Origin of the sequence: Bacillus sp. MZGC1 (genome assembly GCF_002998605.1) — a bacterium.
In the GTDB taxonomy this organism is placed as follows: domain Bacteria; phylum Bacillota; class Bacilli; order Bacillales; family Bacillaceae; genus Bacillus.
Genome location: NZ_PVRE01000002.1, coordinates 283158 through 339604, shown reverse-complemented (window position 1 = coordinate 339604; position 56447 = coordinate 283158). Strand labels below are relative to the sequence as shown.

The window sequence follows — 56447 nt, the reverse complement described above, 5'->3', positions numbered from 1 at the left end:
TCAAATCTTTCAAGGAAAGCTCAGTGACTGCAAATCTATATTTTCTAGATGATCCGCCAGGTTGATGTTCAATAAAGCGCATTTTATTTAACTCATCATCAATCGCAAATCCCTTATCAACTTGCTCTGAAAAGATATATGTAGATGCCTGAAATCCATCTTCGTGAAAAAACATCATCATCTTATCTAATAATATGTTGGGATCATTCTGTTCTTTTCGTCTTTGTAATCTACCGGCTATGAATAAAATGACCAGTCCTCCGATGATGCTGAGAGCCGTTCCCAGTCCATTTCCTACTTCTACAAAAACAGTAAAACCTAAAATAGCAATCATAAAAGCAATGACAATGCCTATGATGAATATCACACAATGCTCCTCCTATCATGCCCCTTCATGAATGGTTTAGCCATAGTATAGCATTTGAAGCAAGATGATTTAAGAATGTAAATCTGATATGCAGAAAAACAGACCATAAAGGTCTGCTTTCCCATTGAATTTCGATAAAGTGTCTAAAAGATAGGCAGTAAGAATTCACACACCTTATCTTCGCCTTCCTCTTCTCTATATCGCTCTATAGTAGGTGCCTGACGCATGTTCAATTGATTGTTCTGAATATAGTCAGGTAATTGACTCCAAAACAAATTCACTTTTTCAGTTGTATGCCTCATTGTAAAAACAGCATACTTTCCCCCTTCAAAATGACCAGTCTGAACCATTTGATCATTAGAGAAATCTCTATTTGTCATGATCATGAGGTCATATCTGCATTTTTCAGGTAAAGTCCTTGCAGGATCATCTTGAGGAACCCCGTATATGCCATGTTTCTTTAATTCATCATTTAATTGATGTTTATTGATCCATTTTTTAAAATGCTTCATCATTTCTATATTCATTTTGCTTCCATACGGTCCTATATTCCTCATATACACCATCTTCATATTGCTTAATATTTCAATTTTGCAATTCATGATTTCCCTCCAACTCTTATTGGAAGATTGGCCAATCATTCCTTACATCCAACGGTAACACCCTTTAAAATATAATGCAGTAAGTTATTAAAAATAATTGAATGTATGATGGAAAAACATTTACAGGAATTGCGATTTAGATCATAAATTAAGTCATCTCATTTTCTCTTAAAATAGCATGTCCAATTTTTAAAAATAAAAAAGAACGGTCTTTAGCCGCTCACTTGTTTATTGATTTTCCTTTGAAGATTTAGCAAAGAGAAGGGTGACAATCAAATAGATAATTGTTCCGAAAAATAGACCATTTAACAAACTGATAAACAACATCTTACAAATCAGGCCAACATAATAAGACGCTGGCGTCCCTGGAAACACAGCCATATTGAACAGACTAATCATAAAGGTTAAAGCAAAAAATATAATGAAAATCCTTCGAAATAATGTTGATTTTAACATTGTCATTTTACTTCCTCCTCAGTATGTTTTCTATGGAAAAAATATTCTTTATTCATAGCATATATTCCGTTTTATAGTAAAAAGCCCTTAAAGGGCTTTTTACTTAAGCAGTATAACCAATACTTGCAGTATGACCTCTCCTAGCTTCATCATGACTTGCTGTCACTTCTGACGTAAAATAACTAACAACACTTATGACACTAATCATCACGAATACTACTGATAACGTTTTAAATTTCATACTGACAGTCCCCCCGCTTCACTTGAGTTTGGAAATAAAGAATCTTTTCATAGAAATGCATCGCATTGTCTTTATCTCCCATCTCATTATAATATTTTGCAGCATCTTTTGCTAAATCTTCTAGGTCAGGATACATTGACTTTATTTCTAACAATTCCATTATTTTTTCCAACTGCTCAAAATTGTTGTCAATGTATAGGGATCTTAAAAACTTGAATATCAATAATAGAACATGATCTTTCAGCTTTTCAGATAGTTCTATTCCGTTATTTAAAGCGTATGTACCTAAATCCTGTTCTTTCATTTTGAAGTAGGCTTTTGACAACATAATGAGCGGATCTAAGATTCTATTTAAATGCTCGTATCCCTGCTCTCTAAATGCTCTAATCGAGTCATTAAAGTGAATAATCGCTTGTGCTAATTCTTTGTTATGAAAATAACTCAACCCTAAATTATACAGTGCTGATCCTTTTAATCGTTTTGTTGAGTTGTCGGCGGCTTTTTCTAGTGCGTGTTGAAAATGGGGTATTGCTTTTTCGGGGCAGCCCATATCTATATAGTTTAATCCAATGACAAAAGAACATTGGATTTCTCTTACTGTGTATGTATCTTTTTCTCGATAACATTCTATTGCCTGTGCGATATGGTGCATCGACATATGGGTTTGTTTCATGTGGTAATAGATTTCTGCCATCTTGTAATTGAACTCGGCACGTTCAATATCGTCGCTGACAAGAGACAGCTTTTTTTCTGCCCGCTTATAGAAGGTAATCGCATTGAGGTATTCGTAGTTTTCAAATTCGTACATGCCGTAGAAAAAATTGAAGTAATACTCGAGCAATCCTGTTAATTTCTCTTGATCCCTTTTGATCTTCATTGCGAGTTCCCTAAAGTTCGCCCGCTCTTTTCCATTTTCTAAAGGATTCAAGTAATCAAGCATTAATTTATGTCTGAACTCCATAAGTGAGAAATACAATAATAAATCCTGATTCTCTTCCATATGATCAAGCATTGATTTGATTTCTTCTTTATATGCGTCGGCGTCCGGTACGTTAAATCTTTGAATATGATAATACCATTCATTGATTTTCAAGCCGACGTGAGAAGAAAGCACTTTCTCCATCCGTCCTTACCCCTCCCTCTATTTTCCCTATAATGACATATATTATCATTTTGTGAATCGTCCGACACCGAAAAGAAACCGCAAAAATAAGAAAAAAAGCTCCTGTAAAGAAGCCATGTGAGTGATCGTAATTTTGATAAGAAGGAATAACTGGGCTCGAATCAGCGCCCCCTGTTCTCTCTAAAATAAGATGATACAATCAAGTTTAGTTCTAACGAAATATGTACATCGTATATCCTTCACGTCATACTTGTTTTAATCGTTTCCATTTACGAATTTGAGTACGGAAATTTTTAAAAGGAGCAACGGTATTCACATGAATAAATTTATAAACTGGCCAAACAGCCTTTGCTGTCGCATCATCCGCCCATTTTCGTTGATGAGGTTCAAACACTTCTTCTTCACTCATACGATCCAACATATCACAAATAGTTAAAACATTCTGTTTGAGCTGAGCTCTTAATGCGACTAGTGATTGGCAGGCATACTTCTCATTAAAAAGAGAATATAATGTGCCAAGCTGATTCCATTTATAACCTTCTGCTGGCGTATGGACAACCTTTCCTTCAGTTTCGTGTTGCTCCCATTGAAGCAGCAGGGTTGTCCAACCAACTTGATAGGCCAAATTTTCTGCAGGAGTTCGGCTTACATCCTCTATTCGATCATCTTTCATTTCTTCTGGAATCATATTGAATTCTTCATCGTATTGATTGTACGTCTTCATGATTGCTTGCTTTAAAATGTCTTTCGACTCATAGCTTGTCATATTATTCACCTCTAGTTCTTTTATGCAAATTTTTCTCGGAACATATCTTGCAAAAATAACTGGAGCTCATGATACTGAATTATTCTATCGCCTTCTGTTTTACAGTCTCTATTATAATCAAACTCTTAATCGAGCAAAAAAGCAATAGCATTTCTGGTTAAATGAAAGTATCACTGGTGTTTACTCCTAAAACAACAAAAGAGAGACAATACTTGCCTCCTTTAGGTGACTCTATTATTTTGTGAAATATTCCATTATTGCGCAAACTCAATAAAGAAAAGCTATAAAAGCGGCTGCGAAAAATGAAGACATTCCTTACGTTCCATCATAAACAAGCACCCAGTATCTCTCCCCAGGCTCCCCTTCTTAAGCAATAAAACCTCCCCGTTTTGATTGAAATGTGAAGCAGCATGATTTAACTCGACACTTCTTCCTCTTTTCTACCTAATTTCATTGATAACTGAACACCAATCATCAATGAGACAATGACGAGCATTGCGACAATGGAAGCTTGAAAATGTCCGCTTAGATCGAAAACCAAGCCAATGAAAAACGGACCAAACCCGCCCATGATGTATCCGCCCATCTGCGACATAGCGGACCATGTACCAGCCTCCTCCGGTGTACGCGTCTCAATAATGGGCAGCATAAGTGCTAAAGGAAATAATCCACCTGCCCCAATCCCTAGAAAAATGACGGCTGGCAAAATAGGCATTGGAAGTAGAAGGAAAATAAGGCCGATCAGCTCTGACACGCTGCATAAAATCAGAAATAATTTCGGTTTTCCTAAGCGAGTGACGACTCCTGGAACGAGTAGTGCCACCGGAATCTGAATCAGTGTAAATATCGTTAGCAGCATGGCGGCATACTGTGGACTATTTCCAAAACTAAGGGCGATGGGTGAAATCCATGCTGTTAACGAATAGAACATACTGGACATAAAGCCAAAGAACAAGGTGAATTGAATGGCTTTTTTGTTTCGCAGCGGTAGCCTTAGCGGTAAAACTGCATGATCAGCCTGTTGTTTTTTCCGAGCCAGCCCTAGCCATAAGATCAATGCGATGATCCCTAAAACCGCCCAGCAAGACAAGGCGAGCGGAAGGTTATGCTCACTGCGAAGATATATCGGAATGGTGAAGCCAGAAGCAAGTGCTGCACCAATCGTCATCGAAATAGAATAGACACTCACAATCCCCGGGTTTTTCGGGAAATACTTTTTGATAAAACTAGACAACAATGGTCCTGCAAAGCTAATTCCAACTCCTCCTGCAAATGCAGTGATGAGAAGGATGGCAACCGTTTGACTCGTCCCACGTAATCCAGTAGCGATCGTGATGAGAAGAATCGAGAAAAAGAGGGTTCTCTCTAAACCAAAACGGCGGCTTAGTTTAGTTGCTACAGGTGCAAAGACCCCCATGCACAAGACCGGTAAAGTAGTTAGAAGACTTGCTGTCAGTGCACTGACAGCAAGGTCTGTTTGGATCATACTCATCATAGAAGCCACGGACGTAATGATTGGGCGCAAGTTTAGTGCAGCTAAAAATAAAGCGGTTAAATAAAATATTTTTTTCATCAATGCTCTTCTTCCTCTCTCATCTTGTTGAAGTTACTTTGAGTATAAATCTGCCGCATTCATTGATCAATACAATAATTCGTATTATGATGATAGTAAAAAACTATTATTTATGAAAGGATGACAAATGGATACTCGTCATATTACATATTTCATGGCTGTATTCGACCATTTACATTTCACAAAAGCTGCTGAGCAATTAGGGATATCACAGCCTACATTAAGCCAACAGATCCGGCTGCTTGAAGCAGAAGTTGGGATGCCGCTCTTTGATCGAATCGGTAAAAAAGTCGTTGCAACTGAAGCGGGTTCTCTGCTTTATCAATATGGTATGAAAATGCTTCAAGCTGAAAGAGATGCAAAAAATGCGATGAAAGAACTGTTATCTGAAAAACGAGGAACCGTACGACTTGCAGTACTCCCCTCCGATCTTGACTTTCAGCTTGTTCCGCTATTTGTAGAATTTAAAACACTTTATCCCGAAACCAATCTGAAAGCATATTCAACGATCTTCGTTCGTGAAGAAGTACTGTCGCATAAAGTGGATCTCGGCATCGGGCTGCGAGGGCCTGCGGATAAGCGTCTCGTTCTAATTCCACTTGGAAGTGAGCCCTACGAATTATTTGTTCATTCAGAAAGTGATCTAGCCCAAAAGAGTGAAGTGACATTGGAAGAGCTGACGCAGCATACTTTGGTCATGTATCCGAAGGGATATCTAGGAAGGGATCTAGTAGATGACGTATGTAAAGAACAAGGTGTTGAATTGGACACTGTCATGGAGGTTGGGTCCGCATCTTCGCTATTGCAGCTGGTTGAAGCTGGGATCGGTGCAACCATTCAGCCGCGAGGGTTGCTGCAATACCATTCGACGTGGCCAAATATTGTTTCGATTCCTATTGCTGAGCCAGCACCTGTTCGTCACTTGGAATTAACTTATTATGCAGATCGATTTGTCAGTAAAGCACAGCAGCAGCTATCTGAATGGCTGATAGACTTTTTCAAATCAAAAACAAACTAAAAAATGAGGGTAAAACATGAGTGCAAACAGCATATTTACAAGGACACACCGGGTTGTTATTCGCCAATTTCAATCAGAGAGGGCCGCTAAGCGCTATTAAAAGACGCTTTTGATAAACCTTCTATATACATATAGAACTTTTCTATAACGCTCACCATGCTTTCTTTTTTTATAATAGAAAAAAAGAAATGTGGTGGCGTATATGTCTACAACGATCGGAATTATGGGCGGGATGAGTCCTTTAGCAACGATTGATCTGATGAAAAAAATCATTTCTCATACACCAGCGATAAAAGATCAGGATCATATCCATGTGATTGCTGATAATTATCCTCAAATCCCTGATAGAACCAATGCCATATTTGGGAAAAGCGAAGATCCTACAGATTATATGATTGCATCAGCTAAGAGATTAGAACGTGCAAGAGCGGACTTTATTCTCATTGCATGCAATACCGCTCACTTCTTTTAGAAAACGTACAACATTCCACCCATATCCCTATTATGAATATGCCATTAGAAACCGCAAATTATCTAAACAAACATCACTATACATCTGTGGGCTTACTATGTACTGATGGAACATTAAAAACCCAGCTCTATCAAAAGGCTTGTGCTCATCACAAGATTGACGTCATGATTCCTAGTGAAAATCTTCAGAAAAACGTGATGAATGGGATATATGCGGTGAAAGCAGGAAAATTAAGTAAAGGCGAAAGTGAATTGGCGTTAGCTGCAGAAATTTTAATCAATCAAGGAGCAGAAGCCATCATTGCCGGCTGTACAGAAATCCCCTTAGTACTAAGGTCAACTAAAGATGTGAAAGTGATTGACCCTACTGTCATTTTGGCGAAAGAAGCTGTAAAATTAGTGTATGAGCTTGAAAAGCTAAACATTTAAAGAACGTAATATAAGGGGATAAAATGAATATTGAGAATATAGAAGTGTTTATTTATGTATGCCAGCTAGGCAGTATCAATAAAGCTGCGGAAGCACTGTATTTAACCCAGCCTTCTGTTTCGGCACGTATTCAATCGTTAGAAAAAGAATTAGACCTGAAATTATTTGATAGACAGAGAAATAAACTATCTCTGACGGAAAAAGGTGAACAGTTTTACCCGCATGCCAAAAAGATCCTCCATTCTTATCAAGAAGCAAAGCATAGTCTCAAACAAACGATGATCCCTTATGAATTGACGATTGGATGCGCATCCTCTATTTCCAATAATCTATTGCCTAACATATTACCCGCACTAAAAGAAAAATACGAAAACCTGAAAGTGAAAATCGTAACAGGACATTCAAAGGATGTTGTCAAAAAAGTGATTAACAACCAAGTAGACTTTGGGATTGTCAGAACTGAAACACATCCTCAAATTGAATCAATCCCTATTTTCAGCGATCCAATCGGGCTGTTCGTCCCAACTCATCACCCGCTCGCCAGCCATGACAACATCAATATGAAAGAACTAGAAGAACAGCCTTTTATTTTCTTTGACTATGGATCATTTGATTGGTTGATGCTCCACCGATTATTTCAAAAAAACAACATCACACCGAACATTTCCATTGAGGTTGATTATATGGAAACCGCAAAAAATTTAGTGCTTTAAGGAATGGGACTATCGTTTCTTCCTCATCATTGTGTTAGAAATGAGGTAGAACAAGGAACATTAAAACAAATTTCAATCGATCCATCCATCAATTTCAATATCAATATCGAGTTCATTTATAAAAAAGGAAAATCAAAATCCGTTTTCATTGATCAACTCAAACAGTTTTTTCATGAATTAGATTAAAAAAAGCCCTTTTTAGGGGCTTTTTTTTGGATTCGTCCTGATTGATTAGCTTTCGTTTGCCAACATGTATGCTGCAGTTTCATGCATATCTTTCAAACCTGATCTCTGTGCGTACTCGGCCACAGTGATCGCACTTGTAGTCAGAAGTTCTATTATATGTTCATCCATTCCTGGCCAAGTTCTCCCGCCTGCTTTTTCATACGCATGGATAAGTTTTGTTAATCCTTCTTTCCCAAAGAGAAGTTGATGCGACAAAAAGTCTGCAGATACATCACCAACCCCCACTTCAGACCAATCAATCACACCCGTAACACATTGATTTTCATCAATCAGAATGTGGCCAGGATGTAAATCTCCATGCTTCACCCCCACGAAAGGCGGCCATAAAGAATCTTTTGCTAGCCATGCTTGCCAGCGCTCCCATAAACCGCTGTTAATGGTGTATTGCGATTTGACACGTTCCATTCGCTGTTTCATTGATTCTCTTAATTCATGAGCACTGAGCATCTCCACACCGAGCGTTTTAAAAGGCTGTTGATCTAAGGAATGTACATTCGCTAAAACTCTTCCTAATGATTCGTAATAGGCTTGCGGTACATTCGTTTGGTCAAAACTCCACACATATGATTGCTTCTCCACATCAATACTTGCCGCCGGTACCCCCTCTAATTGTTTATAAGCAATCAGACTTTCTGTAAAGATAGACCACTGAGGGACCTGAAATTGAACCTGCTTACTAATATGATCTAATGTCTTTTTTTCTTGTAAGGTATGTTTCATTGATTCAGGTCTGCGAGGCACTCTTAATATCCATTGATCACCATGTAAATCTTCGACATGTGCGACACGGAAATCAACACCTGATTCATTTATTTTGATGGTATTCTCTAAAATCTCTAATCCGTGATGATTGGCTAATTGCTTTAAATCTAGCCTATTCATATTCTTTTCCTCCAATTGCTCATTTATTCATGATCAACAGGCGTTAAGAAAATCATCAAAAAAACCACAAATAGGCTGCTATCTGTGGCTAGAGTAAACACGGCTAGACTCATATCTCTCTTTATATCAATAAAAAATTACAAAAAAAGACAGAAACGATATCTGTCTGTCTTCAAGTAAAGTTACATACTTGACCGCTGAAGATGTTTAAAAATGTGCAGACTACCCCGTTTACTCTGTTTGATGAAAACAGAGCCTTTGAACATATGAAATTATTGATTGTTCAAAGTTTGCTGGCGTAATCTTCCTGCATGCATCATCTTTAACCATCCTCCTCTTTGTCATATAAAGTTACTATACTTTATTTAAATATGACTTTCAATAAGATTACAAAAAAAAGGATTTAAAATCATCCGACTTCCCATCAAATTACATATAATGTAATAAATGCATTTACTTATGTTATGATATGGTTATTGATTCTTTTGTCTAATAAATTTATTAAACTCAAAAACCCGATGTACTATGAATTTTGAGTGTATGAGAGGCAATTAGAACAAATCAAATGTAGCTAAGTCATTTAAAGGGAGAATTGGTATGACTCATTTAGAATTCGTATTCGGCTTGCTTCCAGTAAGTACGATCATCGCTTCTTTTATCGTCACATTGTTTGTACAAAAGGTTTATTTCATGCCAGTTGTGAGCTTTATCATTTTGCTCATCCTGACATTTACACTTTTTAATGGCTCTTTCTTAGGGTGGTCAGTTGTTTACACTTTAGGCTCATTCATTGCTTCATATATAGCATTATTCATCATGAAAACTTTAAATAAAAAGAGGTCTTAAACTACATTTTAAAAGCCCTTTTCAGGGGCTTTTATTCTTTCACTATCGTTTTTTCACTGGATGAATGTCTTCTCCCAAAAAAGCGGTATTAGGCTCACCACTATTTTCTAGAAACTCCGCTATTTCTTTCAACTCTTGATTGATACGGTCATTCCTTGGCATATCCGGGTTTAACAGAAGGATGGAGTGAATCGTTGTCGCTGCTTCATACAAAACATGTTGATCTTTTATCTGTTGGATGCATTGTTTCATACGATTGAAAAACCATTCGATCTCTTCTGTTTCTTCCATCGGATAATGTGCCATTTTGAATAGATTCTGCTGACGAAGGTCCTGCCTATCAAATATGTGTTCAAGCTCTTCTTTACTGACATATAAATCCGAAGCTTCCTCCTCAATCTCTACTACTTCGACCATCGCATCTTCAGCTGTATATAACTGCCCAATAAAATCATCGAAAGTATCTGCCAGCTTAAAATCTACTTCCAGCTCTAAATCGAAATAGTGAATAGGAGGATGTTCCTTCGTTTTTCGATAATCCATTGCGATCCATGTATCTTCTTCTCCGCTGATGATCACAAGTCCCTCAGGCAGATCCAATTCATCACTTAACTGGGGACTGTTCATAATTCCAACACCTTTTGCGATTCCTCTTAGATGGTCAAATTGAACATGATCCTCTGCCCAAGAATTTGGCCGTTCGGTTGGAAAAGCATTACGAACTGTAAAACCACCGTTCCAATCTAAAATGAGCTTTTTATATGTATCAGGTAAAGTGACGCCAAGTGTTGCCTCTATTTTACGAATTTGTTCCTCATCTATCTTTTCTAATGTGAAAGGGCTCTCTTCTTCTTTTTCCCAGAATGATTTCAAAGTGGATGCCTCTCCATATCTATTGATCTCAATATAATATTGACCAACTATTCATTCGCTCATTTGATGCGATTGATTTTAAAACGAATTGAAGGAGCTGCAAGTGATGAAAAAAGCGTTTTTTCTTATACTCGACGAGTATGCAGATTGGGAAGGTGCTTATTTAGCATCTTCAATAAATCAAAGGGAAGATTGGTCAGTTCATACTATTTCTTTAGAGCAAATGGAAATCCACATGTTTAATTTAGATAGAAGATATCCGTAAAAGAATTCATTCCCAAAATGAAAACAGACCTCTTAAGGTCTGTTTCATTTCACCTATACGTTTTGCGATTTTGCATTTTGGTCGATCATAATCGTGTTTCGATTTGTTTTTTGTTGTTCTTCCATTGTTGTATTTCGAATCGATTTTGTTTCAATGGTTTTCAAGGTTTCTACAGCTGATACACTCAATAATACAATGCTTAATATGAATAGTACCCTTTTAATAATCATATAGACATTCTCCTTTTTGAATATCATTTTGAGCCTTTAGAGCCTTTCTGTAATATTCGGCAGCTTTTTCAAAGTCCCCTTTTTTTTCATAAAATAACCCGATACTTTGAGCAAATGCTTCCACATAGACATGTAGTTTCTTTTCTTCAAAAATATCCAACACTTCTTTAAACGCTTGTTCATCAGTATCCATATAAATCGCTTTTAATGCTTTAAATAACAACACACTTAGCGAATCATTTACCTTTAAGGAATACATAAGACCATCTTCAACTAGCAGATCTGCTTCATCAGTTTGATTAGACTTGTACAGCGACCAACACAAACTAAATAGAGTGATTGGCTTTATGTCATTTTTTTCTGAGGATATTAAATCTAACACTTCTCTATAATGCTTTATTGCCTCTGTATATTTTGATTGCCTATCATATGTATTACCAATATTTAATAATGTTTTTGCTACTAAACGTTGATCGTTTGCGCCCACAGCAATTGAATAAGCAGTTTTTGAGTGTTGCAACGACTTTTCATATCTTTTGAAATCATCATAATTTCCTGCAATGACAATTAGACTTTGAATTTGGCGAACTTTATACTGCTCATGTTCTTTATAAATATCTAGCGCCTTTATGATGTGATGCATAGAAACATGCGTTTGTTTCATAATATAGTAGGCTTCAGCCACCTTGAAGTGAAACTCCGCTTGCTCAATATCATCTACAACCAGTGCGAGCTGCCTCTCAGCGATCTTGTAATATTGAATGGCCTGTACATATTCTTTTATACTGAACTCATACATGCCATGAAAAAATGCGTTATAATAATGCAACATGCCGGATAATTTATGATTTGAATTTTCAATTTTATCCACTAGGTCTGCAATGGATAAAGACCGTTGCTCTGAAGGTTTGATATAATCAAGCATAAGCTGGTGGCGAAAGCACATCAATTGATAATAAATCAGTAAATCCTGATCCTCTTCCATCCATTCAATTTCTTTTTCTACCTCAGCTTTCAAAATCTCTGCATCAGGTACACTGAATTGCCGAATCATTTTATACCATTCATTTATTTTCACACCTACATGTGAAGAAATAACTTTCTCCATCCCTTATTCCCCTTCCACTAGACTCCCTTATATTACATTTATTATCACATACAATAATTTACAAAGCACCGAAAAGAAACCGCAAAAAGAACAAATGTAGCATCGTAAACCTTTGGCACATTTCATGATCATCACAAAACAAAAAGGCAGACTCATTTCAGTCTGCCTTCATCTTCTAGATTTCCATGGGAGTACCTGTTGTCTTCAGGTAATTTGCATTGTATCATTTAACCACTCGTCACAATGTTCTATAAGCCACCTCAAATATTCCACATATTGACCGACGTGATAGCCATCACAAACAGCATGATGTACTTGAATCGCAACGGGCAAAATGACTTTTCCTTCTTCCACTTTAAATTTGCCTATCGTAAATATTGGCAGTAAATAAGTCTCATTTGTAGATACATTAAGGTTAAAAGAAGTAAAATCAACCCACGGCAGACTTGAAATATTGAACATGTTTTCTGGCATATTAGGTTTCGGAAATAGTTTGCTGCTTTCGCTAAATGTTTCAATGTCCGCTACACAGCTTTTATAAAACTGAGCAAAGTTTTCGTCATAAGGCGTCCAAATACTTGAAAATGTCTTTGTTTCTTTATTTAGAATCGTATAACTAGGATGGAGAAGTTCCCAGTAACCAAGTTCATCGTTCAATTGATCCATTCGAAACTCCGGTATTTTTTGCACAGCTCTTGCTAATAAATAAATTTGCACAGGATATACTTTTAACTTTTTTTCTTTCAATATTGAAAACAATGTCGTGATGTCTAGATCGATCACCAGGCTATATGAGCATCGGGTTAGAGTCATATAATGATGAAAGTGCTCTTTTCGCGGGTAATTTTCGTCTATTTGTTTAAACATTTTTTATCTCCTCCTGAATGTGATTTCATGTATTCAGGAGGAGACTTTATCTGTTTTCACCACCACAATCATCCTTTCAAGAGATATGTTATGTTTCTGTCTATCACAACTATGAGTTATAACGGTTTCATTCAAAGGCTACCATAAGCTTAACCTACGATAAAGCCTCCAGCAACTCTTCGTAAGTAATCTTGCCCAACGTGAACTTTTCTAGTGCTATGTATTTTTTCTCCGCTGAGGTATTCATTCTATTATGACATTCATTGACTAACTCATTTTCATTTGGTAATGGCTCATGTATATGTTCTTTTTTTCGAAATGCTTCATAGTACCTTATACCAAATATTCTCTGGGACATCGCATTGATGTGAATTCCGTCTGGGTTAGATATAAGACCTTTCGCAGTAACATAATAACAATTTTCATTATGATGTGCATATTTTTGTAGTTCCTCATTAATACGTTGATATTCCACACCCCCTGGGCCAAATGCCACCTTTCCCAAGTAATCGCCCAAACCTCCTATTAAAAGCGGAATGTTAGGTACAGATAATTCAGTTCTTAGTTCATGAAATAATCTTAGTATTTTTTCATAGTATTCTTTGTATTTCCCATCTTGGCTGTCACTTTCTCCTTGATGCCATAATATCCCGACCAATTCGCTATTTTCCTTTGCAAATTTAGCTTCATTTATTGCATGACGAAATAATGCTCCGTCTAGCGACCACTCATCAATGGAACTGCCACCTTCGGCACATGGAATAAGACCAATCTTCTCTCCTTCATGATCCTTGCACCAAGCCTCCGCAAAGGAAGCCGCCAGTCCTACGCCAGCTACCGGCCTATCAAAATGAATGGGTTCAGTCATCATTTGCCATCTACCATTTCGCAGCATCATGATTCTTTCATTATAAATCGGAGGCACTTCATGCTTGAAGCCGCGCCCCGCCATATTTGATTGTCCAATTAGTAAAAGTGACTTCATATCTTTCTCTCCTCCACTAAATATTTTATCAAATGTGTATTCTCCTGAACGTTATCAGTTTATCTTTCCTCTGTTATTTCTAGATTAGGGCTTCTTTTAATTTATTCGAAAAGTGCATAAAGCTATTAATCTACAATTTTTAAAACTGAACTTGGAACAACCACCTATACCTCTAACAAAGAGACAGGTAATATTTCTGTTTCTAGTAATTAACTAAAATCTTACGAAATAGCCGCAATTGAAGAACAAGTAAATAAGATTGCAAATAGCATTGTATTAGAAAATCAAATGAATAAAGTTAGTAATTCTCTTGAACAGTTAGCGAATAATAATTTCACAACACAAAAACAAAAGGGGAAATGGGCGTGGTCCAAATATGATCATTACCGTGTTACAGTAGAGGGAAAGGCAGCTGGGAGTAATTGCAGCAGCAATTTCAAACCATATTCCTTATGTTGGCTGGATTGCTGCTGCCGCTGCTCAAGTAATGATCCAATTGAAAATGAAAACAGGTTACTTCTCCGCACGTTGGGGAACACGTGCAGACACTGACATTTGTTACTTATGGAGAAAGAGACATTTAAAAATGTTCTCGGACAGTAAACGTAAAAATAAAAAACTGGACGAAATAAGTTCTCCAGGAAAAATGTATATGTGTGGAACTGGTTGAAAAAAAATAGCCCCATTCTAATGCAGACTAGGGTGTCTTTTATTGCTGTTTTTGTTCTTTTAGTTTTTTGAAAATCACAAATTGATATACTCCAAATAGTACGGTTAGGATGATGATTGCAGTAAATATTTGATCGACTGGAAGCAAGAAATATACGACAATAAAAGATAAAAGCAAAACAAAATAACCTATATTGAACGCTTTTTTAAGTGTCATCATATTACCTCTTTTTACAACCATATCACGTTTCACCTAACCTTATAACCAACTTTTTCCCTATTAAAACACAAAAAATCCCTATCCAATAAAGGACAGTGGATTTACTTATTTCGATGCTTTTTGAAGAGCTGCTTTTGTCTTCGGACCATAGATACCATCAGCGCTAAGCCATGCATGAGCTGGGACCGCATTTTCTGTTTTTGATCCAAAGTAGCCGTCTATCCCATTGTTTTTGGCTTCCTTTTCAGGATAGAAAAATACAGCAGACAGTGCTTCCTGTAGAGCTTTTACTCTAGCACCCCTTGTCAAAGGCTCGGTCACTTTAACGATGCCAGATGGTAAGTCGAACACTTTAGTCGTTTTGATCCTAAAAATACTGAGAAACAATCTGGTGGATAAAGTTCGTCCCCAATTCGTCCCCTCTCAAAAGAAATAAAACAAATATCCGTTGTCAAAATAACAAAAAACCCTTGCTACACAAGGGTTTCAACGATGATTCCGACTGGGCTCGAACCAGCGACCTCTACCCTGTCAAGGTAGCGCTCTCCCAGCTGAGCTACGGAATCGGGTTATGTATCAGTTCTGGGCTTTCTGTTACTGACAGTCTCTATTATATAACCATCATGATCAGTCGTCAATGGTTTTATTCAAAAAAGGTCAAAAAGCCGGCAGCCGGACCGGCTTTTTTCTCTCCTTTATGATTGGTTGACAAGAACAGGCTTTAGTTGGTCTAGTGCTTGTTTGAAGTCGCGTTTGAGGTCTTCTCCGTTTTCGACCCCTACACTTAATCGAAGCAGGCCATCTGTAATCCCTCTTTTTTTTCTTTCTTCTTTTGGCATAGCGGCATGTGACATTTTGGCTGGGTATGACAGAATGGATTCGACGGCGCCAAGGCTGACGGCGAATACAGGTAATGTGACAGCATCCACCAATTCTTTGACAGCTGCTTGGTTTTCTAATTCAAATGAAAGAACAGCTCCTGCTCCGCTTGCCTGCTTTCGCTGAATGTCCGCCCCTGGATGGTCATCTAAGCCTGGATAGTACACTTTTTTCACCGCAGGATGCTCTTTGAGAAATGAGGCCAGTTCGAAGGCCGTTTGGCTTGCTTTTTCTAATCTGACCTGAAGGGTTTTTAACCCTCTTAACACAAGCCAGCAATCCTGCACGCCAAGCACCGCGCCGAAGGAGTTTTGCAGCGAATAGAGTTCTTCTCCCAGCTTCTCGTCTTTCACGACAGCTAAGCCTGACAGTACATCACTGTGACCGCTCAAAAATTTCGTTGCGCTGTGCAGGACTACGTCAACGCCAAGGTCCAGCGGACGCTGAAGAGCAGGTGTTAAAAATGTATTATCTAAGAATGTCAGACAGTCATGTTCTTTGGCAAGCTGGACGACGCTCCCAATATCCGTAATACCTAGAGTCGGGTTTGACGGTGTTTCCATGTAAATGACTTTTGTATTCGATTGAATGCCTCTTTTGACTTCATTCAAATCGGTCATGTCCACAAAGGTATGCTCGATGCCAAATCGCGAAAGAACTTGGGTGATCATTCGAAATGTACCACCGTACACATCTCTTGTGACAAGGACATGATCGCCCTTTGATAATAGAAGAAAAGCAGTTGAGATGGCTGCCATGCCTGATGCAAAAGCAAGCCCTCTTGTTCCTCCTTCTAGCGCCGCAATCGTATCCTCTAATGCTTGACGTGTAGGAGTCCCCGATCTTGAGTAGTCATATTGACCAAATTCATCGAAGCTGCTTTGATGGAATGTGGATGCATGCTGAATTGGCACACTGACTGCACCTGTTGAACGATCTGTTTTAAACGCATTATGAACGAGTTGGGTTTCGAGTGTCCAATCGTGTGTGGTCATTTGGCGTGTACCTCCTCTTTCACTTGTGATAGTGCCTGTTTCAGGTCTGCTTTCAGGTCATCTACGTGCTCAATGCCAACGGAGAAACGGAGCAGTTTGTTACAAACGCCATTTGCAATGCGAATCTCCTCTGGGATATCCATATGCGTTTGCGTTGCAGGATACGTAATAAAGCTTTCGATTCCGCCAAGACTTTCAGCAAAACAGATCGTTTTCAGCTGCTTCAAAAATGGATTGACCCAGTCCTCCTTGGCTACACGGAATGACAGCATTCCTCCCTTGCCTGGGTAAAGGACATCTTGAATTTCTGGCTGTTTCTTTAAAAACTCTGCCAGCTCCTTCGCATTTGCCTCGTGCTGGCGCATTCTAAGAGCCAGTGTTTTCATTCCTCTCATTAAAAGCCATGAGTCAAACGGAGATAAAACGGCTCCAATTGCGTTTTGATGCTGGAACATGTCTTCAGACAGCTGCTCTCCTTTTGTCACCACAAGACCGGCAAGGACGTCATTGTGTCCGCCTAAATATTTGGTTGCGCTATGGATGACAATGTCCGCTCCAAGTGTAATCGGCTTTTGCAAAACGGGTGTGTAAAAGGTGTTATCGACAACGACCAAAGCGCCATATTCTTTTGCAATCTTCGCTATTTTTTGAATATCCGCTTCCTGCATAAGTGGATTTGTCGGCGTTTCAATAAAGACCGCTTTTGTGTTTGGCGTGATTTTAGAACGTAAACAGTCTTCATCTGAAAAATCATCGTAAAGAAAACGTAAGCCGTACTTTTTCCATTCGTTTTCAAACAAACGGTATGTACCGCCATATAGGTCTGATGAGACGATGAGTTCATCTCCGCTTTCAAATAATGCCATGATCGTTTGGATCGCAGCCATTCCCGAACTGAAGGCAAAGCCGGCCGTCCCTTCTTCGAGTGAAGCAATCGCATCCTCTACAAGCTGCCTTGTTGGGTTTTTCGTTCGAATGTAATCAAATCCAGTTGATTCCCCTATGCCTCTATGTCTGTATGCTGTTGAAAGATAAACGGGGGGACTGACCGTGCCAGTCGCCTCTTCGCTGCGGTTTCCAATTTGCGCTAATGTCGTTTCCACATGTTCTGTCATTTGACACCATCCTAAGTAAAAATCTGATTTCAAAACAGAAAACCCCTTCTTCATAAGAAGAAGGGGTTTTAATCGCTTCCTCTTATCTTCCAAGCAAAAAAGCTGCTTGCTGGATTTAGCACCTTGGTACATCACATGAAGTGATGCATACCGGTTGCTGAGGTTTCAAAGGGCCAGTCCCTCCACCTCTCACGATAAGAATGTGTTGTCTGTCTGTTCTAATTCTTAATACTGTAACGCATTAAATCTCATTTTTCAAGAGGAATCGGACCAATTAATTAAAATTTTCTGTATTTTATAACAGATTCGATGTCAACTGAATGGATTGCATGTTAGCATATAGGAACAACGCTGTTTTTCATGTTACAATGAATGGAAACGTTTCACTTTGTGATGAAATTGGTTAGCTGGAGGAATGGATTATGGTGAAGAAAACAGGCATTATTCAAGAAGAAACCTTACATTCAAAAGAACTTGGGGCGGATATGACCCTTTTGATCTATTTGCCAGTCAATTACTCCCCCCTTTATACATATCATGTCATCATTACCCAAGATGGTCATGATTATTTCCGCTTAGGCAAAATAGGCAGACAGGCGGAAGAATTGATGCAAAACAAAGAAATGGAACGCTCGATTATCATTGGTGTCCCTTATGAAAATGTCTCGGAAAGACGGAATACGTATCATCCAGATGGCACAAAGTTTGAAGCGTATAAACGCTTTTTAGCAAATGAACTTGTCCCTTATATTGATACGCACTATCCAACCTATCAAATTGGCTCAGGACGCACGTTTATTGGTGATTCGCTAGGTGCTACGATTTCCCTTATGACAGCGATTGATTATCCTTCTTTATTTGGCGGGCTGATTTTGCAGTCTCCTTACGTTGATGATTCAGTCCTAGAAGCCGTTAAACAGTCGACAGCCCTTTCCCCTTATGCCATTATCCATCAAATTGGGCTGGAAGAAACGGCTGTGAAAACGACAGATGGCCAAGTGCTTGATTTTATTCAGCCGAATGAAGATTTAAAGGCGCTTCTTGAACAGTCAGGTGCGGATTATTTATTTGAGACATTCGAAGGGGATCATAAATGGACGTTTTGGCAGCCACTCATTGCGCCTTCGTTAAAAAAAATGCTCCCATATTCGTTAATCAACTGAATTTTGTTATAATAAACAATAATAAATACTTTCTTATTCAGGAGGGAACATGATGAAATACGGAGTTGTTATATTTCCATCAAAAAAATTGCAAGATATTGCGAACTCTTACCGGAAGCGTTATGATCCGAACTATGCACTTATACCGCCTCATTTAACATTAAGAACACCTTTTGAATTAACGGATCTAGAAGCGGCTGAGGTCGTCTCAACGTTAAGAGAGTATGCAAAAAATGCTTCTCCTATTACGTTACGTATTAAAAAATTCAGTTCATTCGCTCCTGTAAACAACGTCATTTATATGAAAGTAGAACCGAACGAGGAAATCATGGCGCTCAATGAAAGGTTGTACGCAGATCCACTTGCTGGCACACCTGAATATGCTTTTGTTCCGCATGTGACAGTAGCTCAAAAACTATCAGATGATGAGCATTCAGACGTACTTGGTACATTAAAGCTGAGAAAGATTGACCATGAAGAAACCGTGGATCGATTCCACCTTTTATATCAGTTAGAGAACGGATCTTGGACCGTCTATGAAACATTTATTTTAGGAGAAGAGGGTTAAAGACATTTGAAAACAGTCATCGCAACAGCACAAACACAACGAGAAGATGCATACTACGTTCGAAAAGAAGTGTTCGTAAAAGAACAAGAAGTCCCGTTAGAGATTGAAATAGATGAACTAGAGGACGAGGCCATTCATTTTGTCATTTATAATGATGAAATGAAGCCTCAAGCAGCCGCTAGACTGCGGATCATTGAAGGGCCAAAGGCAAAGCTGGAACGAATTTGTGTGTTAAAAGAGGCGCGCGCTTTCGGCCTTGGCCACAAACTATTAGAAGCGCTGGAAACAGAAGCCATTGCTAATGGAGCGAAGGAAGCGGTTATGCACGCACAAGTCCAAGCTCTTCCTTTCTACGAAAAGAAAGGCTACAAAGCCGTTTCTGAACCGTTTGAAGAAGCAGGGATCACACATGTCAAAATGACAAAAACACTATCTGTTTGACCAAAAGAAAAAGCCAGAGCATCCATGATGCCCTGGCTTTTCTTTATCATCGTTCGTCAAGGGAAGAAAGCGTAATCATTTATATATACGCATTAATATGAACGCCTTTGCCTTCTTCCATAAACATATCTCGTACAAAACGTTCCCGCTTTTTTTGCTGTACTTTCGTTTCTGCTTCTGTCACTAAGTCCTCTTTTTTCTCCAGCTCTCTGTATACCTTGTCATGAAAGGTGCGAGTAACCTTTGTTACTTTCGCGTAGTCTTCTTTATCCTGAGGAGCAGGACGATTGATATATTGAAAATACAGATCCGGCTGAATCGGGGCTATATATCCCATCAAGAACGCCTCCTTTGCTTCTCTTCTACTCTACTATTCCCTAATTATGACTGTTTGAAACACGTCTCATTTGATATGATTAGATGTGTTTCTTTTTAAGATTGATTAACTATTGGAGGACTAGCTTTGAAATGCGCACGACGACATGATCGAACGATCTCATTACATACGTATTCGAGAGAACATTATCAATTCCTCCATGACGAGGGAAAAAAAGGGCACTTATCCTGCCCATATTGCGGACAACCAGTCTTTTTCAGATTAAATATACATGAAGAACCTGCCTTTATTCATAAACATATGACGCAGCAAGAGATGTGTGAACAAGCAGAAGAACAAGAAGATCAGAAAAAAAATGCAGAGCAAGAGGAAAGTGCTTCCTATAAAGAACTTGGGGGCTTCCGTTTTCCAACAGGTAAACAGATCATCTCGCAAACGAATGAATCATATGACTGGCAGGAACCAAGGTCGATTCAATTTAGCGATGCGTTACATTTAGAAGAGAATGAACAAGCACATACCATCGAGCTCTTTCCGCATATTACCTTTAGCACACCGCAGCTTCAAGCTGTCACACATAAAGAAGGTCCAATGCTGGTGCTGGCTGGCGCTGGCAGCGGAAAAACAAGAGTCTTGACAGCTAGAGCGGCATATCTCATGTCACATCATCATATTCCTGCTCACCATATCTTACTCGTGACTTTCACCACAAAAGCTAGCAGTGAAATGAAAGAAAGACTGCGCAAGCAATACCAGCTTCACCCATCACAAGCAAGTCAAGTGGTGACAGGCACCTTCCACAGTCTTTTTTATAAAATGCTGCTTCATGACGATGCAAGCAAATGGAACGGCCAGCACCTGATCAAGTTTGACTGGCAGAAGGAACAGTACATTCGGAAAGCCATCATAAATGAAGGACTTGATGAAAAAGACTACCCTACCGATCAAGTACTGCAATCGATCGGCTTTTGGAAAAATGCTTTTTTACCAGGCGAGCTTCCTGATTTGAAGGATGAAAAGGAAAAACACATGTGGACGATCTATCAATCTTATGAACAGCAAAAACGAGACAATCAGCAATTTGACTTTGATGACATGGCAATCGCCTGCTTGCACATGCTGACAGAACAGCCTGAACTGCTGAAACGATATCAAGAACGGTTCAAGTATATTTTAGTGGATGAATTTCAGGATATTAATCCAGTTCAATATCAATTGATTCAGCTTTTAGCTGGAGAATCTGAGCAGCTATTTTGTGTAGGTGATGATGATCAAGCCATTTATGCCTTTAGGGGCAGCAATCCTGCTTTCATTCTTGAATTCAAACGGGACTATCCTTCGGCTCAAATCGTCCATTTACATGCGAATTACCGGTCGCATCATACGATTGTCGCAAGTGCGGATGCCATTATTAAGAAAAATCAACATCGTTATGAAAAAACGTTAAAAGCTGTCCGTGCGGAGACAATCCCGCCTACGCTCTTTTATCCATATGACGAGGAAGAGGAAGCAACCATGATCGTGGCAGATATTCAGGAGAAAATTAAAAACGGCGCAAAGCCGAATGATATCTGCGTACTCTTTCGCACCAATACAGGAGGCCGCGCGATTTATGAGCGTCTGCATCAATCCGCGATTCCGTATGAGACGGAGGCTGGTGTCAAAGCCTTCTACAGCAGACGAATTGTTCGGGTTCTTCTCGCCTTTCTCTCTTTAAGTCAGGATGCCGATGATGTGGCTGCTATGAAACAGCTGCTTCCGGTTTTCTTTTTAAAGCAGCAGACCTTGAACACGATGAAGGCACTGACCATCACGGAAGATTGTTCAATGGTAGACGCACTCGGAAAACTAACAGATATTCAGCCGTTTCAACGGAAAAAGCTGCAATCCATTGTTCCTCTGTTCCGCACGTTACGAACGTTAAAGCCGTCTGACGCTGTGACGTTTATTGAACAAAAGATGGGACTTGGTGATTACTTAAAAAAACGAGTGAACGATACGAATGTGCTTGAAAAAGGGGCGGATGATGTACGAGATGTAAAAACCGCCGCCAAACGCTTTGAAACGATTGAAGCCTTTCTCGCACATGCCGAACATATGAAATCTGCCGAAAAGGAAAAAACAGACGAACCAGGTGTTCAGCTCATGACGATTCACCGCGCAAAGGGACTTGAATTCCAAACGGTGTACATCACTTGCGTGGTCGACGGAGCACTGCCTCATGATTTCTCACTCGATGAACTAAGAAACGGTGATGAAGAAGCCCTAGAAGAAGAACGCCGTTTATTATACGTGGCCATGACAAGAGCTGAACAATCTCTTTATCTATCTGTTCCATCATTTAGGCGAGGAAAAACCGCTCATCGCTCGCGCTTTTTGTATCCCCTACTAAAGAAAAACCGAGAATTATTCACAGAAAAACAACAGGCCCCCCTTTAAGCGGAGAGCCTGTTGTTTATTTTTTGTTGTTCATCATTTTAGCGATTGTATTGAAATCAAGCTTTTCTTTTCCACTTGTAATCGATTGAACGATTTTGTCTTCCATTTCTTTAGGTACACGCTTATTCGCAAGCTGCGCTACTTTTTTAATGACGCCTCGAACCGTTGCTTCATCTTTAAAGTTGGCATTTTGCAAAGAACCTGCAAGCTTAAAAACATCATTCATATTCACACCCGTTTTATTTTCAACGCTTTTAAAGAATTTATTATCCATTCATTTGCCTCCTCTTTGTGGAGTAATCACCTTACTATATGAAAATAGGCGAGATATGTGCCTATCCTAAAGCCTTGTTTGCCCAAAGAGAAAGGAAAGCAAAAGGCTCCCCCATTGCTTCCCTCACCTTCTTACTGTTTAGTTAAAGAAAGAAGCACCAACGATGATTAGAAGGATGAAAAGCACGACGACAAGAACAAATGTTGATCCATATCCGCCGCCATAACCTCCGCCGTAGCCGCCGCAAGAACCGCCACCGTAACCGTAACAACTCATATATAAGCACCTCCTCTTCTCCCTTACAAAATATGAAAAATACTACAAATGGTTTGGACGATCACATAAAAAAGTGCGGAATTTTTATTTCTGCTGTTTAAAGACGTAATCTGCCTCTCCATGACGCATCATGAATGCTTCTGTTTCTTTCGCAAAAGCATCCATCTTCTCGCCAAATACCTTTAAGTGCTGCTCAAGATCATTCGCTTTATCCGCTAGATCCATTTCACCCTTTTCGTGCGCTTGTTCTTTTCCATCATGAGGTTTAGTGAACAAGGAGCCGATTAATTGTTCGAATGCATCCATTCTGGTCACCCCTTCTCTCTTACATATGCATCACTCAAAAAAAGGGCAACAAAAAAACCGGATAAATCCGGCTTTTGTTTTTTCTTCTATTGAGGTTTCTTTTTCTTTCCACAACCGCAATCTGCTTTTTTGATTTTCTTCGTATAAACAGATTGTTGATTTGACTGCGCTGGATAACCTTGAAGCATATGTGACGGTGTTTCAGTTGGTTTCATCGCAACCCTTCCTTTCCTATTCCATGATAGTATATGCATTTTTTGAAAGCGTGTCTGATCAGTATGCCTGTTTATTTCACCAGCTTTGAGACGATCGCTTCAATAATGCCTGCTGCCGCGGCAATTGCTAATAGTAAATTAAGCCACATGCTGATGACAGGAAATAGTATGTATATCAGAAGTAAAGCAGCAGTGCACCACATGCCAGTACACCAATAACAGCTTAACAGCTCTCCTATCCAAGACCGCAGCCCTTTACCTTTAATGATGATATATGTCTCCACTTCACCTTGTTCATTGACCTCTTCCTGTTCTTCATGAAATAAACGGCGGAAAGGAGCAGTAATGGTATCAATCACAATCAGCCTCGTCAGTCTAAAGGATGCGAGGGCAAACACGACAAATGACAAAGCACCACTCAGGAGCCTCCACCTCCTTTTTTCTTCTTTTTTGCGTCCTTTCTTTATATATGCAAAAAGAAAGACCGCCATGATGAATCGAGCGGAAATAAAATTGGGTTGTACTTTTTCACGCTTTCCGATTCCACCTTGAGCCTCTGCTGCATTAAATAATGTATAGATAAGAAAGGAGTGAAAGTATTGTCTATTGAAGAAAGTGCTGATTTATTATACACACAACTGTTAAACGAATTAATCAGCAATTATGATGATTTCATTGAGATCAAAGATTCCGAAAATGTCACAATTCATAAAACAGATGTAACAGCTGCACTCTCCCTTCAAGCGACCGTAACGACAATCATTACTCTTTTAATTCAACTTCTTGTACCAGACGATGAATTGGCTGCAGACATCACAGATCAGCTTTTATCCACACAACAAGTGACAGTCCAAAAGAAAACTGTGATTCAAATCATCAACTGCTATAACATTACGATTACATTATCAGATGCATCCATTATGAACTCCGTCCAAATTCTCACTCAAACATTGAATGTACTCTTAGTTGAAGCCGGCATTCTTTGACCCTTTCTTTTCTAACATGACGTATGAAAGAGGTGAAATCATCGTGGCTGAAGAGAACGAAAAAAAGGAGTTTCAAATCAATACTGATGTTGATCCATTAACGAGTCTTCTTGTAAGTGATGTGTTAAACAAAAACAATATCACAGATGATCAGAAAGCAAATATCTCAGATGATCAAAGAAGAATGATTTTGAAATTAGTGGAGGACTTGCAAAAGAAAGCAAATGATTTCGTAGAACAGCAGCAGGAGAAAAAAAGGCAGGCTGAGGCAGCAAAACATCCGGAAGAAGTACAGCCTGAACCAAAAGTACGTCCAAAACGAAATTCACTTCGAGATCGTATTCAGCAGCGCCGTGATGCGCAGCGTAATAACGATTAAATAAAAATGGGTTGCCTGCTAGGGTAAATGCCCGAGACAAAACCACGCATTCCAGCATTTAATAAAGTAAACGGAAGGAGGAATAGAAATGGATTCTAAACCATATTCTTGGGTCGCTCTAGATCGTAACTGTACACACCACGGACACCACGGACACCACGGACACCACGGCGATTACAACTATGAAAGAAAAGCAGTTTGTGATGGCCACTATTATGATGATGAAGATGTCTTGCAAGACTTTGATCAATTGAGTTTTACAAAGCAGACATCTGAGGAAGTCATTATCGTCAGAGACTCTTGTGACATTAACGTCTCTTCTGTTGATGCACAGGTTGCAGCATCTATCCAAGTAGCTGTTCAAACAGCGATCATCACCATTACAAATATCTCAATCGCAGACGGTGATCTGGCTGACCGCGTCACACAAGATCTTTTACAAGCCGCTACTCACAAACAAACAAACCGCCAGAAACTTGTCATCGAAAATTCAAGAAACGTTACAGTATCGACAATCGATGCGGATATCTCGATCGCGATTCAAACACTTACTCAAACACTTGTTGCGACAATCGTTGCAATTGGTATCCTCTAATGTCCAAAAGCAGAGCGAAAAGCTCTGCTTTTCCTTTTATAAAAATACAACAAATATAAATAGTCATTTACCCACACCAACTAGAGGGCGCATACATATGTTGTTAAGGACTAAAGTCAAATACCTTGTTAAAGGAGCTGAAATCCATGAGCTGCGGAAAACACCATGGCCGACATGATGAAAACTGTGTATGCGATGCGGTTGAAAAGATTTTAGCAGAGCAGGAAGCTGTAGAAGATAAATGTCCTACGAGCTGCTACAGTAATTTATTAAGCCCGACAGTTTCTGGAAAAGATACAATTCCGTTTTTAATTTTTGATAAAAAGGGCGGATTGTTTTCTACTTTCGGAAACATTGGAGGATTTGTTGACGATTGCCAATGCTTCGAATCCATTTTCTTCCGGGTTGAAAAATTACACGACTGCTGTGCTACGTTATCTGTATTAAGACCTGTTGATGTACACGGACATACGCTAAGCGTGTGTCACCCTTGTGACCCTGACTTCTTTGGTCTAGAAAAAACGGACTTTTGTATTGAGGTTGATCTAAACTGCTTCTGCGCGATCCAATGTTTAAACCCAGAGCTTGTCGACAGAGTCATGCCATCGAAAGATAAAAAGCATCATCACCACGGCTAAACCAATCGTCCGTTGACCTAACTTGTCATGAGTCAAAGCATCCCCTTCCTTACGAATGACAGCCAATCATGCGGAGCAGTCAGCATAAGAGCTGCCGCTTCCGCATTGATTGAAAGTAGATGTATCAACTGGCAAAACAAAAAAGCTTGTAGATGATGACAGTGCTCAAACACTCAAACAAATTTCCTAGTATAGGAGGGTTGAATATGAGCCGCAAACATTCATGGAGCTGTGTAGCAGAGGCTGTTGAAAATATTAACGACTTACAAAGTGCCGTCGAAGAAGATTGCCCGACCAGCTGTTACAGCAATCTCCTTTCTACATCCCATTCATTAGGTGACACTGTCCCGTTTGTTCTCTTTACATCCAAATCAAAACCATTCGTCGCATTCGGAAACGTCGGAGAAGTAGATGCAGGTCCTTGCTTCAGCACTGCATTTTTCAGAGTCGAACACATCTGTGATCACTGCGCAACACTCAGCTTGCTTATTGCATTTGACAAAGACCGTCATATTTTAGATTTTACAGATAAAGATTCCTTATGTGATGTGTTCCGATTAGAAAAATCGAAGTATTGCATTGAAGTAGATCTTGACTGCTTCTGCGCAATCGAGTGCTTAAATCCACGACTCATCAACCGTAACTGCTAACAAAAAAAGTCCCTCTATGGGACTTTTTTTATTCGTTAAAAGCCAAGCGGATGAATCGAGGAAATTTCATCTATTGCTAATTCAACTGGATTTCCCCCGCCCGCTGTTCGAATGACCACTAGATCTTCTTTTCGATCCATGATAATTCCTCTATATGTTTTACCATCAGCTTCAATCAGGCAAAGGGCTCTTGGCATATTATGAGGCAGGCTTGTGAGAAAATCGACTTTTTCGTCAATACTCATCTGACTTAAAGGCTTTTTCACTCGTTTTCTTCTAGGTTCTTCTTTTGTTTCATGAAATACACCTTCTGGCGGCTTTTCCTCTTTTCGCTGGGGTTTTCGTTCTTGTATAAGTTCTGGTTCTTGTGTGATGTCTTGTTCTTGTGTAAGCTCTGCTTCTTGTGTGATGTCTTGTTCTTGTGCAAGTTCTGCTTCTTGTGTGATGTCTTGTTCTTGTACAAGTTCTGCTTCTTGTGTGATGTCTTGTTCTTGCTGAAGTTCAGGCGGCCCGACTTCTTTTTTCTTCTCTATTTCTTGAGCCACGGGTTCCTCGTGCGTACTTTCTTCGATCACGTCTTTTGCACTCTGATGACTTTCTTGCGGTTTTTCTGATTTCTTTCGCTTTCTCACGATATTTTGCATGGCCGGCATTGATTCATCATAGCTCGGCTGAACAATATACATAAGCGGCTTCTGGTTCTCATCACCTTTATTTGACATACTAATCCCTCCCGAATGATTCATTCCTTATATATATGAGCGGATGTCTCAAATCAGAAGAAAAATAAAAAAACAGCATACCCATCTTTGGTATGCTGCAAGTCAATGATTCGTTTAGCGGGCAATGATATGGAAGCCAGAATCAACATGCAGATTCTCACCTGTCATGCCGCGTGATAGATCACTGAATAAGAATAGAGCTGTATCGCCAACTTCTTCAGGAGTCGTTGTACGGCGAAGCGGTGCACGTTCTTCAATATCCTTCAGGATTGTATTAAAGCCGCTGATGCCTTTTGCAGACAGCGTACGAATTGGACCAGCAGAAATACTGTTCACACGGATACCTTCTGCGCCTAAATCAGCTGCTAAGTATTTCACACTTGCTTCAAGTGCTGCTTTCGCTACACCCATTACGTTGTAGTTAGATACCACACGCTCTCCTCCTAGGTATGTAAGCGTGACGATGCTTCCACCTTCTGTCATCAATGGACGTGCTGCTTTTGCTACAGCTGTTAATGAGTATGCACTAATGTTGTGCGCCAAAAGGAAACCTTCACGGTTCGTGTTTAAGTATTCACCGACAAGCTCTTCTTTGTTTGCAAATGCAATCGCATGCGCAACGCCATGAATGACTTGTACTTTTTCTTTAATTGTAGCGAAACATTTTTCAATCTCTTCGTCACTTGTCACGTCACATGGAAGAATGATTGAATCATTGCGCTCAAGTGTGCTTGCAAGTTCTTTTACAGATTCAGCAAGACGATCTCCAACATAAGTAAAAATCAAACGAGCTCCAGCTTCGTGAAGTGAGCGGGCAATTCCCCAAGCGATGCTTCGTTTATTGGCAACACCCATCACCACGATATTACGGCCTTCTAAAGAAAAGTTCATATGTAATAAAGCCTCCTATTTTTTCAAGACATAGTATTAGTACCTGATCATAATATTATCACAGATCATGAGAGAATGACAATTTCCGCTGAAAGAAAGTTTCTTTTTCATCAAAAAACCGTCCTCGCAAGTGAAGACGGTTCGATTCTCTTATCGTTTGAGCCTGTTTTGCTGATAAGCAAAATGGTTGGTAGGTCCATGTCCAGCTCCAATATTCAAAGGGAATTTGATGGCTTCATGGACAAAGGTTTCTGCTGTTTCAAAAGCCTCTCTCATGGAGTATCCTTTCGCAATTTCAGCTGTTAATGCCGCTGCAAACGTGCAGCCTGTGCCATGTGTATGTGGGGTATCAATATGTTCGTTTGTGACTTCTATAAAGCCTTTTCCATCATACAACAGATCTGTTATCATACCGCCAGAGGGGCCGTGTCCCCCTTTGATCACGACATGTTTCGTACCAAGCTCATATAGACGTTCCGCTGCTAGATAGCGATCCTCTTTTGTCTGAATGCGCATGCCTGTCAGCACTTCTGCCTCAGGAAGATTCGGCGTTACGGCATAGCTGACAGGCAGCAAGTGTGTTTTCAACGCAGAGACCGCATCTTCATTTAATAAAGAAGCCCCTCCCTTTGCGATCATGACTGGATCGACAATCAGCTTCATCTCATATTGAACCGTTTTTTCAGCAACCGTATTGATCATTTCGGCACTCCACAGCATTCCTGTTTTGACGGCATCTGGCAGCAAGTCTTCTGCGACTGCATCTATTTGACTTTTTAACGCCTCGATTGAAAGAGGGTATATACCGTGAACGCCAAGTGTGTTTTGTGCTGTAATCGCTGTGATCGCAGACATTCCGTACACACCGAGCTCCTGAAAGGTTTTCAAATCTGCCTGAATGCCAGCTCCGCCGCCCGAATCAGAACCCGCGATTGTGAATGCTTTTTTGATCGTCATTTCATCACACCTCTCATTAGCCAATCCATTGATGATAAATGGTTCTTGCTTTGGCCATATCATTTGTACCATGTACAAGTGCTCTGCCATCTTTAAATAAAACAAGCTTATATTCATCCTTTTGACAAGAAAGTAAATACGGATTTTCAAGCACATCCATTCCTGCTTTCTTTAAGCGAATAGCCACTTCGTGTAATGGCGGCGGGATTTCAGCAGCACTGCGGATTTGTACCGTATTGCGGCCGCATAGTACATCTGCCTTCGCTCTCTTGTCATAGGAGAGAAAAGGATATGTCTTCAGCCCACAGCTTGGACATTGCTTCTTCTTTAAGGAACTGGCTGATCGGATGTCAGATCGTTCATTGGTCCATAAATCAAAGGATCTTAAAATTGGCGTCACTTGATGGCCTGTTAAATATTTAAGGGCATCTGCCACTTGATATGCCGCCACCTGCTGCACCACTGGACTAATGATACCGGCTGTATCACAGGTCATGCCTTGTGCGGGTAAATGTTCAAACAGGCAGTGTAAACATGGCGTCTCACCAGGAATCACAGTGAATTGAATACCATAGCTGGCTACACAGGCTCCGTAAAGGAACGGAATTTGATGTTTGACAGCAGCATCATTTGCAATCATCCTCACCTCAAAATTATCCGCTGCATCCACGATAATCGAAGCCCCGCTGACAAGTTCATCAATGTGTTGAGCGGTCACATCGATGACAATTCCTTTGACATGTACGTCACTGTTCACCTGCTTGAGTCTTTTTTCAGCCGCCACAGCCTTTGGCAGCCGATCATACACATCTTGCTCCGTGTAAAGCTGCTGTCGCTGAAGGTTGCTCCATTCAATATAATCTCGATCCAAAATGGTGACAGATCCAACGCCAGCACGAACGAGCATTTCAGCACTAGCTGTTCCAAGTGCCCCTGCACCAATAATGACAGCCTTTGAGTCTTTTAACCGCTTTTGCCCCTCTGTGCCAATTGGCTGAAAGAGCTCTTGGCGCGAATAACGTGTGCTCAAAATGCCGGCATTCCTTCCTGCGGACTGCTTGCTGTCCCATAGTTTTTCAAAGGAATCCGTCCTGCCTCGAAGCCTAGTCTTCCTGATTCAATCGCCAGTTTCATGGCTTTTGCCATTTTCACAGGGTCCTTTGCACCAGACACAGCTGTGTTCAGTAATACAGCGTCAGCCCCTAGCTCCATCGCATAAGCTGCATCCTTTGGAGAGCCTACACCAGCATCAATAATCACCGGTACCTTCGCCTGCTCGATAATAAATGAGAGATTCAGAGGGTTTAGTAAGCCTTGGCCTGAACCAATCGGAGAAGCCCCTGGCATGATAGCATGGACACCGAGCTCTTCTAATTTTCTCGCCAGCACCACATCATCAGATGTATATGGCAGCACGATAAACCCTTCTTCGAGTAGCATTTCCGATGCTTTTAACGTTTCGACTGGATCTGGCAGAAGAGACCTTGAGCAGCCAATGACTTCTACCTTGATCATGTCACACAGTCCAGAAGCCTTCGCTAAACGAGCAATACGAACTGCCTCTTCCGCAGTACTTGCACCAGCTGTATTCGGAAGCAGCGTATATTTTGATAAATCAAGCTGCTCCAAAAAATTAGGCTGAGATGCTTCGAAAATGTTCATTCTTCTCACAGCAAAGGTTAAAATTTCTGCTTCTGATACGTTCACGGCTTCTTTTTGAACTTCAAATGATGGATACTTCCCTGTACCAAGTAATAATCTTGATGTGAATGTTTTTCCGCCAATGTGCAGCATTGTTGTCATCCTCCTCCTACAAAGTGAACGATTTCAATCGTGTCATTAGATTGAATTTTTACTTGTTGAAACGCTTCTTTGTCAATAATTTCTTGGTTCTTTTCCACGATCACTACTCGATTTTCAAGCTGATAGGCTGATAGCAGATCATAGATTGTTCCATTCTCTTGATCGAAATCAACGATTCTGCCATTCAATTGAATTTTCATACAAACAGTGCCTCCTTTCGGCCAATACGAAACGCGTGAAGCCATTCCTTTTTGACCGGTTCACCTAATATCAGGTCGCGAATGATCTCTCCAGTAATCGGGGCAAGTAAAATGCCATTTCTGTAATGCCCTGCAGCAAAAAGAATACGCTGATCTTCTGGATGTCTTCCAATGTAGGGATGCCGGTCAGTTGTAGCCGGACGAAGACCAGCCCAGCACTGATCAATCGGCATCTCCTTGATCGAAGGCATAAGCTGAGACGCCTTTTGAATCACAGCTTCGATGCCGCCAAGCGTTGGAACAGCCTGCCATTCGTTTGGCTTCATCGTTGCGCCAACGACCAGTTTGCCGCTATCTCGTTGAACGATATAACAATGATCATGGTAAATGGTGTGCGCGAGTGCTGGACCATTATTCCATACAGACACACACTCCCCTTTTACTGGATAAAGAGAATGAGATAATCCAAGCTTTTCAAAAAAACGGCCAGACCATACACCACTCGCTACAGTCAGATCATCACATGTGAATGTTCCCTTCGTTGTTCTAATTGCTAACGCTTCTTTCTCCCGCTTCACTTCGATCACGGGTGTACATTCTTTCACATCTGCCCCGAATCTTACCGCCGCCTGCCAAAATGCCCGGCATACCGCATAAGGTTCGACATGAACATCCTCTTTAATCAAACCTGCCCCTAAGATGTTATCTGCCATTTGAGGCATGCATTTTTTTACGCTGCTTGCGTCAAGCCACTCAAATGTAGACAAATGCTGCATCCGGCAAAGTGCTTGTTTCTCTTCTTCTGTAAAAGCTACCTTCATGATACCGCCCGCTGATGTCCGAATATCAATGCCAGATTCATGCTGTAGATCGACTTTTAACTTCTCGTACAATGCCTGGCTTGCTCTGCCTGCTTGAAAAAAAATATTCTCATGACCCTCTCCTTCAGCATGTGCACCGAGCATCCCAGCAGCCGCACTTGTCGTTTGCTTCCCTACCTCATTCGCCTCAAGTAAGACGACCTGCTTTCCTGCTTTTGCAAGGTGATAGGCAATGGACATTCCTATGATTCCACCACCAATGATTGCAACGTCATAATGCTTCTTCATAAGGATGCCCCTTTACCTGTTTAGAAAATGCTTGTGCCATCATGCGCGGCTGATGATGAGTAAAAATCCCAGACATGACAGCAATCCCTTTCACATTCGCGTGTTTCAATTCTGGAATGCGGTCAGGTGTCAATCCACCGATCGCCACCACTGGAATAGACAGTGAAGATGTCAGTTCTTTCACAAGCTGTACGCCTCTTGCCTGAAGTCCTGGTTTACAAGTGGTGTCATATACGTGCCCAAACATGACATACTCTGCTCCATTTTTCTCCGCTGCTTTCGCTTCTTCTATCGAATGAACAGAGACACCCGCATGAAGGTGAGGGAATTTTTGCCGCAGCTCTTTTGGCGAAAAGCTATGGCCTGGGAGATGTACCCGGTGAATATTGGTGAGCAGTGCAACGTCTACTCTGTCGTTGATGATGAGCTTCTCTTTCGGTACACCTTCTAAAAAGAGTCTTTTCACGAGATCAACAAGCTCACTTGCTGTTTTAGACCGTTCCCGGATATGAATAAAATCCACTTCAGGTGCGATGGCTTTTATTTGTTTGATCAGTTCATCCACAGGAAGCGAATCATTTGTCACTGCGTGGAGTTCCATTTGCACCAACCCCATCTAAGCATGCTGTTTGCCATGTTTCTTTTTGATACGCCATTTCCCAGAAATGGTACTCGTAATAGCTTGAAATCACAAAATTTTCTTTCATATTGGCCCGTACTTGTTCTGACGCTTTTTCGGCTAGTTCATCAAAGCGGTTGACCTGTTCAAAGACGAGCTCCTTAAACCAATCCCCTCCATATGTCAAAATCCATTCCTGATAAATCGGATGGTCAGGTGTGGTTTGTTTCAGCTTTTCACCCACCTCATAATATAGCCAGTAGCACGGCAATAATGCGGCTAAAATCTCTTCAAATCGCCCGCTTTTCACAGATCGGTACATATGAGAGGTATACGCATAAGCAGTCGGAGAAGGCTTAAAGTTCTCGATGGCTTCATCTGAAATCTGCAAAAGCTCTGTGAACTTTCTATGCAGCGACAGCTCTGCTTCATACGTACCCTGCGCATGATACGCCATTCTGCCCGTCGTATGTAAGTCCTCACTAATCGCTGCGCCATATGCTTGCACCTTTGCAAAATGAGTTAAATAATATGAATCCTGCATCACATAATACGTGAAACGATCGAGTGAAAGCGTGCCATCTCCAATCCCTTTGACAAATGGGTGTGTGAAGCTTCCATTCCACCATGTTGCTGCTGCTTCTTTACATTCAGTTGAAAACGTCATGTTTCTCTCCTCCTGTTTTTCCATATAAAAAAGCCACTTTCCGCGTGGAAAGTGGCTTGGAATTTGTAAAAAGCATAGTCAAAAACCGCACCACTTCCCTACGCAGGTATGAACCTGTTCAGGTAATGAGGGTCTAAAAGTCGACACTTTTATCTCAGCCCTTTTAAAGGACTCCCCTAGTGGATCAAATATATGATGTTGTACTTCTATCTTAATCAGGAATTGTTCATTGGTCAAGGGTTCATTCTTACTCTAATTGGGCTCTTAGTCCTGCCACATACTCACGAGAGCCTGACACAAGCACACGGTCGCCGCTTCTAAGCGTGGTATCTCCATGTGGTACTAAGCTGTCTACCCCTCTGAAAATACGGACAAAGACCAAATCACCGGTAAACGGAAATTCCCTCAGCATGACATTGTGATAACGATGATTGTTCATTTGAATTTGATACAAAGAAGTATCCTCATTTGTTAATAATCGAATCGCATCCGGTGCTTCAATCAAGGCTCTTAGCACCGTTTTAGATGATAGGAAATTAGAAAACGTATCAATGCCTGCTTCCTTCAATGTCAGCTCTGTCTCAGCTTTGTTGACACTAGCAATGACTTGTTTCGCTCCTTCTTCCTTTGCAAATAAAGCAATTTCCTTATTTTTCGTCTCACTGCCTGTTGCGACGACGAGGACATCCTCCTGGCCAACGCCTGCCTTTCGCAGCGTCTCATCGTCGTACTCTTCAATCGATTCGACTTCAAAGATGGAGTCAGCAAGCAGCGCTTCTTTATTTTCTTGAAAGACATGTAAAATCCGAATATCATATTCATCCTGATGTAAATCAAGTGTGACAGGTAAGGTCAGCTGATTTGCACCAATAAAGGTCACACGTTTTTTATGGCTCGCAGCTTGTTCTTTTTTAAACAGCGCTTTAAACCAAACAGGCGTTAAAATACTCGTGAGTACCGCGACTAGAATCAGCGCTCCAGACATTTTATGGTCAATGACTCCGAGCCGCTCCCCTATCGTCGCAGCTGCAATGACGAGTGATAACGTCGATGTTAATAAAAAGCCAGAACCGATCACTTTTTTCATGTCATACCATTTTTTCAAATAAAGAATCGGGATGAGCTTACTAACCAGTAATGCAATAAACAGCAGCGGGATCATGATCATAATGGTTGGGTCCTTGAACAGTGCCCATATATTTAAATCCACTCCGACCATCACAAAGAAGATGGGGATCAAAAATCCGTAGCCAAATGAATCCAGCTGCTGGACAAGCTCTTTATTCGGCGAAAGAAGGGACACAAGTACGCCCGCTAAAAACGCCCCAAGAATATTTTCAGCACCGAGTGATTCAGATAAGGCAACTAAGACTATAATGAGAGTAAAGATCGCCCTTGTCCCAATTTGCACGGTCCCTTTTGACATGGACTGAAAAATCGACTTTGTCTTAAATACGCGGCCAAATAAATAAAGCAGAATGCCCGCAGCAAATAATAAGAGCAGAAGCCACATATTCCCTGTACCATCGCCATAAATGGAGGAAAACACAGCAAGTAAAATCATCGTCACCAAATCAGCAATGACGGCGACAAGCAAGATGATTTGACCGATATTCGTCTGCATTAACTTTTCCTCTTTTAAGGTGGGAACCACTACCCCTAATGAGATGGTCGATATAATGAGCGTCATTAAAAAGGCATTTTGGATAAACCCTGCAAGGACAAACGCATAGGACAGGATAAAAGAAATACTAAATACGCCAACAAAAATAATCGTGGCTGCCTTAAACGTATTTGGTTCTTTTAGACCATTTGGCAGTTCTCGTGCTTTCTTCTTTGACTCAAAAGAAGAAAAATCTATTTCAAGTCCACTTAAAAACATCAGAAAAATAAAACCGAGCATGGATAACGTGTCTAACCATGCATCATGTTCAACTACCAGTTGAAGACCGCTTTTTCCAATGATGAGCCCCATGATGATTTCAGCAACAACGACCGGAATGGTCAGCTTAAATCGGTGCAATAAAAGTGGGGTGAAAAAGGCGACAATAATAACGACAACGAGTGATGAAACAGATGTATGCTCCATTGGCTAAAGCCTCCTAACATTGATGTTTAATCTTTTAAGTTTTACGTTAAAGCATTGATTCTAACAATTGCCTAAATGAAAAGAAAGCCATTCGTTATATGTTCTAAAATTCAAACTTCTTTAACCCCGATGAATGGATGAGAAAGATCAGGAGGAAATCTTATGAAATTTGATATCATTGGAGATATCCACGGCTGCTACGAAGAGCTGCTTACCCTCATACACAAACTAGGATACGAACTCAAACATGGATTACCCGTCCATCCTGATAAGAGAACGCTAGCCCTTGTCGGTGATTTAACAGATCGAGGCCCTCAGTCAGTAGATGTGATGCGATTTGTCATTCATGCCTACGCACACGGCGCGATCCGCTACGTACCTGGCAACCATTGCTTTAAGCTTTATCGCTATTTGAAAGGAAATCCCGTGAAATTACTTCATGGCATCGAAACCACAGTGAACGAAATAAAAAAGCTGCCCCTTCATGAACAAACCAAATTGTCACATGAATTTAAGCAGCTATTTGAGAAGGCTCCGCTTTACGATGTACTCATTCCTGATGAACTGATTATTGCTCACGCAGCGATGAAGGAAAAGGACATTGGAAGAAAACCGAACAAACAGATGCGATCCTATCTATTATTTGGCGCGGTCACAGGAGAAACATGGCCAGATGGACGACCTGTGCGGAAGGATTGGGCAAAGGAATATCGCGGAAAACCGTGGATTGTATACGGACATACACCAGTGAAAGAACCCCGCTTCGTTGGCAGAACCGTCAATATTGATACAGGCTGCGTATTTGGCCACCGGCTGTCTGCCCTCACATATCCTGAGCTTGAAACGGTCTCTGTTCCTTCCTCTATGCCTTATGACGATTCAAGGTTTCAGCATTTCACATCATAAAAAAACCCGGTCCTGCGCTTGCAGGTAGCCGGGTTTCTCTATTTAAAGCAGCAATGATTTCATGTCTTCAGGAAGCGGAGCCGAGAATGTCAATTCCTCCCCAGTCATCGGATGAGGAAAGACAAGAGTCTCACTATGCAGTGCCTGACGGTCCATCCGCTCACTCGTTCCGCCATATAGCGTATCTCCGATGAGCGGGTGACCAAGATACTTCATATGAACACGAATTTGATGTGTTCTCCCAGTTTCAAGTGATAGAGCCACATCTGACATGTTCAACTCAGCGTCCACCGCTCGCACTGTAAAATGCGTCACTGCTTCCTGTCCAGTATCATCGACCATTCGCTCGATGATACTATCTCCTTTTCGGGCAATTTTTGCACGAATGGTTCCATACTTTTCCGAGATCATGCCATGTGTAAACGCTCTGTATGTTCGTTTGACCGCTCCACTTTTTTGCGCTTTTGATAAAAGGCTGTGGGCAAAGCGATGCTTGGCCACGAGCATGACGCCCGATGTATCACGATCAAGGCGGTTCACCAAATGAACCGTCAGCCGAACAGACTGCTCTGCATAATGGTGCAGCAATCCATTCGCAATACTGTGCTCTGGGTGTTCCCGAGAAGGAATGGACGGGATATATGGTTTTTTATTCAGCACAAGGACATGCTCATCCTCAAATAAAATATCAAGCGGAATTGGAGCAGGCTTCAGCCCTTCACTCACTTTTTCCTCTGGGAATAAAATGGTGAGCCTGTCTCCGTTATGCAGCTTGTATCTCACAGTCACATGCTCTCCATTAATGAGGAGATCACCGCCATCAAATTTAATATCCGCCAGCATTCTTTTTGAAATGCCAAGATCTATTAAATAATTCTTTAAAAGCAGCCCTTCTTCTTTGGCTGTCATGGTTTTATTTAGCGTAAAGTATTCCAGCGAGAACGACCTCTTTCTTATTCTCCTTTTCCGATAAAGGAATCTTGCACCCTTTTCCAAAACGGAAATGGTCTAAATCGGGCAAAACGGACATTCTCGTCGGCTACCCGGCATTGAATGGATTTGACGTCCTTATGAAGCAGCGTCAAATGATCAATGGTTACTTGAAAATCAACATCATTCATCGGTTTAATGACACAAGTATGGTGGTCTGGCAAAATAAGCGGTGAACCGACCGTTCGAAACACTCTGTTGTTGATTGAAGCCATTTCTGCCAGCTGAATGGCTCTAATGGAAGGATGAATAATGGCGCCTCCAAGTGCTTTATTATAGGCTGTACTGCCAGACGGTGTAGACAGACAAAGACCGTCACCTCTGAATGTTTCAAACAGCTGACCCCTAATTTCAACATCTGCCACAAGCGTCCCTTCCATACTTTTAATGGTACATTCATTCATCGCTAAATATTTCTCTTCTCTGCCGCCGTCGTTGTATCTGACAATGACTTCTAAGATCGGATATTCCACAATGTGATAGGGCGTTTTCGCAATAGCTAAGACGAGTTTTTCAATTTCACTTGGCACCCAGTCAGCATAAAAACCAAGATGACCTGTATGAACACCGACAAAAGCTGTTTCATTCAGACGGTCGCTATAACGGTGAAACGCATAAAGAAGGGTGCCGTCTCCACCAACCGTAATGACAAGATCCGGTTCCTCTTCGTTGAGTTCCATCCCGAAATCCAATAAGTAGGTCTGAATTTTATTTTTGAGTGTGTCAGATACAGAATTCCCTTTCGAAGAAACTGCAAATTTCATGAATTCTTCTCCTTTTCCACCTTGCTGCTATGAGAGGGCAGCATCATATTTGATCAAGCTCAGGCTCAGCTATCGTTTTTCTTTTTCCGGGAAAATGCCACTTGTGCTTCTTGAATTTCCCCTCTAATTTCAGACATCTCATCATCAAGCAGAGATGCTGCCTCAGAAGCTCTTTGAAGGCGCAGCTTGACTTTCTCCGGGATATTCCCGCTATATTTATAATTCAGAGAATGCTCAATGGTCGCCCAAAAGTTCATCGCAAGTGTACGAATTTGGATTTCGACGAGGAGCTGCTTCTCTCCGTTGATCGTTTGCAGCGGATATAACACAACAAGGTGGTATGAACGGTATCCGCTTTCTTTATGTTCTGCAATATAGTCGCGTTTATCAACAACCACAAAGTCTTTTCGTGACTGGAGCATTTTTTTCACGACTTGTATGTCTTCTACAAACTGGCACATAATGCGAAGCCCAGCAATATCCTGCATCGTTTCGATTTCATGCATCGGGATGTTTTTACGCTTTGCCTTTTCTAATATGCTGGCAACAGGTTTCACTCGGCCTGTGACAAATTCTACTGGTGAATGGTCATCCTCAAATTCATACAGCTTTCGAATGCCCTTTAGTTTCACTTTTAATTCTTCGACTGCTTGTTTATACGGTGCGAGGAATTGATCCCATTGTTTTTTGTCCATGAAACTTCCCCCAATTCCATATACCTAATTATTTCAGAGGAATGTGCTCTTCACTTTCTCTTCCATATCTCCGTAATTGGCATTGTCTTTAATATTGTCGATTAAATAATGTAATTCTTGATGAAGCTGAATGAGTTCTAACGAATGTTCTCCCGCTGCCAAATAGACAGGGATGTCAAGATTCATTGCTTCTTTTATTGGAGCCCATGTATGTTCCCCTAAGATAAGATACGAAAAGGACTCCTCGTTTTCAAGTATGTAAACGAACGCAAAGTGATCAGAATCAACAAGCATTTGTCCTGATGCTTTTGCTTTTTGGATTTGCTCTTCTGACGTGGTCGTCAAAATTAGCCTGTCTTCTTTTAAAGTTGCTTCTGTGATTTCAATTCGGTTTTGCATCATGATCTCCTTTACAACAAAGTACAGCTTTATTTTATCATATCAAGTTCAATATTGATAAACCGAACTTTTTGAGAAAATCCTATTTTCTTCTTATAAATGATCCTTTCACATGATTCTCCATTTATTTTGGCACATGTGGAAAGAGAAATAAGAGATAAAAACAGCCTTTTACATGATGAACACACTTCATGTACAATAATCATATTTCTTCTAAATGAAAGGTTGATGTCAAAATGGCACAGGAAATTGAAATAGAGCTAAAGCAATTGTTAATGAAAGAAGAATTTGAACAGCTGAAACAACATTTTCAATTGAAGGATTCGGATTTTCACACACAAACCAACTATTACTTTGATACACCTCAATTTGATATAAAATCTCAATTCGCTGCACTAAGAATGAGAGAAAAAGACGGTCAGTGGGTTCTCACGTTAAAGGAACCACACGAAATAGGCTTGCTCGAAACCCACCAAACGATCGCTCCTCCTTCAAGCCTTGACGATTTTCAGCTGCCAGAAGGTGAAGTAGCTGACAGGTTAGACCATCTGAACATTCAAAAGGATCAAATTGTGTATTTTGGTTCACTTGAAACATCAAGAGCTGAAAAAAAGATCAAAGAAGGCTTAATTGTTTTGGATCACAGCCGATATTTAACAGTAGAGGACTATGAACTTGAATTTGAAGTGAGCGACCTGGAAATCGGACAAGCCGCATTCTCCGCATTGCTCCAAAAATTCCAAATCCCTGTACGAAACACGAAAAACAAAGTCGTACGTTTTTATGAAGAGAAAATGAAAACACAGAATAGATGAATTCCTTGAAGGAGGAACATGATGAACGTCAATCAACTTCAATCCTTTATGCAGCTTCAAGCGCTTAAAACGTTACAATCAGACCCTGGACAAACACAAATACCGGCCGGCCAAGAATCGAATGCACAAGCTTCATTTCAGTCGCTGCTGCAAGATTTTTTAGGCGGCGGATCAGAATTATCACGCCTGCCGCTTTCTATTTCTGCGTTTATGGGAACGGACCCATCAACGGCTCCGAACACGCAATACGCGCGTACAAACCCATACTTGTCTGCTATCGCTGGCAGTGAGCAGCTTCAATCTCCATCTTCATATGCGAATGACGCTCAATTGAATACAGCGAACGGCATTGGGAATGTCTTAAACAACAGCTACACGCCGCCGCTTCAAAAGGCTGTTTCAAACGGCTCATCATCAAAAGAAATTAATCAAATCGTGTCACAAATGGCTCAAAAGCATGGCGTTCCAGAGAAGCTGATTCATGCGGTCATCAAGCAAGAATCCGGCTATCGTACGAATGCGGTCAGTCATGCAGGAGCACTTGGCCTCATGCAGCTTATGCCATCTACTGCTAAGTCACTTGGTGTGAATAATGCCTTTGATGCGGCCCAAAACATCGAAGGCGGTACGAAGTATATAAAACAAATGCTTCAGAAATATAATGGAAATGTCTCACTCGCCTTAGCTGCTTATAATGCAGGCTCAGGAAATGTTGATAAATACGGTGGCATTCCACCATTTAAAGAAACACAAAATTATGTAAAGAAAATCACAGCACAATATTTCGCTTAAACCGAAGAGAATAACCTCTTCGGTTTTTTGTATGTCGCTTTTCACCCTTTTTTGACTGAATGTGTTATGATATGGTCAATTGATCACGGAACCCGCCTCTCCCCTTATTTCCAATAGACCAAAGCGGTTTGTTTGTGGAATTGAGTTGAGGTTGTTAAAATAAGTATACAAGAATAGAAACAATAAAATAGAACAAACTGAATATCACTTTTGAAATAAATGAATTCACAATAGGGCGCTTCATCCTATTAACTACGAGTAAAAGGAGTAGTCAACATGGTACAATCGTTTAACGCACCTTACGAAGCGGTTGGAGAGGAACTTCTATCGCAACTTGTTGATACTTTTTATGAAAATGTAAAGTGTCATCCTTTGCTTCATCCTATTTTCCCGGATGACTTAAAAGAAACAGCAAGAAAACAAAAACAGTTTTTAACTCAATATTTAGGCGGACCCCCGCTTTATACAGAGGAGCATGGCCACCCTATGCTGCGGGCGAGACATCTCCCTTTTCCGATTACTGAGGAGCGGGCTGACGCATGGCTTGAATGCATGAAGGATGCGATGGATCAAGTAGGATTAACCGGCGATATTCGTGACTTTTTATTTGAGCGGCTTTCTCTAACGGCTCGTCATATGGTCAATCAAACACCTGAAAAGGATGGACGATCTTGAGCTGCAATACGCACGATCAATATTTCTCACACTGTCACGGACATCCTCAAAAGCCGATTGAAATCTATGTATTCATTGACCCTCTAAGTCCAGACTGCTGGTTATTAGAGCCATCCATTAAAAAATTGAAAATGAAGTACGGCCGTTTTTTCACTTTACGAACGGTGACAAGTTCTAGTATTAATGCATTGAATCGAAAACGAAAAAAGCATTTACTGACCGAAGCATGGGGGAAATTTGCTACCAAAACTCAGACCAAAAAAGAACAAATGCTGTCCGAACAAATTGTGACTTCACCCTACCTCGCCTCGCTTGCATTAAAAGCGGCTGAGCTTCAAGGCAGAAAATGCGGAATGAAGTTTCTGCGTCTCATTCAAGAATCACTTTTTTGCCATCAGCAAGATGTGACAAGTGAACATGTGCTGCTAGAAAATGCAAAAAGTGCTGGACTGGACATCGAGGAATTCCAGCGCGATATTCATTCTCAAAGTGCTGTTAAAGCACTACAATGTGATATGAAAATTGCAGCTGAAATGGACGTATCTGAGCTTCCGACCTTTGCCTTTTTTAATACAGTAAACGGGGATGAAGGATTAAAAATTTCAGGTGCGTACTCTTATGATGTATACGAGGAAATCCTTTTTGAAATGATTGGTGAAAAACCAACACCTTCAGAACGGCCTCCAATTGAATGGTTTATTGCTTACTTTCAATTTGCATCTGCAAAAGAGATTGCTGTCGTTTATGACCTGACACTTGAAGAAGTTGAACGAGAAATGAAAAAGCTGGCTTTCGCTAAAAAGGTAGAACGTGTACAAGTACATCAAGAAATGTTTTGGCGCTATAAAGTAGATGATCATCATTCAGATCTTGATCTCTACCGCTGTGAGAATGAACATGGGTGCTGACCCATGTTTTTTCTTTACCCTAAAAAGGAACACCCGTTCTATTTTTAAGCACGAAGAAACCGCGCCGGGATAAGCGCGGTTTCACTATGTCTTAACGACAACAAAGGGGATGGGAGAAATTTTTCACGGTCAAACAAAGGGGTAATGTTTGTATGTGATTAATTTCACATCTGTAGTATATCAAATTTTGTCGACTTATGACAACAGATATACTATATGTTCATATTTTTGTCACAAAACATAAGAGGGTTGTCACTTTCATATAGTGAAAGTAACGAAAAAATGGAGGGATCTGCATGCGCAGCACAACCATTGGACTTGTTTCCATTGGCTTATGTTTCTTTTTAAATATATTAGGCTTAATGAAAATGCTTCCTCTTTATCTAACATCCCCACTCTTATTTGCTTCTATTCTTTTTACACTTTATCGAATGAACCACCGGAAGACCTTTAAGGGATTTAAAGGTTGATGATAAGGAACGGCCTCTACATGCGAAGAGGTCTTTTTTTATGAGAAAAAAACTCCTGTCAAAAGATGAGTTTGCACTCACGCGTCTGACAGAAGTCTTTTCATCACTCACCCGTTTTAGAGATGAGCTCTTCCATTTCTTTCAGCTTTTCTTCGAACAATTGACATGCTGCTTTGATTGGTTCTTTGGAAGCCATATCAACACCTGCTTTTTTCAACACATTGATTGGATAATCAGAGCTTCCTGCTTTAAGGAAGTCTGTGTAGCGCTCCACCGCAGGTTTTCCTTCTTCTAATATTTGCTTGCTTAATGCCTGTGCAGCACTATAGCCTGTTGCATATTGATAGACATAATAGTTGTAATAGAAGTGAGGGATTCTCGTCCATTCTAATCCGATTTCTTTATCCACAACCATGCCGTCTCCAAAATACTTCTTGTTCAGGTCGTAATAAAGGTTCGTCATGAATTCCGGCGTTAAAGCCTCTCCTTCTTGTGCTTTCACATGAATCAGATGCTCAAACTCAGCAAACATCGTCTGTCTGAATACCGTTCCTCTAAATCCTTCTAATAAGTGATTTAGCACATACAAACGCTGCTTTTTATCATCTAGATAATTCAGCAGGTATTCGCCAAGTAACGCTTCGTTTGTCGTAGAAGCCACTTCAGCTACAAAGATACTATAGTTTCCATACGGATATGGCTGATGCTTTCTTGTATAGTAGCTGTGGACAGAGTGCCCAAATTCATGAGCCAGTGTAAATAAATTATCAATATTATTTTGCCAGTTCATGAGGATATATGGATTTGTACCATAGCTTCCAGATGAATACGCACCGCTGCGTTTCCCTTTATTCTCATAAACGTCTACCCAGCGATTGCTCAGTCCCTCTTTTAACACGGACACATATTCTTCTCCTAATGGCGCTAACCCTTTTAGCATATAATCTTTTGCTTCATCGTAGGTTAGCTTCATACCAGCATCTTTTACAAGTGGTGTATACAAGTCATAATTGTGCACTTCATCAAGCTTTAATACCTTTTTACGCAATTCAATATAACGGTGTAATAACGGTAAATATTGATGAACTGTATCAATCAGATTGTCATATACTTCTTCTGGAATACTGTTCCGAGATAGTGCCGCTTCTCTTGCTGAGTTATAATTTCGTACTTTTGCATAAAAATTATCCTTTTTAATCGAACCGCTCAGTGTCGAAGCAAGCGTGTTTTTATACTGATCATACGTTTTATACACAGCTTTAAAGGCATTCTTTCTCACTTCACGGTCATCACTGTTTAAAAATGTGATAAAGTTGCCGTGGGTAATCTTCTTTTCTTCCCCATTTTCATCCTTTACAGAAGGGAACGAAATATCAGCATTGTTAAACATACTAAAAGTAGTAGATGAAGTTGAGAGTGGTTCAGAGACCTCAGCTAATAAAGCTTCTTGCTCCTCACTTAAAATATGTGGACGCTCTTTATTAATTTCTTCGAGAGCATGGGAATACAGTTTTAATTCTTCTTTTTCCAGAATAAACTGCTGCAATTTATCTTCTTGAATCGATAAAATCTCTGGAACAATATAAGCAGAAGTACTAGAGAGCTGTGTAAATAAATTCGATGCTTTATCATTCAGCGCTTGAAATGATGAGTTAGTTGTATCCTCATCGTATTTCATGTGCGCATATGTATAAAGCTTACCAAGCTTTTCAGAAAGCTGATCCTGAAAGGTTAGGGCTTCATACAGTACATCAGCAGAATGGGCCAGCTTGCCTTTAAATTGGGCTAGCTTAGGAATTTCTTTTTTGACAGCTTCGAATTCCTTGTTCCATGCATCAACGCTTTCGAAAATATCTTCAAGACGCCATTTGTTTTCTTCTTTTACTTCGCTTCTGTCTGGTAAATGGTTATTTTTGCTTTGTGAAGTCATATGAATCCCCCTTGCATAAGTTGTGTTGAACCAACCTTTCGGAAAGTGAAAGAAATTGGTGTTGTATTTATCTTCTTTGTTTTGAACTATATTTGTCAAATCATATGCAGAAAAAAATACCAAACAGACTAAAAAAATGAGAAAAAAGCGTTTCTTTCTATTCAATCGCAGCACCACCTTTTTCTTATCATGATCAAAGTGGGCATGAAACATGCTAACGAAATAAGAAAGCATCTCGTTTGAACGCTTCATCTACTGTTCGTATCGGCATTTGATTCGACGCTACTTCATAATTACCCTTTTTCGTCATGTGTAAAAACCCTTGTCTGACAAGCGCCTTAACATATGCAGTGATGACCTCTTGTATTTCTTCTATTGAAACATCACCGTATCGGAGCTTTACTTCTTTCATCTGGACACACCGCTTGATTTCTTTCATCAGCAGTTGAACCGTTACTGGACTGCTTCCTTTTTTCCTCATCATCCAATCATACAGACACCCCTGCCAGACATAAACAGGACTTGTAAAAATATACGTTTCTTTCAGCGGGATAAATAATTCAGTTGGCAGAAAAGGGAAAGCCATTTGATGATGCTCATAGAAAATGTCTCTCAACCGCTTGCTTTCATTTGATAAAATGCGGGGAGGCCGCTGCCTAAATTGCCGTATGCATCTAAGCCATTGCTTGTAGACTGGACGCTTGCTTGAGGGCGGAGATAGGAGCGCCGAAAGTTCGCGGTATGCTGTTGGCGGTCTGACAGTCATGGCGGCACATATTTTCGTTGGTTGAAATACGAGAAGTTGAGCAAGATGGATGAATCTATTCTGGAGCGGACAGTAAAAAATCAGACTCCCTTTCTGTGATTCCCTTAACATTCCCCAATGAATGGAGGAGAAGGAAAAGAGCTGGGCAGATATTCGCTTTAAACGATTTGCCCCTATTAGCCATATAGGGATGAGCCCCGCTTCACGGAGCCCTGCTGTTCTTTTGCGCAGCTCTTGCCGTGAAATATTTGAGCATTGATATTCTATTGCATAACTTGTTCCTCCAATAGAGACGGCCACGTCAGGACGCTGATGAACCTTTGACACATACTTTTCAAGCACCGGTTTATGTCCCAGCCGCTGAAGCCAATTCATGATGGCTTCTTTCCCCGCCTGATGATAAGCCGTTTCGCTTGAGGCTAGTGGACATGCTGTCAGCTGTTTATGTGCAAAATGATACACACGTTGTTCACCAAGCTTTAATTGCACCTCTTCCCTGCAATCAGGACAATAAAATTTGCACGTCGTCCTTACATGCTCCAGCCGGTTTTTAGATAAATGATGTGTAATTCGAATAAGCTTTCCATTATCCATGATCGCTGTATTCATTCTGCTCGCCCCTTACTCTTTGATGACCGTATTATAGCTTGTTCGTCTATTAAGAAGCGAATAGGCAAATTGAACTTTTATCATATCAAAACATGATTTTACTGATGTTTTCCTGAGGAAAATGAAAAAACCCCCTGATAAAAAGGGGGAAAATACAATCTTTATAGTAATGGTGATAATAATCTTGCTGTGGATTCAAACAGTCTTACCCTTAACGGTCTCTTTGCAAATTCTTCTGGGACAATTTCATGCGACTGCTCTAAATCACCTAAGAAGTCGTTCACGAGCTTCTCTGTGCTTTTCGTTTTATATAGGAAGGCATTCACTTCAAAATTCAAATGAAAGCTTCTCATATCCATGTTGGCCGTTCCTATCGAAGCCAGCTCGCTGTCCACAATGATAAATTTACTATGCATAAAGCCTTGATCATACTCATACACCTTTGCTCCTGCTTCTAAAAGCTCTGGGAAGTATGAACGGGACGCATGGAAGACGATCCGTTTATCTGGATTCTTCGGAGCAATAATCCGTACGTCTACTCCGCTTAATGCAGCAATTTTTAATGCAGACAAAATATCATCATCCGGCACAAAATACGGTGAAGCGATCCAAATAGACTTTTTGGCAGAGATAATCATGGAGAAAAAGAGATTTTTAATGACCTCCCACTGTTTATCAGGACCGCCAGCAATCATTTGTACGCCTTCTGTTGTGCTCTCAAGGTGGCTGAAATCTTTGAAGTAGTCCACACCTGCGCATCTTTCATTCGTCATATAGTACCAATCCTGCATGAAAATCTGCTGCAGGTCACGAACAGCTTCCCCCTTAATCATCAAATGCGTGTCACGCCAAAATCCATATTGTCTGCTTCTGCCCATATATTCGTCTCCAATGTTCAGCCCGCCGACAAATCCGGCTTCTCCATCAATCACGACAATTTTTCGGTGATTTCGGAAATTGATTTTATTATTTAACAGGGGTAGTCTCACAGGTAAAAATGGAACGATCTGAACGCCGGCCTTTTCGAGGTCAGCAATATATTGACGAGAGAGCTTTAAGCTTCCTACATCGTCATATAAAAAGCGGACAATCACGCCATTTTTCGCTTTATCAATGAGAATATCTTTTAATTCTTGTCCAAGGTCATCGTGGCGGAGAATATAATATTCTAAATGAATGTGATGTGTCGCCTTTTTGATTTCTTCAAAAATATGAGAGAATGTTTCTTCTCCATTCGTCAGGACTTTAGAGGACGTGCGATACGTAATAGGGGTATGTCCGAGTCTGTGGGCCAGCTTAAATAAGAGCTGCTGATGATCACCCATATGCGTCATTTTCTCAATCGCTTCTCTATGAATATGCTCATCTTCCTGGATTAACTGTTCATCTAGAATGGCTTTCTTTTCAAACAGCCTGCGTTTTTTGATATTGCGTCCAAAGAAAATATAGAACAGAAAGCCGAATAACGGAAAGCTGCCAAGCAGGACAAGCCACGTTATTGTTTGAGATGGATTCCGGTTCTCCAAGAATATGACAAACCCGATGAAGATAATCGATAAAGTGAATAGAACACTGACAGAACTTAATACACTTACCGCTAAATCACCAGCAATTAATTGAATGACTAAATAAGCACCTATCGTAATGATAAGAAAAAATAGAACTTTGACTAAATTTCTCATTTCATTTTCTCCTTGCCGATCTCTTTATTTACCTATTCATTCAGATAAAAAAGCCGATTCCTCTATAGAAATCGACTTTTGTTGGTTACGAGAAGTGCTGTTGAATCGTTTCAAGGGCATTTCCTTCGATAATCAGCTGACCGTATTCTTTCAGTCTGTAAATGCTGACCACTGATTCATGAGCATATTCAAGCAAAATGCTGAGCTTATTCTCCACTTGCTCATCTGACAAATCCTCGTGGAAGTCAACATATAGATAATAACGGTTTTCAAACGAATATAAACTTGTGGTAAAATCCTGCATATTTAATTGAGAAAGTGCAATCAAATCTTCAAAGTCATCCATTTTCAACACAAATTGAAGTTGAAGTTTTTTGTCCTTCTCATTATGGTCTTCTTGATCCTGCTCTTCTTTTTGAAAATCATCAAGCAGTGCGTCTAGACTTTCTTCATCTGTTTGATCTTTTTTATCTTCTGGAATCGGCAATTCGAGCTTTTGTCCATCTTTAGAAAGTTGGGCTTTCGTCACGACAATTTCAAGACCTTTGTCAAGTGCCTGCACTTGAATCCAAAGAGGTCCCTCAACTGCAAATTCTTCTTCTTCGTGCACTTCGTCCATTACTTCCCAAAACAGCTCTTCACTGCGTTCACGATTATACCAAATTTCTTCACGGTCAAATCCGCGGTCTTCAATATCACCGTAGGAAATATAAAATTTCACTGTATGTTCATTAATTCTTTCGATTTCCATTTTGCCAACCTTCCCTTCTATATAAGATGTTGAAGGGACATACAAGCTCCCAATTAATAGTACTTTACTACACTTTACCCGTTCCGTCTACATGTTAACCTTTTAAAGAATTGAGGTATTGCTTCGTACTGTCTATTTTATGATAAAACATGAATAAAAGAAATAAAAACGCATTTTTTGCAGAGAAAACTTACAGAAACATATATTTGAATTGTCCTCATATATTGGTTGTACGAGCTCTATTAGACATGAGGTGAAATGGATGGAAACAGAGTGGATCATATCCTTACTGATGATTATTGGCATAGATCTGATTTTAGGCGGAGATAACGCGTTGATCATTGCGATGGCTAGCCGCAGCTTATCAAATGACAAACGCAATAAAGCCATATGGATCGGTACACTTTTGGCAGTGCTGATGAGAATTACGATGACAGGTGCCGCAGTTTATTTATTGACCATCCCTTATTTGCAATTTATCGGCGGGCTTTTTCTCCTTTATATAGGATACAATTTGTTAATTGAACAAAAGAAAGAATCGATTCGCATTAAAAGCAGCGGCTCCCTTTGGCGTGCGGTTCAGACCATTGTGATTGCAGATCTCTTTATGTCACTTGATAATGTGATTGCAGTTGCAGGTGCGGCAAAAGGCAACATGCTGCTGACCGCTTTCGGCCTTATGATTTCAGTACCGATTATTATTTGGGGAAGTAAGCTAATTCATGCCGCTTTAACCAAATTCCCGTTTCTTTTATACGGAGGAAGTGCTCTTTTGGCTTTTACTGGCGGTGAAATGATTGTTCGTGATGTGAAATTGAATGAATTTATGGCTCAGCATGCGACTCTTGAATTCATGCTCCCGTTTTTAACGGTTGTAATGGTCATTTTAGCCAGCTTATTTTACGAACAAACAGCTGAAAACAAATAAAAAAAGCTGCCAAATGATCGGCAGCTTTTCGTTTTTCAATTAGTTAGCAAGTCGCTGAGCTTCTCTTAGTTGGAATGTACGAACCGTTCTTGGAAGGAAACGTCTAATTTCATCTTCATTGTAGCCAACTTGTAGTCTTTTTTCATCCAAGATGATTGGACGTCTTAAAAGACCTGGATGCTCATTGATCAGTTTATACAATTGTTGAAGAGGCATTGTCTCAACATTCACATTTAGCTTTTGGAATACTTTTGAACGTGTTGAGATAATTTCATCTGTACCGTCTTCAGTCATTCGAAGAATTTCTTTGATTTCATCGATTGAAAGAGGCTCAGAAAAGATGTTTCTCTCTTGATACGGGATATTGTGCTCTTCTAACCACGCTCTTGCTTTTCTACATGATGTACAGCTTGGTGATGTGTATAATGTTACCATAAATCTTCACTCCTCAATTTGTAGAATGAATATTGATCTGTATTCTTAAATTAAAATTGTTCTAAATAAGTAATCTTTATAGTGATTATACTATAAAAAAGTAAGTGTGAACAGATTTTCTTGCAATTTTTGTGACAAAAACTAGACAATTTCATTCATTTTGTGGTGCCGTTTGATGTCTGAACATTCTCATTTAGTCGAGATGATCGAAAATATTTTTTTGTTTTCTATTTTCAATGACCTTCAATACATCATCAACATCCTCATACGACTGCCCATACCATTCTTCATCTTTATACGTATGGATTCGTTCATAGGTCTTCCTCATAGCCTCCATCATTTCTTCCTCATTATCTGTAAGAGGCGACCAATAAAGGATTTCCATGCGGTTCACTTCATTTGTTGCAAGTGACCTGCGTTTATAACCGATTGATTCTGCGTGCTTGAAGTGCTCTCTTTGGTAAAACTTTAGGCGTTTTGCAGTATCTGCATCATCTTCATCTACAGGCTCGACCTCAAGCAAGATCGGTTTCTTTTTTTCCTTCAGCTTATGAATGAGCTTTGATCCGAGGCCTTCACCTCTTGCATCTCTGGAAACAAATAAATAATCAATAAAGATGAAAGAATCAAATTCGGCGTACATCATCACATGATGAGGTCCTTCCTCCTTATGATAAACATCACTTCTTTCCTTTAATAAAGCTTCCATATGCTCTTTTGACTTCATTTCTTCTATCGGGAAGTATTCACTGAGCTTTTCATACCAATTCATGGATCCGCTCCTTATGATATCGTTAAGAACCACTTCCTTAGATATTCCCGATTTCCTATTATTTAAACGCCTGTACTAGTAAGACGCAGCAAAGTCTTCACTAGTTTCACTTTTTTTCAAACAACAGAAAAAAGTTTTATATCGAACGGTCTATGAGTAGTTGAAAACAAACAAAGAGGATAAGTGTCATCGCTATTTGAAACATAATGAAATAAAGATACTTCATGCGCCGTGCTTCTTGCTTCTGATTGCTTGTCTTTCGGTTAAGCATATATTCCACCGAAAAAGACACAATGCCAATGAGCACCATAAACACGAGCATCCACTGTCCCCCATTTGGTTTCCTCAAAAAAGACGTTGAAAAAAGCATGAATACAATTAGAAAGTGAAATAATGAGTAGCGAAACGTCTTCCATATGGACATCTGATTTCCTCCTAGAACCTGCTTGTTGTTATCTAGAAATTACCATCATCTTATTTTTTTGTAAAATAAAAAAAGAAGCACTGACATAGCAGCGCTTCTTTCTTCTTATGATTGTTTAGCTTGAAGCTCTTTGAATTCTTCCTCTGTGCAGCTCACAAAGTGACCTGGCTTCACTTCACGGAACTCGGTGTTCGTTCCTTTGTGAACAGATGGATCATACTTTATTCGTTTGCGGTTACGCTCATAATCTGGATCTGGGAGCGGAATCGCAGATAGTAATGATTTTGTATATGGATGAAGCGGATTTTCGTATAATTCATTCGCTGGTGCCAGCTCAACCAATTTTCCGAAATACATCACGCCAATACGATCGCTGATGTATTTTACCATAGACAGGTCATGGGCAATGAATAAGTACGTTAATCCTTTTTCTTCTTGAAGTTCTTTCATTAAGTTGACGACCTGTGCTTGGATCGACACATCTAATGCAGAGATTGGTTCATCGGCGATGATGAAATCTGGTTCAACTGCTAATGCACGGGCAATTCCGATACGCTGCCTTTGACCACCTGAGAATTCATGCGGGTATCTGTTTGCATGCTCTTTGTTCAAGCCAACAGTTTCAAGTAATTGGTACACACGCTCTTTACGTGCTTGCTTTGTTTTTGCTAGGCCATGAATGTCGATGCCTTCTGCAATGATATCAAGGACTGTCATTCTAGGGTTGAGTGAGGCATATGGATCTTGGAAGATCATCTGCATTTGACGGTTGAACTCAAGCATTTTTTGTCTTGATTTCTTCCCGTGTACACTTTCCCCTTTATAAAGAACCTCACCATCTGTCGCATCATAAAGTCTAATGATGGAGCGGCCCGTAGTGGATTTACCACAACCAGACTCCCCTACAAGGCCAAGTGTTTCACCTTTATAAATATCAAATGAAACTCCGTCAACTGCTTTCACAGTCCCTCTTGCTGTATGGAAATGTTGCTTCAAATTTTTGATTTCTAACAGTTTTTCTGCCATGCTATTCACCCTCTTTTACTAATACAGGTTTTTCGTAGCTACCTTCTAGTTCACGCATTCTCGCCTTTACAGAAGCAGGCGGTTCAACTTTAGGTGCATTTGGATGAAGTAGCCATGATTTCACATAATGCGTATCTGATACTTTGAACATTGGCGGTTCTTGTTCAAAGTCAATTTTCATTGCATAATCGCTTCGGAGTGCAAATGCATCTCCTTTCGGCGGGTTTGTCAGATCTGGCGGTGTTCCTGGGATTGCAGTCAGCTTCCCTTCATCTCCGCCATCTGTGTCAAGGCTCGGCATTGATGCTAAAAGTCCCCACGTATATGGATGTTTTGGATTGTAGAAAATTTCATCAACAGTCCCTGTCTCCACAATCTGTCCTGCATACATAACGGCTACACGATCAGCGACGTTGGCGACAACACCTAGATCATGCGTAATAAAGATAATAGATGTTTCAACCTTTTGCTGAATTTCTTTCATTAATTCTAAAATTTGCGCCTGAATCGTTACATCTAGTGCTGTCGTCGGCTCATCGGCAATCAATAGCTTTGGATCTGCTGCGAGCGCCATCGCGATGACAACCCTTTGTCTCATCCCGCCACTAAATTCGTGCGGGTATTGCTTGATTCTTTTTTCAGGCATTGCAATTCCAACAAGCTCCAGTAATTCAATGGCTCTTTTTTCAGCCGCTTCTTTTGAAATTTGTTCGTGCTTGAACAGTACTTCTGTAATTTGCTTCCCGACTTTCATCGTTGGATTCAAAGAAGTCATCGGATCCTGGAAGATCATTGAGATGTCTTTTCCTCGAATGGTTTGCATTTGTTTTTCTGTTTTCTTGACGATATCTTGCCCATCAAACAGGATCTGTCCGCGCTTGAAATAACCCGGCGGCATCGGTATTAATCTCATGATGGCCTGTGATGTCACACTTTTACCAGAGCCAGATTCACCTACAATAGCAAGTGTCTCGCCTTTATTTAAGTGAAAGTTCACACCACGAATGGCTTGAACCTCTCCACCATATGTTTTAAATGAGATTGCAAGGTCTTTCACCTCTAGAATACGTTCACGTTCCATCCTAATCACTCCTTATTTACGCAACTTCGGATCTAAAGCGTCTCTTAGTCCGTCTCCAACCACGTTAAAACCAAACATTGTTATACAGATAAATGCGGCTGGGAACCATAATCTCCAAGGATAGTACGTCATGGCCGGAATTCCGTCAGACGCCATTGTTCCCCAGCTCGCTAATGGAGCCGGTACACCAAGTCCTAGATAGCTTAAGAATGCCTCCGTGAAAATAGCTGAAGGAATGGTGAGTGTCATTGTGACAAGAATTGGTCCCATTGAGTTTGGAATTAAGTGTTTAAATAAAAGTCTAGATGTTTTCGCACCTAATGTTTGTGCAGCAAGAACGTACTCTTGACTCTTTAATTGTAGAACCTGTCCCCGAACGATACGTGCCATGTTTATCCAGCCTACGACTGTCATGGCGAGGATAATTGTTAATAATCCTTTTGGCAGAACAACCATCATTAAGATAACCATTAATAGTGTTGGAATTGCCCATAAAACGTCTGCGATACGCATCATGACTTCATCTGTACGGCCGCCTTTGAACGCAGCAATACTTCCCCAGATAATACCGATGATCACGTCAAGGACCGCTGCAGCAAGACCGATGAAGATCGAAATTCTTGCCCCGACCCATGTACGGACAAACATGTCACGTCCTAAATCATCTGTACCGAACCAGTGCTCTTTTGAAGGTGGCTGGTCTGCATTCAGTAAATCGGTCGTCGAGTAATCATATTTAGAAAAAATCGGAACAAAGATGGCCAGCATCACAATAATAAAAATGATTGAAAGACCAACCATTGCAAGTTTATTTGCACGGAAGCGAAGCATAGCATCCTTCCATAAAGATAGACTAGGTTTAGAAATTTTTTCAGATTCTGCTGCGTCAGCTGTCGCAGGAACAAATAAATCTTTTCTCATCTCTTCCATGTGTTAGACCCCTTTCTTCGCCTTCGTCAGTTTAATTCTAGGATCGATAATACCGTAGAGGACGTCAACGACTAGAATACTGATTAATAGAATAATACTGTAGAAGACTGTGACACCCATGATGACGGTGTAATCACGGTTTGTAATACTTGTGACAAAGTGAGAGCCTAATCCAGGAATACCGAAAATCTTCTCCACGACAAAACTACCTGTTAACACTGAAGCAGCCATTGGTCCCATATATGTAATGACAGGTAACAATGCGTTTCGAATTGCGTGTTTAATCGTCACAGCTGATTTCGTTAATCCTTTCGCTCTAGCCGTTCTAATGTAATCACTGTTTAGAACTTCAAGCATACTTGACCGTGCAAGTCTAGCGATAAATGCCATAGGCATGAAGGAAAGTGCAATAGAAGGTAGTACGGTGCTGGCCCAAGACTCCCATCCTGCAACTGGGAAAATCGCTAAAACGCTTGCCTCAGATGCAAATACATATTGTAGCAGCGCAGCTAAAATGAAACTTGGAACTGAAATTCCAAAGATCGTTAAAATGGCAATCGTATAGTCCTGCCACTTGTTATGATAGAGCGCTGCAAGGACCCCAAACAATACACCAAATGCTAATGCGAGGAGAATTGCCTCAATTCCGAGGGTAAAGGAAACGGGGAATCCAGAACTGATTAAGTCATTTACAGTTTGTCCTTTATATTTAAATGAGGGACCAAAATCTAATTTTGCAACTGAACCTAAGTAGTTTACATATTGAACAAATAAGGGCTTGTCCAACCCGTAGTGCTCGTTTAGGTTTGCTTCAATTTCAGCAGGAAGTTTCTTCTCACCAGAGAATGGACCACCCGGTGCTGCCTGCATGAGAAAGAAAGTTGCAGTTACAATAACAAACAGTGTGATTAAAATATATATTAATCGCTTACCGATATATTTAAGCAACGGAATTGCACCTCCATGATTTTACAACATTTTCTCTAATCAGCAAGAAAGGTATATGGAGAGACATCCTCCATATACCTTAAGATCCTTGCCGTAGATCTCTTACACTATAATTCTTACTTTTCGAAATGTGCCCATTTGTATTGAACATCACCTAGTCCAGATACAACCACACCTTTTAGTTTTGGATCTTGTACCCAAAGCTGAGTGTAGAAGTAAATTGGTGCTATAGGCATATCGTTGATGATGATTTCTTCTGCTTTTTTCAGCATTTCTTCACGTTTCGTTTTATCTGTTTCTTTCGCAGAATCATTCAACAATTGTTTGTACTCTTTGCTTTCCCATCCAGTGTCGTTGTTTCCACCGTCTTTATCTTTGTAAAGCTCAAGGAAGTTCACTGGATCGTTGAAGTCACCTAACCAGCCCATACGTCCGATTTGGTAATCTCCGCTGTGGATCTTGTCGATGTATACGTTCCACTCAGAGTT

66 protein-coding genes, 1 tRNA gene, 4 pseudogenes and 2 riboswitches (2 of these 73 cut by a window edge) are annotated in these 56447 nt (G+C 40.4%); of the genes and pseudogenes, 21 read left to right on the top strand and 50 right to left on the bottom strand.

Annotated features, from left to right (window positions below; translation table 11 throughout):
• The 6 genes from C6Y06_RS06905 to C6Y06_RS06875 all read right to left on the bottom strand — a co-directional run.
• Positions 1-367: the 5' portion of a hypothetical protein gene (locus tag C6Y06_RS06905; protein ID WP_106036713.1), read on the bottom strand. It extends 275 nt beyond the left edge of the window; the window shows 367 of its 642 coding nt (coding positions 1-367); the start codon lies at positions 365-367; its stop codon lies off the left edge, out of view.
• 143 nt (positions 368-510) lie between these two features.
• Positions 511-969, bottom strand: a complete 459-nt coding sequence (locus C6Y06_RS06900; RefSeq protein WP_060596057.1) for an AraC family transcriptional regulator — start codon at positions 967-969, stop codon at positions 511-513.
• Positions 970-1197: 228 nt separating this feature from the next.
• The gene (locus C6Y06_RS06895; protein ID WP_034663128.1) at positions 1198-1431 is read right to left on the bottom strand and encodes a hypothetical protein; all 234 of its coding nucleotides are present in this window, start codon (positions 1429-1431) and stop codon (positions 1198-1200) included.
• Between the two features lie 224 nt (positions 1432-1655).
• Positions 1656-2789 carry a Rap family tetratricopeptide repeat protein gene (locus C6Y06_RS06885; RefSeq protein ID WP_106036712.1) on the bottom strand — a complete coding sequence of 378 codons (1134 nt, stop codon included), beginning with the start codon at positions 2787-2789 and terminating at the stop codon, positions 1656-1658.
• 244 nt (positions 2790-3033) lie between these two features.
• Positions 3034-3555 carry a ClbS/DfsB family four-helix bundle protein gene (locus C6Y06_RS06880; protein WP_060596056.1) on the bottom strand — a complete coding sequence of 174 codons (522 nt, stop codon included), beginning with the start codon at positions 3553-3555 and terminating at the stop codon, positions 3034-3036.
• A 415-nt stretch (positions 3556-3970) separates the two neighbouring features.
• Entirely contained in the window at positions 3971-5128 is a 1158-nt protein-coding gene (locus tag C6Y06_RS06875) for an MFS transporter (RefSeq protein ID WP_106036711.1), read from the bottom strand.
• Between the two features lie 127 nt (positions 5129-5255).
• On the opposite strand from C6Y06_RS06875, the gene C6Y06_RS06870 reads away from it, so the two are divergent.
• The 3 genes and pseudogenes from C6Y06_RS06870 to C6Y06_RS06860 all read left to right on the top strand — a co-directional run bounded on the left by C6Y06_RS06870 (position 5256) and on the right by C6Y06_RS06860 (position 7945).
• Positions 5256-6146, top strand: coding sequence for a LysR family transcriptional regulator (locus tag C6Y06_RS06870; RefSeq protein WP_106036710.1), 891 nt, complete (start codon positions 5256-5258; stop codon positions 6144-6146).
• A 202-nt stretch (positions 6147-6348) separates the two neighbouring features.
• A pseudogene (cuyB, locus tag C6Y06_RS06865) lies at positions 6349-7046 on the top strand (cysteate racemase).
• Positions 7047-7069: 23 nt separating this feature from the next.
• Positions 7070-7945, top strand: a pseudogene (locus C6Y06_RS06860) (LysR family transcriptional regulator).
• A 45-nt stretch (positions 7946-7990) separates the two neighbouring features.
• Here the strand turns inward: C6Y06_RS06860 and C6Y06_RS06855 are convergent.
• Positions 7991-8887, bottom strand: a complete 897-nt coding sequence (locus C6Y06_RS06855; RefSeq protein WP_060596052.1) for a macrolide 2'-phosphotransferase — start codon at positions 8885-8887, stop codon at positions 7991-7993.
• 597 nt (positions 8888-9484) lie between these two features.
• Here C6Y06_RS06855 and C6Y06_RS06850 point away from each other — a divergent pair.
• Entirely contained in the window at positions 9485-9733 is a 249-nt protein-coding gene (locus C6Y06_RS06850) for a DUF2651 family protein (protein ID WP_060596051.1), read from the top strand.
• Between the two features lie 42 nt (positions 9734-9775).
• Here the strand turns inward: C6Y06_RS06850 and C6Y06_RS06845 are convergent, their stop codons facing one another.
• A complete protein-coding gene (locus C6Y06_RS06845) occupies positions 9776-10606 on the bottom strand; it encodes an SMI1/KNR4 family protein (RefSeq protein WP_106036709.1) in 831 nt (276 codons plus the stop codon).
• Positions 10607-10712: 106 nt separating this feature from the next.
• On the opposite strand from C6Y06_RS06845, the pseudogene C6Y06_RS06840 reads away from it, so the two are divergent.
• Positions 10713-10826 (top strand): annotated as a pseudogene (locus C6Y06_RS06840) (glutamine amidotransferase); the annotation flags it as partial.
• A 98-nt stretch (positions 10827-10924) separates the two neighbouring features.
• On the opposite strand, the gene C6Y06_RS06835 reads toward C6Y06_RS06840, so the two are convergent.
• From C6Y06_RS06835 to C6Y06_RS06795, 9 genes are all read right to left on the bottom strand, one after another.
• The gene (locus C6Y06_RS06835) at positions 10925-11101 is read right to left on the bottom strand and encodes a RapH phosphatase inhibitor (RefSeq protein WP_066031018.1); all 177 of its coding nucleotides are present in this window, start codon (positions 11099-11101) and stop codon (positions 10925-10927) included.
• On the bottom strand, positions 11091-12209 hold the full coding sequence (locus tag C6Y06_RS06830; protein WP_106036708.1) for a Rap family tetratricopeptide repeat protein: 1119 nt from the start codon (positions 12207-12209) through the stop codon (positions 11091-11093). The genes C6Y06_RS06835 and C6Y06_RS06830 overlap by 11 nt, the downstream gene beginning before the upstream one ends.
• A 204-nt stretch (positions 12210-12413) precedes the next feature.
• Positions 12414-13076, bottom strand: coding sequence for a type A chloramphenicol O-acetyltransferase (catA, locus tag C6Y06_RS06825; RefSeq protein WP_066031020.1), 663 nt, complete (start codon positions 13074-13076; stop codon positions 12414-12416).
• A gap of 154 nt (positions 13077-13230) precedes the next feature.
• Positions 13231-14061 carry a sialate O-acetylesterase gene (locus tag C6Y06_RS06820; RefSeq protein WP_106031522.1) on the bottom strand — a complete coding sequence of 277 codons (831 nt, stop codon included), beginning with the start codon at positions 14059-14061 and terminating at the stop codon, positions 13231-13233.
• Between the two features lie 709 nt (positions 14062-14770).
• Entirely contained in the window at positions 14771-14971 is a 201-nt protein-coding gene (locus tag C6Y06_RS06815) for a hypothetical protein (protein ID WP_106036707.1), read from the bottom strand.
• 84 nt (positions 14972-15055) lie between these two features.
• The gene (locus C6Y06_RS06810) at positions 15056-15301 is read right to left on the bottom strand and encodes a peptidoglycan-binding domain-containing protein (protein WP_317615039.1); all 246 of its coding nucleotides are present in this window, start codon (positions 15299-15301) and stop codon (positions 15056-15058) included.
• 142 nt (positions 15302-15443) lie between these two features.
• Positions 15444-15516, bottom strand: a tRNA-Val gene (locus tag C6Y06_RS06805).
• A 129-nt stretch (positions 15517-15645) separates the two neighbouring features.
• On the bottom strand, positions 15646-16824 hold the full coding sequence (gene metC, locus C6Y06_RS06800) for a cystathionine beta-lyase (RefSeq protein ID WP_106036705.1): 1179 nt from the start codon (positions 16822-16824) through the stop codon (positions 15646-15648).
• A complete protein-coding gene (locus C6Y06_RS06795; RefSeq protein ID WP_106036704.1) occupies positions 16821-17939 on the bottom strand; it encodes a methionine biosynthesis PLP-dependent protein in 1119 nt (372 codons plus the stop codon). The genes metC and C6Y06_RS06795 overlap by 4 nt, the downstream gene beginning before the upstream one ends.
• A 79-nt stretch (positions 17940-18018) precedes the next feature.
• Positions 18019-18140: riboswitch (SAM riboswitch) on the bottom strand.
• 221 nt (positions 18141-18361) lie between these two features.
• Here C6Y06_RS06795 and C6Y06_RS06790 point away from each other — a divergent pair.
• From C6Y06_RS06790 to C6Y06_RS06780, 3 genes are read left to right on the top strand one after another with little or no spacing between them, the layout of a single operon-like run.
• On the top strand, positions 18362-19102 hold the full coding sequence (locus C6Y06_RS06790; protein WP_106036703.1) for an alpha/beta hydrolase: 741 nt from the start codon (positions 18362-18364) through the stop codon (positions 19100-19102).
• 52 nt (positions 19103-19154) lie between these two features.
• Positions 19155-19670 carry a YjcG family protein gene (locus C6Y06_RS06785; RefSeq protein WP_034663172.1) on the top strand — a complete coding sequence of 172 codons (516 nt, stop codon included), beginning with the start codon at positions 19155-19157 and terminating at the stop codon, positions 19668-19670.
• A gap of 6 nt (positions 19671-19676) precedes the next feature.
• On the top strand, positions 19677-20111 hold the full coding sequence (locus C6Y06_RS06780) for a GNAT family N-acetyltransferase (protein WP_058014269.1): 435 nt from the start codon (positions 19677-19679) through the stop codon (positions 20109-20111).
• Between the two features lie 79 nt (positions 20112-20190).
• Here the strand turns inward: C6Y06_RS06780 and C6Y06_RS06775 are convergent, their stop codons facing one another.
• Positions 20191-20448, bottom strand: coding sequence for a hypothetical protein (locus C6Y06_RS06775; protein ID WP_034663177.1), 258 nt, complete (start codon positions 20446-20448; stop codon positions 20191-20193).
• Positions 20449-20574: 126 nt separating this feature from the next.
• Here C6Y06_RS06775 and C6Y06_RS06770 point away from each other — a divergent pair, with 126 nt between their 5' ends.
• Positions 20575-22887, top strand: coding sequence for a UvrD-helicase domain-containing protein (locus C6Y06_RS06770; RefSeq protein ID WP_106036702.1), 2313 nt, complete (start codon positions 20575-20577; stop codon positions 22885-22887).
• Between the two features lie 16 nt (positions 22888-22903).
• On the opposite strand, the gene spoVIF is transcribed toward C6Y06_RS06770, so the two are convergent.
• From spoVIF to C6Y06_RS06750, 5 genes are all read right to left on the bottom strand, one after another.
• A complete protein-coding gene (spoVIF, locus tag C6Y06_RS06765) occupies positions 22904-23161 on the bottom strand; it encodes a sporulation-specific transcription regulator SpoVIF (protein ID WP_003212292.1) in 258 nt (85 codons plus the stop codon).
• Between the two features lie 138 nt (positions 23162-23299).
• Positions 23300-23437, bottom strand: coding sequence for a YjcZ family sporulation protein (locus C6Y06_RS06760; RefSeq protein WP_003212017.1), 138 nt, complete (start codon positions 23435-23437; stop codon positions 23300-23302).
• Positions 23438-23521: 84 nt separating this feature from the next.
• Positions 23522-23743 carry a hypothetical protein gene (locus C6Y06_RS06755; protein WP_060596024.1) on the bottom strand — a complete coding sequence of 74 codons (222 nt, stop codon included), beginning with the start codon at positions 23741-23743 and terminating at the stop codon, positions 23522-23524.
• Positions 23744-23829: 86 nt separating this feature from the next.
• The gene (locus tag C6Y06_RS20435; protein WP_258182060.1) at positions 23830-23958 is read right to left on the bottom strand and encodes a hypothetical protein; all 129 of its coding nucleotides are present in this window, start codon (positions 23956-23958) and stop codon (positions 23830-23832) included.
• A 71-nt stretch (positions 23959-24029) separates the two neighbouring features.
• The gene (locus tag C6Y06_RS06750; protein WP_106036813.1) at positions 24030-24380 is read right to left on the bottom strand and encodes a DUF1360 domain-containing protein; all 351 of its coding nucleotides are present in this window, start codon (positions 24378-24380) and stop codon (positions 24030-24032) included.
• Between the two features lie 177 nt (positions 24381-24557).
• Between C6Y06_RS06750 and C6Y06_RS06745 the strand changes: the two genes are divergently transcribed.
• The 5 genes from C6Y06_RS06745 (at position 24558) to C6Y06_RS06725 (ending at position 27206) form a co-directional block, all read left to right on the top strand.
• Positions 24558-24944, top strand: coding sequence for a spore coat protein (locus C6Y06_RS06745; RefSeq protein WP_034663185.1), 387 nt, complete (start codon positions 24558-24560; stop codon positions 24942-24944).
• Positions 24945-24987: 43 nt separating this feature from the next.
• A complete protein-coding gene (locus C6Y06_RS06740; protein WP_066031768.1) occupies positions 24988-25323 on the top strand; it encodes a spore coat protein in 336 nt (111 codons plus the stop codon).
• A gap of 88 nt (positions 25324-25411) precedes the next feature.
• Positions 25412-25918, top strand: a complete 507-nt coding sequence (locus tag C6Y06_RS06735) for a spore coat protein (protein ID WP_095285024.1) — start codon at positions 25412-25414, stop codon at positions 25916-25918.
• A 146-nt stretch (positions 25919-26064) separates the two neighbouring features.
• Entirely contained in the window at positions 26065-26556 is a 492-nt protein-coding gene (locus C6Y06_RS06730; RefSeq protein WP_060596022.1) for a CotY/CotZ family spore coat protein, read from the top strand.
• A gap of 206 nt (positions 26557-26762) precedes the next feature.
• On the top strand, positions 26763-27206 hold the full coding sequence (locus C6Y06_RS06725; protein WP_034663193.1) for a CotY/CotZ family spore coat protein: 444 nt from the start codon (positions 26763-26765) through the stop codon (positions 27204-27206).
• 35 nt (positions 27207-27241) lie between these two features.
• On the opposite strand, the gene C6Y06_RS06720 is transcribed toward C6Y06_RS06725, so the two are convergent.
• The 10 genes from C6Y06_RS06720 to C6Y06_RS06675 all read right to left on the bottom strand — a co-directional run bounded on the left by C6Y06_RS06720 (position 27242) and on the right by C6Y06_RS06675 (position 36263).
• Positions 27242-27928, bottom strand: coding sequence for a CotO family spore coat protein (locus C6Y06_RS06720; RefSeq protein ID WP_106036701.1), 687 nt, complete (start codon positions 27926-27928; stop codon positions 27242-27244).
• Positions 27929-28042: 114 nt separating this feature from the next.
• Complete coding sequence (gene fabI / locus C6Y06_RS06715) at positions 28043-28819, bottom strand: enoyl-ACP reductase FabI (protein ID WP_034663198.1); 777 nt, start codon at positions 28817-28819, stop codon at positions 28043-28045.
• Positions 28820-28969: 150 nt separating this feature from the next.
• Positions 28970-29776 (bottom strand): bifunctional hydroxymethylpyrimidine kinase/phosphomethylpyrimidine kinase, encoded by an 807-nt coding sequence (gene thiD / locus C6Y06_RS06710; RefSeq protein WP_066031030.1) that lies wholly within the window; start codon positions 29774-29776, stop codon positions 28970-28972.
• Between the two features lie 16 nt (positions 29777-29792).
• A complete protein-coding gene (locus C6Y06_RS06705; protein WP_106036700.1) occupies positions 29793-30806 on the bottom strand; it encodes a thiazole biosynthesis adenylyltransferase ThiF in 1014 nt (337 codons plus the stop codon).
• Complete coding sequence (locus C6Y06_RS06700) at positions 30803-31570, bottom strand: thiazole synthase (RefSeq protein WP_034322849.1); 768 nt, start codon at positions 31568-31570, stop codon at positions 30803-30805. The genes C6Y06_RS06705 and C6Y06_RS06700 overlap by 4 nt, the downstream gene beginning before the upstream one ends.
• A gap of 5 nt (positions 31571-31575) precedes the next feature.
• Positions 31576-31779, bottom strand: a complete 204-nt coding sequence (thiS, locus tag C6Y06_RS06695; RefSeq protein WP_034663206.1) for a sulfur carrier protein ThiS — start codon at positions 31777-31779, stop codon at positions 31576-31578.
• Complete coding sequence (thiO, locus tag C6Y06_RS06690) at positions 31776-32888, bottom strand: glycine oxidase ThiO (protein ID WP_106036699.1); 1113 nt, start codon at positions 32886-32888, stop codon at positions 31776-31778. Before thiO ends, thiS begins: the two co-directional genes overlap by 4 nt.
• The gene (gene tenI, locus C6Y06_RS06685; RefSeq protein WP_060596016.1) at positions 32872-33489 is read right to left on the bottom strand and encodes a thiazole tautomerase TenI; all 618 of its coding nucleotides are present in this window, start codon (positions 33487-33489) and stop codon (positions 32872-32874) included. Before tenI ends, thiO begins: the two co-directional genes overlap by 17 nt.
• Entirely contained in the window at positions 33464-34174 is a 711-nt protein-coding gene (gene tenA / locus C6Y06_RS06680) for a thiaminase II (RefSeq protein WP_066031032.1), read from the bottom strand. The genes tenI and tenA overlap by 26 nt, the downstream gene beginning before the upstream one ends.
• A 78-nt stretch (positions 34175-34252) precedes the next feature.
• Positions 34253-34362: riboswitch (TPP riboswitch) on the bottom strand.
• Positions 34363-34421: 59 nt separating this feature from the next.
• Positions 34422-36263: a monovalent cation:proton antiporter family protein gene (locus C6Y06_RS06675; RefSeq protein ID WP_066031033.1), complete on the bottom strand. Its 1842-nt coding sequence runs from the start codon at positions 36261-36263 to the stop codon at positions 34422-34424.
• 162 nt (positions 36264-36425) lie between these two features.
• Between C6Y06_RS06675 and prpE the strand changes: the two genes are divergently transcribed.
• Complete coding sequence (gene prpE, locus C6Y06_RS06670; RefSeq protein ID WP_034663218.1) at positions 36426-37169, top strand: bis(5'-nucleosyl)-tetraphosphatase PrpE; 744 nt, start codon at positions 36426-36428, stop codon at positions 37167-37169.
• A 42-nt stretch (positions 37170-37211) separates the two neighbouring features.
• Here prpE and C6Y06_RS06665 read toward each other — a convergent pair whose 3' ends face one another.
• The 4 genes from C6Y06_RS06665 to C6Y06_RS06650 all read right to left on the bottom strand — a co-directional run bounded on the left by C6Y06_RS06665 (position 37212) and on the right by C6Y06_RS06650 (position 40017).
• Positions 37212-38078, bottom strand: coding sequence for an RluA family pseudouridine synthase (locus C6Y06_RS06665; RefSeq protein WP_106036698.1), 867 nt, complete (start codon positions 38076-38078; stop codon positions 37212-37214).
• 44 nt (positions 38079-38122) lie between these two features.
• A complete protein-coding gene (locus C6Y06_RS06660; protein WP_060596013.1) occupies positions 38123-38923 on the bottom strand; it encodes an NAD kinase in 801 nt (266 codons plus the stop codon).
• A 65-nt stretch (positions 38924-38988) separates the two neighbouring features.
• Positions 38989-39618, bottom strand: a complete 630-nt coding sequence (gene yjbM / locus C6Y06_RS06655) for a GTP diphosphokinase (protein ID WP_003211990.1) — start codon at positions 39616-39618, stop codon at positions 38989-38991.
• A 33-nt stretch (positions 39619-39651) separates the two neighbouring features.
• Positions 39652-40017: a UPF0738 family protein gene (locus tag C6Y06_RS06650; protein WP_106036697.1), complete on the bottom strand. Its 366-nt coding sequence runs from the start codon at positions 40015-40017 to the stop codon at positions 39652-39654.
• A gap of 236 nt (positions 40018-40253) precedes the next feature.
• Here C6Y06_RS06650 and C6Y06_RS06645 point away from each other — a divergent pair, with 236 nt between their 5' ends.
• From C6Y06_RS06645 to C6Y06_RS20310, 5 genes are all read left to right on the top strand, one after another.
• Positions 40254-40832, top strand: a complete 579-nt coding sequence (locus tag C6Y06_RS06645; protein WP_106036696.1) for a CYTH domain-containing protein — start codon at positions 40254-40256, stop codon at positions 40830-40832.
• A gap of 21 nt (positions 40833-40853) precedes the next feature.
• The gene (locus C6Y06_RS06640; RefSeq protein ID WP_106036695.1) at positions 40854-41624 is read left to right on the top strand and encodes a lytic transglycosylase domain-containing protein; all 771 of its coding nucleotides are present in this window, start codon (positions 40854-40856) and stop codon (positions 41622-41624) included.
• 276 nt (positions 41625-41900) lie between these two features.
• Entirely contained in the window at positions 41901-42299 is a 399-nt protein-coding gene (locus C6Y06_RS06635) for a globin domain-containing protein (protein ID WP_034621765.1), read from the top strand.
• Complete coding sequence (locus C6Y06_RS06630; RefSeq protein WP_034663234.1) at positions 42296-43207, top strand: ClpXP adapter SpxH family protein; 912 nt, start codon at positions 42296-42298, stop codon at positions 43205-43207. Before C6Y06_RS06635 ends, C6Y06_RS06630 begins: the two co-directional genes overlap by 4 nt.
• Positions 43208-43503: 296 nt before the next feature.
• Complete coding sequence (locus C6Y06_RS20310; RefSeq protein WP_034663238.1) at positions 43504-43677, top strand: hypothetical protein; 174 nt, start codon at positions 43504-43506, stop codon at positions 43675-43677.
• Positions 43678-43780: 103 nt separating this feature from the next.
• Here the strand turns inward: C6Y06_RS20310 and pepF are convergent, their stop codons facing one another.
• The 5 genes and pseudogenes from pepF to C6Y06_RS20615 form a co-directional block, all read right to left on the bottom strand.
• Complete coding sequence (pepF, locus tag C6Y06_RS06625) at positions 43781-45607, bottom strand: oligoendopeptidase F (RefSeq protein ID WP_317615038.1); 1827 nt, start codon at positions 45605-45607, stop codon at positions 43781-43783.
• A gap of 214 nt (positions 45608-45821) precedes the next feature.
• On the bottom strand, positions 45822-46982 hold the full coding sequence (locus C6Y06_RS06620; RefSeq protein ID WP_106036694.1) for a competence protein CoiA: 1161 nt from the start codon (positions 46980-46982) through the stop codon (positions 45822-45824).
• Between the two features lie 161 nt (positions 46983-47143).
• Entirely contained in the window at positions 47144-48664 is a 1521-nt protein-coding gene (cls, locus tag C6Y06_RS06615) for a cardiolipin synthase (protein WP_034663247.1), read from the bottom strand.
• Between the two features lie 85 nt (positions 48665-48749).
• Positions 48750-49415 (bottom strand): adaptor protein MecA, encoded by a 666-nt coding sequence (gene mecA / locus C6Y06_RS06610; protein WP_012009573.1) that lies wholly within the window; start codon positions 49413-49415, stop codon positions 48750-48752.
• Positions 49382-49502 (bottom strand): annotated as a pseudogene (locus C6Y06_RS20615) (hypothetical protein); the annotation flags it as partial. The gene mecA and the pseudogene C6Y06_RS20615, both read right to left, overlap by 34 nt.
• A 175-nt stretch (positions 49503-49677) precedes the next feature.
• Here C6Y06_RS20615 and C6Y06_RS06605 point away from each other — a divergent pair.
• Positions 49678-50343: a TerC family protein gene (locus tag C6Y06_RS06605; RefSeq protein ID WP_060596006.1), complete on the top strand. Its 666-nt coding sequence runs from the start codon at positions 49678-49680 to the stop codon at positions 50341-50343.
• 39 nt (positions 50344-50382) lie between these two features.
• Here C6Y06_RS06605 and spxA read toward each other — a convergent pair whose 3' ends face one another.
• From spxA to C6Y06_RS06565, 8 genes are all read right to left on the bottom strand, one after another.
• The gene (spxA, locus tag C6Y06_RS06600) at positions 50383-50778 is read right to left on the bottom strand and encodes a transcriptional regulator SpxA (protein ID WP_003211421.1); all 396 of its coding nucleotides are present in this window, start codon (positions 50776-50778) and stop codon (positions 50383-50385) included.
• Between the two features lie 193 nt (positions 50779-50971).
• Positions 50972-51550: a GNAT family N-acetyltransferase gene (locus C6Y06_RS06595; RefSeq protein WP_060596005.1), complete on the bottom strand. Its 579-nt coding sequence runs from the start codon at positions 51548-51550 to the stop codon at positions 50972-50974.
• Between the two features lie 136 nt (positions 51551-51686).
• Positions 51687-51974, bottom strand: coding sequence for a hypothetical protein (locus tag C6Y06_RS06590; protein ID WP_060596004.1), 288 nt, complete (start codon positions 51972-51974; stop codon positions 51687-51689).
• Between the two features lie 105 nt (positions 51975-52079).
• Positions 52080-53000: an ABC transporter ATP-binding protein gene (locus tag C6Y06_RS06585; protein WP_034663259.1), complete on the bottom strand. Its 921-nt coding sequence runs from the start codon at positions 52998-53000 to the stop codon at positions 52080-52082.
• 1 nt (position 53001) lies between these two features.
• Entirely contained in the window at positions 53002-54081 is a 1080-nt protein-coding gene (locus C6Y06_RS06580; protein ID WP_034663262.1) for an ABC transporter ATP-binding protein, read from the bottom strand.
• 12 nt (positions 54082-54093) lie between these two features.
• Positions 54094-55011, bottom strand: coding sequence for an ABC transporter permease (locus tag C6Y06_RS06575; RefSeq protein ID WP_034663265.1), 918 nt, complete (start codon positions 55009-55011; stop codon positions 54094-54096).
• 3 nt (positions 55012-55014) lie between these two features.
• Positions 55015-55959 (bottom strand): ABC transporter permease, encoded by a 945-nt coding sequence (locus C6Y06_RS06570; protein ID WP_060596003.1) that lies wholly within the window; start codon positions 55957-55959, stop codon positions 55015-55017.
• Between the two features lie 116 nt (positions 55960-56075).
• Positions 56076-56447, bottom strand: partial view of a peptide ABC transporter substrate-binding protein gene (locus tag C6Y06_RS06565; RefSeq protein ID WP_034666712.1) — the 3' end only. It continues 1266 nt past the right edge of the window; only the last 372 of its 1638 coding nucleotides appear in the window; its start codon lies off the right edge, out of view; its stop codon occupies positions 56076-56078.

Bases quoted from the DNA above. Each gene is read 5' to 3' on its own strand.
- C6Y06_RS06900 (WP_060596057.1), bottom strand. From the start codon at position 969: ATGAATTGCAAAATTGAAATATTAAGCAATATGAAGATGGTGTATATG.
- C6Y06_RS06895 (WP_034663128.1), bottom strand. From the start codon at position 1,431: ATGACAATGTTAAAATCAACATTATTTCGAAGGATTTTCATTATATTT.
- C6Y06_RS06885 (WP_106036712.1), bottom strand. From the start codon at position 2,789: ATGGAGAAAGTGCTTTCTTCTCACGTCGGCTTGAAAATCAATGAATGG.
- C6Y06_RS06880 (WP_060596056.1), bottom strand. From the start codon at position 3,555: ATGACAAGCTATGAGTCGAAAGACATTTTAAAGCAAGCAATCATGAAG.
- C6Y06_RS06875 (WP_106036711.1), bottom strand. From the start codon at position 5,128: ATGAAAAAAATATTTTATTTAACCGCTTTATTTTTAGCTGCACTAAAC.
- C6Y06_RS06870 (WP_106036710.1), top strand. From the start codon at position 5,256: ATGGATACTCGTCATATTACATATTTCATGGCTGTATTCGACCATTTA.
- C6Y06_RS06855 (WP_060596052.1), bottom strand. From the start codon at position 8,887: ATGAATAGGCTAGATTTAAAGCAATTAGCCAATCATCACGGATTAGAG.
- C6Y06_RS06850 (WP_060596051.1), top strand. From the start codon at position 9,485: ATGACTCATTTAGAATTCGTATTCGGCTTGCTTCCAGTAAGTACGATC.
- C6Y06_RS06835 (WP_066031018.1), bottom strand. From the start codon at position 11,101: ATGATTATTAAAAGGGTACTATTCATATTAAGCATTGTATTATTGAGT.
- C6Y06_RS06830 (WP_106036708.1), bottom strand. From the start codon at position 12,209: ATGGAGAAAGTTATTTCTTCACATGTAGGTGTGAAAATAAATGAATGG.
- catA (WP_066031020.1), bottom strand. From the start codon at position 13,076: ATGTTTAAACAAATAGACGAAAATTACCCGCGAAAAGAGCACTTTCAT.
- C6Y06_RS06820 (WP_106031522.1), bottom strand. From the start codon at position 14,061: ATGAAGTCACTTTTACTAATTGGACAATCAAATATGGCGGGGCGCGGC.
- C6Y06_RS06815 (WP_106036707.1), bottom strand. From the start codon at position 14,971: ATGGTTGTAAAAAGAGGTAATATGATGACACTTAAAAAAGCGTTCAAT.
- metC (WP_106036705.1), bottom strand. From the start codon at position 16,824: ATGACCACACACGATTGGACACTCGAAACCCAACTCGTTCATAATGCG.
- C6Y06_RS06795 (WP_106036704.1), bottom strand. From the start codon at position 17,939: ATGACAGAACATGTGGAAACGACATTAGCGCAAATTGGAAACCGCAGC.
- C6Y06_RS06790 (WP_106036703.1), top strand. From the start codon at position 18,362: ATGGTGAAGAAAACAGGCATTATTCAAGAAGAAACCTTACATTCAAAA.
- C6Y06_RS06785 (WP_034663172.1), top strand. From the start codon at position 19,155: ATGAAATACGGAGTTGTTATATTTCCATCAAAAAAATTGCAAGATATT.
- C6Y06_RS06775 (WP_034663177.1), bottom strand. From the start codon at position 20,448: ATGGGATATATAGCCCCGATTCAGCCGGATCTGTATTTTCAATATATC.
- spoVIF (WP_003212292.1), bottom strand. From the start codon at position 23,161: ATGGATAATAAATTCTTTAAAAGCGTTGAAAATAAAACGGGTGTGAAT.
- C6Y06_RS06760 (WP_003212017.1), bottom strand. From the start codon at position 23,437: ATGAGTTGTTACGGTTACGGTGGCGGTTCTTGCGGCGGCTACGGCGGA.
- C6Y06_RS06755 (WP_060596024.1), bottom strand. From the start codon at position 23,743: ATGGATGCATTCGAACAATTAATCGGCTCCTTGTTCACTAAACCTCAT.
- C6Y06_RS20435 (WP_258182060.1), bottom strand. From the start codon at position 23,958: ATGAAACCAACTGAAACACCGTCACATATGCTTCAAGGTTATCCAGCG.
- C6Y06_RS06735 (WP_095285024.1), top strand. From the start codon at position 25,412: ATGGATTCTAAACCATATTCTTGGGTCGCTCTAGATCGTAACTGTACA.
- C6Y06_RS06730 (WP_060596022.1), top strand. From the start codon at position 26,065: ATGAGCTGCGGAAAACACCATGGCCGACATGATGAAAACTGTGTATGC.
- C6Y06_RS06725 (WP_034663193.1), top strand. From the start codon at position 26,763: ATGAGCCGCAAACATTCATGGAGCTGTGTAGCAGAGGCTGTTGAAAAT.
- C6Y06_RS06720 (WP_106036701.1), bottom strand. From the start codon at position 27,928: ATGTCAAATAAAGGTGATGAGAACCAGAAGCCGCTTATGTATATTGTT.
- fabI (WP_034663198.1), bottom strand. From the start codon at position 28,819: ATGAACTTTTCTTTAGAAGGCCGTAATATCGTGGTGATGGGTGTTGCC.
- thiD (WP_066031030.1), bottom strand. From the start codon at position 29,776: ATGACGATCAAAAAAGCATTCACAATCGCGGGTTCTGATTCGGGCGGC.
- C6Y06_RS06700 (WP_034322849.1), bottom strand. From the start codon at position 31,570: ATGCTGCACATTGGCGGAAAAACATTCACATCAAGATTATTACTTGGT.
- thiS (WP_034663206.1), bottom strand. From the start codon at position 31,779: ATGAAAATTCAATTGAATGGCAGAATCGTTGATTTCGATCAAGAGAAT.
- thiO (WP_106036699.1), bottom strand. From the start codon at position 32,888: ATGAAGAAGCATTATGACGTTGCAATCATTGGTGGTGGAATCATAGGA.
- tenI (WP_060596016.1), bottom strand. From the start codon at position 33,489: ATGGAACTCCACGCAGTGACAAATGATTCGCTTCCTGTGGATGAACTG.
- tenA (WP_066031032.1), bottom strand. From the start codon at position 34,174: ATGACGTTTTCAACTGAATGTAAAGAAGCAGCAGCAACATGGTGGAAT.
- C6Y06_RS06675 (WP_066031033.1), bottom strand. From the start codon at position 36,263: ATGGAGCATACATCTGTTTCATCACTCGTTGTCGTTATTATTGTCGCC.
- prpE (WP_034663218.1), top strand. From the start codon at position 36,426: ATGAAATTTGATATCATTGGAGATATCCACGGCTGCTACGAAGAGCTG.
- C6Y06_RS06665 (WP_106036698.1), bottom strand. From the start codon at position 38,078: ATGACAGCCAAAGAAGAAGGGCTGCTTTTAAAGAATTATTTAATAGAT.
- C6Y06_RS06660 (WP_060596013.1), bottom strand. From the start codon at position 38,923: ATGAAATTTGCAGTTTCTTCGAAAGGGAATTCTGTATCTGACACACTC.
- yjbM (WP_003211990.1), bottom strand. From the start codon at position 39,618: ATGGACAAAAAACAATGGGATCAATTCCTCGCACCGTATAAACAAGCA.
- C6Y06_RS06650 (WP_106036697.1), bottom strand. From the start codon at position 40,017: ATGCAAAACCGAATTGAAATCACAGAAGCAACTTTAAAAGAAGACAGG.
- C6Y06_RS06645 (WP_106036696.1), top strand. From the start codon at position 40,254: ATGGCACAGGAAATTGAAATAGAGCTAAAGCAATTGTTAATGAAAGAA.
- C6Y06_RS06640 (WP_106036695.1), top strand. From the start codon at position 40,854: ATGAACGTCAATCAACTTCAATCCTTTATGCAGCTTCAAGCGCTTAAA.
- C6Y06_RS06635 (WP_034621765.1), top strand. From the start codon at position 41,901: ATGGTACAATCGTTTAACGCACCTTACGAAGCGGTTGGAGAGGAACTT.
- C6Y06_RS20310 (WP_034663238.1), top strand. From the start codon at position 43,504: ATGCGCAGCACAACCATTGGACTTGTTTCCATTGGCTTATGTTTCTTT.
- pepF (WP_317615038.1), bottom strand. From the start codon at position 45,607: ATGACTTCACAAAGCAAAAATAACCATTTACCAGACAGAAGCGAAGTA.
- C6Y06_RS06620 (WP_106036694.1), bottom strand. From the start codon at position 46,982: ATGAATACAGCGATCATGGATAATGGAAAGCTTATTCGAATTACACAT.
- cls (WP_034663247.1), bottom strand. From the start codon at position 48,664: ATGAGAAATTTAGTCAAAGTTCTATTTTTTCTTATCATTACGATAGGT.
- mecA (WP_012009573.1), bottom strand. From the start codon at position 49,415: ATGGAAATCGAAAGAATTAATGAACATACAGTGAAATTTTATATTTCC.
- C6Y06_RS06605 (WP_060596006.1), top strand. From the start codon at position 49,678: ATGGAAACAGAGTGGATCATATCCTTACTGATGATTATTGGCATAGAT.
- spxA (WP_003211421.1), bottom strand. From the start codon at position 50,778: ATGGTAACATTATACACATCACCAAGCTGTACATCATGTAGAAAAGCA.
- C6Y06_RS06595 (WP_060596005.1), bottom strand. From the start codon at position 51,550: ATGAATTGGTATGAAAAGCTCAGTGAATACTTCCCGATAGAAGAAATG.
- C6Y06_RS06590 (WP_060596004.1), bottom strand. From the start codon at position 51,974: ATGTCCATATGGAAGACGTTTCGCTACTCATTATTTCACTTTCTAATT.
- C6Y06_RS06585 (WP_034663259.1), bottom strand. From the start codon at position 53,000: ATGGCAGAAAAACTGTTAGAAATCAAAAATTTGAAGCAACATTTCCAT.
- C6Y06_RS06580 (WP_034663262.1), bottom strand. From the start codon at position 54,081: ATGGAACGTGAACGTATTCTAGAGGTGAAAGACCTTGCAATCTCATTT.
- C6Y06_RS06575 (WP_034663265.1), bottom strand. From the start codon at position 55,011: ATGGAAGAGATGAGAAAAGATTTATTTGTTCCTGCGACAGCTGACGCA.